A 57,671-nucleotide genomic window follows, 5' to 3' on the forward strand; every position below is an offset into this window, starting at 1 on the left:
ACACCGCCGCGATGATCAACTGACTGTGGGGCAACTGGGCCAGCGTGACTGGAAGGGAGACAAACAACAGCCCGAAGCCACGCTCACCATCAAGACTGGCACCATCCAGCGCCACCGAGAACATCATCAGCCCCGCCAGGATGGCCACCAGAGTGTCCATCAACACCACCGCCAGCAATGACCGCTTTAACCGGGTATGTGACGTGCTATAAGCGCCGAAGATCGCCCACACCCCCATCCCAAGGCCAAGGGTATAGAACGCGTGAAAAAAGGCCGCCTTGACGCTATTGAAGCCAACGTCGTCCGGCCGCAACGCCAGGATGTGTTCAATACCCGAATCCAGCCGCCCATGACTGGCCGACAAGCCAAATAACCCCAACATCAACAACAACGCCGCCGGCACCAGAAACCGCAGAGATCGCTCCAGCCCTTTTACCACGCCCTGAGCAGATACCCAGACCACGAGAACCATGAAGAACGCATGCCAGGCCATGAACTCCCGATGCCCACCCGGCCTGGACACCAGGTCCGTCAGGATACCGGTGGCCGCCTCGGGCGTCGCTGCCCTGAAACTGTCTGCTGCCCCAAAGAAGACATAGGCCAGCACGATGCCACCGAACACCGCGGTGAATGACAACACCAGGAATGCGGCAAGCACACTCAACGGGCCCGCCAGGCGCCACAGCGGCGAACAGCCTGCGTCTTTCACCATGCCGTCCATCGCCAGTACAATGCCATGGCGTGAGTGCCGCCCAAGCACCGCCTCAGTCACCATCAGCGGTAGGGTTACCAGCAGCAGGCAGGCGAGATACAGAAAGATGAACAACCCGCCACCGTGAATACTGGCAAGGTATGGAAACTGCCACAGATTGGCCAGGCCCACGGTTGCGCCCACCGAGGCCCAGAAAAACGTGGATTTTCGGGTAAATGACCCGATGGACGTGTGATACTTGCTCGCCATGGCGATCCCTGACAGTCAAATGCGCCCCATTGTAGCCGAAGGCGGCATCCCGGAACGACTGGATCTACAAGCCCGGCGGTGAAATCGTGACCCGTCTGGCAGTCCTGGGCTACAATGCCCGATTTACCGGCCAACAGTCACCCGGCCGGCACACACATTCTTCCGATCCCGGACAGGATTCATGAGCAAGAAGAAAGCAAACGGACCAACCAGCAATACCATTGCCCTGAACAAAAAGGCAAAGCACGAATATCACATTGAAGAGCGCTTTGAAGCCGGCCTTGCCCTGCTGGGCTGGGAAGTGAAATCACTGCGAGCCGGCAAGGCCCAACTGGTGGACGCCTACGTACTTCTGAAAAATGGCGAAGCCTGGTTGTTGGGCGCTCATATCACGCCGCTCAACACCGCATCCACCCATGTCATCGCCGACCCGACCCGTACCCGCAAATTGCTGCTGCACGCAAAGGAAATTGCCAAGATCATCGGCCAGGTCAACCAGGCCGGGCATACCTGTATTCCACTCGCCCTGTACTGGAAAGGCAATAAAGTGAAATGCGAGATTGCCCTGGTGAAAGGCAAGAAGCTGTTCGACAAGCGTGCCACCGAAAAAGAGCGTGACTGGAATCGCCAGAAACAGAGAATCATGCGCGAGGCCAATACCTGAGCCTCGCTGGCACTGTCGCTTTTACCGCCTCTTTCCCGGCCTCGGAATCCCTCCTATACTCAGGTGTTCACACCTGCTCCGATCCCACAGGCAGTACCTGGAGCCCCTGTTAGTTGGCAAACAGCAAAGGGAGGGCTTATGTCATCTGAACGGACTGCAATGACGTCAGTCGACCGATCCTGGCTGCGTATGGACACCCCGGAGAATCCCATGATGATCTCCGCGGTGCTGATGTTTGAGCAACCGATTCCGATCAAACGGCTAAAACGCACACTCGAAGAACGATTTCTGAGATTCAGGCGCTTTCGCCAACGGGTGATTGAGAAGGGCGACAAATGCTACTGGGAAGACGATCCCAACTTTGATCTCGACAACCACCTGCACCGCATTGCACTGCCAGGACAAGCCAGCAAGAAGGAGTTGCAGGAACTGGCCAGCGACTTCAACAGCACGGCACTCGACTTTCGCCGACCACTCTGGCAAATCCACTACATCGATAACTTCAACGGCGGCTGCGCCCTGCTGATCCGCATTCACCACTGCATTGCCGATGGCATTTCACTGGTTCGGGTTCTGCTATCGCTCACCGACCGGACACCAGAACCCAAACTGGAACGCATCGCCAAGAAGGTCGCCATTCCCAAACCCCAGGGCAACGCTGCCACCCGGTTTTTGCACCGTTTGGTGAACAGCAGCCAGGCCGGCTGGCAACAGGCGCAACTGTTCCTGGATTCCGTTCGGCAAGAGCCCAATTACCCCCTGAAACTGGCGCGGACCGCCGGCGGCATCGCCATGGACCTGGCGAAACTCGGGCTGGCCCCGTTTGAGCCGAAAACCAGCCTGAAGAGCCAGTTGGTAGGCCGCAAGAAAGTGGCCTGGGCGGAGCCCCTGGCCCTGGATGACGTAAAACACTGCGCCAGGACCCTGGGTGGAACGGTCAACGACGTATTGCTGTGCGCGGCTACAGGCGCACTGAGCCGGCACTTTACCGAACACAAGCAAACCATACCCGATTGCGGTATTCGCGTTGCAGTGCCGTTCAACCTTCGGCCCCTGGACCAACCCATTGAATCATTGGGCAACCAGTTTGGCCTGGTTCTGGTATGCCTGCCCGTGGAAGTCCATGACCCGTTGATGTGCTTCCGCCAGGTGCAGGAAAACATGAATAGGCTCAAACAGTCCTACCAGGCTCAGGTAACCTACAGCCTGTTGGACCTGTTTGGCCGGGGCCCGGATATTCTTGAGCGCCGGGCCCTGGACCTGCTCAGCAATAAGGCCTCTGCAGTACTGACCAACGTGCCCGGCCCGAGGCATCCGGTTTACCTGGCCGGCAGCAAACTGGTGCAACCCATGTTCTGGGTGCCCCAGAGCGGCAACATCGGCATTGGCATGAGCATTTTCAGTTACGCCGACACCGTGCAGTTCGGCATCACCGTCGACAAGGGCATACAAGCCGACCCGCAAGCAGTGATGAACTACTTCCGGGACAGCTTCCAGCACCTGTACGACGCGGCCATGTCTCACGCCCATGGCCTGCACATTGCACAGGCCTCGTGAACAGGATAAGTACAAATAGTGACAAACAAGCCTTGAAGTCCGGCAAACCGGACACATATACTGATCATAAGGGGACGACATGGCTTCGACGCTGGTGGCGAACCCTTGGGTGCATGTCGAGATGGCAGCCAATCTCGTTAATCCAAAGCTGCAACGCAATAGTCGCAAACGACGAAAACTACGCACTAGCAGCGTAAGCTGCTAGTCGTCCTGACCGGGTCGCCCGTAGCCCGGAAGCAACATCTCAGGACGTCATCGCTTACGGGATGCTCCTTTATCCAGAGCTCACTGGCTAAAGGCTAAGATTTAAAGAGCTCGCCTCTCGCACCCTGGCCTTCGGGTCGCAAGAGGTTAAATTAATAGAAGGACACTAAACATGTAGATCTCAAGGCCTAGTGCTGGCGGACGCGGGTTCAATTCCCGCCGTCTCCACCAACTTCCAAGAGAAAAGCCCCTAAAATCAGGGGCTTTTTTCGTTTCTGCAGCCAGACAATTACACCCAAGCGTCAACCAGGTGTCGACGACAAAGACAAAGCAGCTTGCCTCAGAGCTCCCAACCGCTACCTTCTAAGTAATGTAATTAACAATGAGAAGATCATGGCTCGACGTATCCCAAAATTCATAATGGGGATTTGGTTCATCTATGGCGCAGGAATAGCCAACGGCGGCGTTACCATTACGATAACCCAAACTCCGCCCGAGCCTATCAGCTTCGCTTCTGCCGTAGACTCCTGTAACGATAGCTGGAACAGAATAACTAAGGGAGACAAAGATCTTGAGGGCGTGTTCATATCTAGATTCGGTTCGAAGAATGCCTATCTTAGAAGATGCTCAGAGGATTTAGTCGAGGCTGATCAGCAGAAATTGCGATTTCCGGTAAAAGAAGTTTATTGCGAACTAGAGGCTTACCAGAAAACCATCGAAGCCTACTATGACCAACTTGAGGGACATTCTATCGATTGGAAGAAGTTCCGACTCCTAACAGTTACGTACTCCAGCTCCGGCGATTGCATGAATAAAAGAATTCCAAATTCATGATCATGTACAGAGCCGCTTGGAGTCGCGGAGCAAATTCAAGAGCTTTCTCTAAGTGACCCGAGGCCAAATGGACGTGTAACGCTTGCGCGCCCTTCCGTGAGACCTGTCCGTTGCGCAAAGCGCTCCTGCGTAATAACCGGCGTTGCTAACAAGATGATCTGTTTTTGCTCGTCCACTGTTTTGCACTCTGCTACACTGGATTGCACATATTCACTCAGTAACCCTGACTGAGTACATATTACTTGCTCTATCGGAGTGAGTATGTTTTACTATTTTAAGTTAACTATGATCAGAGAACGGATAATAGAAATCTTCGATGTGCTCGACTTGACCTCTAAGCGGATGGAAGAGCTGACAGGGATCGACCGGTACAAGTGGGGCAATATCAGAGGAAGAAAACAGAAGGTGAACGAGGACTACCTGGAAGCACTAAACCAGGCGTTTCCTCAGTTTTCATATTGGATAATGACAGGACAAACGATTCCGGAAGCTGGCCAAATCAGCCCGGAAATGGAGAAGGCCCGATCAGAAAACAGCCTGAAAATAGGATAGGTTTCTGCCTGGCAGCACGTATCGCCCAGGCTTGGTATGGAGACCGACGAGGGGAACCACAAGAATAAAAGGGCTGGCCGTCGTAGTGTGTGGTGGCGGTTTCAGACAGAGCAAAAACACGGACACCCGTTTAGATAGACCGGAAACTATTGTGATTGACATTGACAGCCTAAACACCAGACAAAAATGGGGAAACAGATTAGTAAAACTGTCGACTTGGGTTTTGCCATTTGTCGGTGCAATATTATCAGTTTCCACTGATATATCAGCCAAAGAATATCCAATAGCGAATGGATTCATTAAAAACATTCAGAATCATGCCATATGGGGTTTCGTGGCATTTTTTATTCTCATATCTATTGGGAAAGCTATGCAACGCCCAGGTAACGTAACTTCCTGGAAAGCTATGCAGATGCATCTAGACGCGATGCAGAAGCTTGCCTGCCGTGAACAAGATGGGGATATAAACGACAACCATCGTGTAACTTTATTCAAATACAAAAAGTGGTGTTGGCGCAAATTCAGAAACTCACCGACAGCTTGGATAAAGTTAATAAAATCCGGACAACACCCAGGGAGTGGCTGGCTAGTCCCAGTGCTAAGATCCGGACAAACAAGCAAGAAAACGAAAACAGTATTCTGGGCTCCAGATGACGGCCGAGACGCGGAAGGCATAGCAGGGTACTGTTGGGCTTCAGATGGAGTTGAACTCGCAGAAAACCTACCAACCTTGAGCCCATCCTCAAGCGATCGTAACAAGACAAAGTACGCCGATAGGACTAGGATGTCGGAAGAGCTAGTTGAAGAATACCTACGCCGCAGAAGACCGCTACCAAGAAGCTTACTTGGTTTACCATTAAAAACATCAGCTTACAAAACTTGGGGAGTTATAGTAATCGACAGCAGCGTAGAAGAAGGCATCAACTTCAACGCAGCAGACCAGGCATTTAGAGCGATAGCAGCACCTGTAGGGGTGCTTCTGGAGGATTTATGAATACTCAATGGCTGAAAATCAATCCTTCTGAATTTGCTGAACGAGCCGAAAAAGGTAACCAAGGTAGAAAACGTTTCATCTCGCCGTATGATTTGCCTGAGGCCGTTCGCGCCTACGAAAGCCGCGATGGTAACCATATAGTTTTTGAGTTTCGTTATATTCCTATCAAAGAAAGTATATTGAAAAAAGAATTAAACGAAGACGTCAACTTCGAAATAGGCAAGGCATCAAAAAGGATCTACAAGATAACCGCCAGAAAGGAGGCCCTTGAAAAAGGACAAAGCAAGAACGAAGGTTCAGTCGAGAAAATGGAAAACGCATTAGAAAGCCTCATAAAAAGACAAAAAACAAAGGAACTTAATGTGGACGCGTATTCCGCTAACAAAAAAATAATACACCAGTTTAAGGGCCCACTAACAGAGGAGCTATCTTGAACGCTCAGTCAGCTACACGAAATTTAGGGAACAATAAATTGAAGAATTCTACCTAAAAACGAATCAAATAAACTCTATCTCCTATGAGATAAGAGGGCTGCTAATCGAAAGAGCCGTCAAAATGACCACGGTCAATGAGCTCAAGTAGCTGACGAGTAACCTTCAGATGTTTTCGAAGAGTTAACCGGCGATTCTTGAAAACCTCATCACAATATTCAACATCTCTGCCAACAAGTTTTGGTGGAAAAGCGTGAGGATCCTCACGAACATGAGCTAACAAGTTACGCTCTTTAACCAACTCATTTTGGAAACTTAAAATTTCTTCTTTCATCTGGGCTACCGTTTCGCACCCTTTTCTCCTTTTTAAAACACTTAAAACAACACTTATTCTTCCATATGATGTCAGATTATGGTCTATTAGAGCCTCCTCTAAATTCTCAAGGCTCTTAAAATACTCGACAGCTTTTCTCTGCGATTCATATGAACTCTCAACTTTCTCTTTCACCTTTTTCAGAATTAAATCATGAATTCCATGACGATCAGAGGCCGCCAAAAGAAATTCATTTAAAGCACCATCATAATCAGCCAAAGCAGCCATCACAAGGCCACGCATATTGTTTAGGTCTTGAACTTTTTTAACTGTGGTCTGAATAACATTCATAACCTCCGTTTCAAAATCGTCCCTATCAATACAATACACCCCATCTACATGACTACCGTCCTCAATCATTTTTTTCCTGACGGCTTGCGGTCCTGATGAAGAATAAAAAACCACCTCTGTAAAAACGCCATGAGCTCTGAAATCAGCTATAATATCATGACCTTTACTTCCGTTATCTAACTTGAGATCGACAGCAATAAGATCAAACCGCCTATCTTGGATCAAATCCTTTACATTTGAGGAGTCTAGCTCTCGCTTCACAACCAGATCAAAACCAATGTCATCAAGTTCGCCATGAAGAATACGTTCATGGACATTGAACCAGCGATCATTATCCTCAAACCACAATATATTATACTTTAAGTTCATTTGGTAAACCTTAACACAAGCTTGAAACCATCATCTTCTAATCGCTCCACGCTTGCAGCTCCGCCAAGCTGCTCCATAGTCTGCCTGACATAATAGAGCCCCAGCCCAGAACCATCTGTAGTGGTGAACCCTTTGTTAAATATCGAATCAATATTGCCAGAGAAGCCTCTGAAGCCATGCCCTTTGTCCGTAAATTCTACGTTAAGAGTTCTTGGGGCATCACGACTGATTACCACGTTAACAACACGAGAGCCCGCTTTCCGAGCATTATTAACTATATTATCACAAACAATACCAACCTCTATCGGCTTAAAAGTTTTATTAAACTCCCCAGCCTGATTGTTAACACTGACTTGCACTCCGTCCGCGGAAAACGCAGGACATACCTCAGACAAGTATTGCTCCATATACCCTGCAAGATCTGCTTCTATGTGTTGAGCGTCAAGAGTAAAATTTGCCCTCGTAGCAAATTTCGTGATCGTATCAATCTGGTTACTAACCACGTCTATATTTTCCAGCCAATCTAGAAGCTCCTCCCGATCAATTTCTCGAGGCTTATTGATTATCTTTCTCAACTGCTTAACACACGATTTAATGGTACTGGAACCAATCCTAATCTCATGATGAAAAGATAAAAGTCGATCCTCATCCAGCGTTGAAAGAGAACGTAAGAAAAGAACTTCTTTCTCTTTTTGATCAAGCGCTTGCTTAATCTCAACTGACTGCTCTTCAGCGTACTTTCGTTTACGCTCTGACTCTTGAAACGCCTTCTCTGTTTTCTCTGCGTACTCAAGCGCATCAGCTTCAGCACGCCGCATCTCCTCAAACTGCTTTTCCGCTCGCTCGATTCTCTCAAGCAACTCTGTGTCACCGGATACTTGAGCAATATTCCGGAGTTTTCCAAGGGAAGGTCGGTACTGCTCTGACTTTTGGTCCAGAATATCGAAAAACCTTGGTGAATAAGACAGAACCTCTACATCTCTGGATCCAATTATCTTAGAAACGACATCAATTACTCTCGACCTGCCGGCATCCCTTAAAACCCGGCTTGGATCAGAGACATCTTTATCAAACTTGTCGGCCCATGTAACACCGACAACATATTTTTCTAGGCGCTTGATACAGTATTCCCAAACACACTCATGCATATCTTGAACAGCTGGAGTTTCAACTAATCCTCCATTACGACTGGATACTTCCCTAAAGTCCTTCTCATTTCCAACAACATCGACCCGACCAATGATGTCACGGGTACCAAGATAACGTGATTGGCCTTGTTGTTTTCTCCGGTCTAGGCCCCAAGTATCATCAACCTCCTCACCAATTGGATATACCCTAAAGCCATTCCTAAATAAAAATAAGGACCCAAAACGAACTGAAGGTATACCGACTCTAAGAGCAAATGTTTGCTTTGCGGCTCGGTTTAAGTAGTAAATGTTGCAACTAAAATCACTACCTAGAAGGGAAGGGAAAGGCATCTCCTCTCGGATATGAAAAACAACCTCACCACGATCAACAAGTTCAGTATCTAGCCATTTACCTTCAATCAAGTTCACGGCTATACGCGTTGTTTTTTCTGTCAGCGTTTTAAATACAAAATTGCTGATTGGGCCATTGATCACTCCTTTTTTCGGGTCAAACGAATCTTGCGCATCCGGACTTTCCGCTAGACGTTTCTCATCCTGCTCTAAATACTGTGGAGCATACAAATAAATTGTGAACTTAGACTGATCAGAAAATGGGTTGATTAGCTTTGCCAGTTCTCTCTTAAGCTTAATAAGCTTCGCATCGCTCCATTCCCCCCTTGGATGCTTTATTTGGAGAACAGTGCCGTGTTCACCGAGGGAAAGAGGAGTTGGAACAAGCTTAGGATGTATTTCTTCGTATCCGACAGGGATCTCGACAAAATGCTTCTTAGAGCTCTTCTCAAAATGCTCCCAATTTACATCTAGTCGACTAACAAGATCCTCCCCAGCCTTACGCGTAAAAATAGTCAGGTTTTGACCGAGACGATCTGCTGAGAACCGCCCAACCCCTTTACTCCCCGCGTATGGTTTTAAATCTCCTTGATCTTCCGTCCCGTCACTCTTGGCAGAATAAGCTACAAATAGCCACTTATCTTTGATGTCGGCATAGGACATCCCCTTACCATCATCCCTGATTATGATTCCTTCATCAGTGAACTCGACATCAACCCTAGTAGCGCCAGCATCGTAGGAATTCTTTACAAGTTCGAATACAGCAACGAAATCGTCAGTAATTAGATCCTGGCCAATTACCGATTTTAGGTAGGAGCTAACAGTGAAGTTAAGTTCTTTTGGCTTTTGAGACATAAATATCCATGCAGATCAAGCATTATGCTACGTCTTCCTCATTGAGGAGAATCCCTAGATCATCGAAGTAGCTTTTCAACATTTCCGCTAAAGCGTTAGCCAATAATGGTGGAACCGCGTTTCCAATTTGAGTGTAACGTGGACACGTCACTTTACGACGCTTACCGCCTGTTGTATACGGCCCACAAAATGCAAACCAATCTGGAAAGGACTGTATTCGAGCCATCTCCCTGGCTGTAAGGATTCGGGGCTCATTGTAGTGAAGGATATCATCCGGCAATGTGGTAACAGTCGCCGACGGTCGATTGGGATCAAGCGGCGTTATTGCATGTTTCTTGATGCCATAGCGTTCTCGATCCTCCAAACTTAGGCTTACCCCCCTCCGGCACTCCCTCAATATGGCAGAAAACCTATCGATAATTTCAGTGCGGTGCCTGGGAAGCCTGAGGCAGTTGGGCATATGGCCACCACCACTGCCTTTCCTCATTAACCTTGTGAATGATGAAGACTGCTTACTTCCTGAGTTGTAATCAATTTGTTTGAACCCCTTTATTGAGCTATCCGTAGCGTCAATCAACTCCTTACCGCTAGTCTCCAAGTCACAAATAGCTTGCCGAACAGTTACCGGCTTGGTTGTAGGAAGCCCCTTAGACTTTAAAAAACCAAATCGGCGGTTTTTGAGTCGTACAAATGGGTTTTCGTGAATATCCAGATCGGTGCGACATGCAATTAGAATAAACCTTGGGCGGAGTTGGGGGACGCCAAACTCCGCACTTTTAACCACCTCAAACTCAACGTCGTACCCTATTCCTTGAAGCCGCTCCTTCACAATTTTGGAATACGGTTCGGAAAGCCCCTTTCCATTCGCTTTTGAAAACGGAGAATTAAAGCCCCTTACATTTTCCATGAGAAGGAATTTAGGCCTTACAAGGTCTACAACCTCTATGTATTTCTCAGCAAGGCGGTTTCTGGGGTCGTTGGGATCGCGTTTTCCTGCAGGAGAAAAGCCCTGGCATGGAGGGCCACCAGCAATGAGATCAACCTTGCCCCCGAGTGCCGCTAGATCATCGCGGTGTTGTTGCAGGAATACTTCGATGTCGTGATCAGTCTTAGGCAACCAATCTGGCCAGTCATACTCGAATCGAGTGCCATCCACCAAATTGTGACAAAGTGTTGAGAAGGCATCAGGACTGCGCTCTATGGCGAAAAGTCCCTTCCAGCCCGCCTGGAGCAATCCTAAAGAAAGGCCGCCGCAACCGGCGAAAAGGTCTATGAATACAGGCTTATTAGACATGGGCCTTCCTTGGAAGCGGAATTTCAGTAATTTGCACGTATTCTACAGATTTCTAACGAATTGCTCAGGACCTTTTGCGCAAAATCATTTAGCATACCAGCAAACTAAAGGTGTGGCCCTGGATCACAGAGCCAAAAGCTCCCTGAGCGCATGGGTTAGAGCCTCAGGATCTAATGTTTGGCACTCCCAGATGGCTTCTACCCTCCATCCACCTTCTTCCAGAGCGATCTGATTTTTCTTATCCCTCAATCGGTTAGCGTCAAACTTTGCCTTCCAGAAATCCTCACGGGTCTTTGGTCTGGATGCGAGATAACACCCAGAGTGTTGGTGCCAAAAACAACCATGTACAAAGATCACCAGTTTGTACTTGGGAAGTACAACATCCGGTTTCCCCGGTAGATCCTTACGATGAATTCGGAACCGGTATCCCAGGGCGTGGAGGGCCTTCCTAACCCGAATTTCAGGGCGGGTATTGGCGGGTTTATTGGCTTGCATTATTTTTCTGCGATTTTCGGAGGTCATTTTTCCCAGCTTTTCGCATTAGAAAAAGTCTGTTATAGGAATACACCACAATGGGATGAAAAATGAACTGCCTTGAACTCACAATCGGTTTCCTGACTCTATCCTGCATGCTCCTGATAATCGGTCCGGTCAAAATAAGCATCTCGGTTAATATACGACTAGGCTAGGTTTGGAAGGGAGGCTTAGGCCTCCCTTCCAAAGCGGATTTCAGTTCTGAGACGGAATAAGGAGGATTTCGTCGATGCAACATCGCATGGCAATTCGGGCACATCGGAACCAAGTCCTCTATGGGATCGACGGTATATTCCTCGCCTAGCCTACTGACGGGGACAGTGTGATGAACGTGAATGAACCCCCTCCCGATTTCTCCATACCTTGCCTCGAACTCCAGGGCACAAACCGTGCAACGGGGACCATAGTGTTGGATACAGGCGTCCCTGGCATTGCGGTCACGTTCATACCGGTTCACTAGCACCTGGGTACGCTGGCCTTCCCTGTAGCTCGCACCGGGGAGTATTCATGAGTGAACACAGGAGCCTAGTCGGTGCTATCGGAACCAAATATCCAATCGCCCCTCGCTGGGCGCTGTATTTGAGTATGGGGTATTGGAGTACCTACACCCGCATAGGTAAAGGGAGCCCGGTCTTGCTCCCTGTAGAAGATAAAAACCCGGTACTCGCCTGAGACCAGGTTTTGGATAGCAGGCCGCGAGAAGTGAGATTGGTTCTTCCCATGCCAAATTAGCTTCTCACCTTCCCAGTAGTTGTCATAGTCGTGCCCAGTCCTTCCAGAAACACCGACATTGCAGAAGATGTAATAATCGGAACCGTGACGGTGGTAACCGTTAAGCCAGTCACCACCCCTTTGTTCAGGTGACAGGCCGAGGATGTCGTAGAGGTCGTTTCAGATGTATGTGGAGCCGACGGTATACATTTGAGCCTTCAATTTGGTGTGTAGGCCCAATAAACCTTAGCCTCCCTGTAGTGTCAACAAAGTGTCCACGGGATTGTGTTTTTGTGTGTTCGTCAGTGGTGATCCACTTTCGAAAGCCGCGGTTTTTATGGGAATTGTGGTTTTCTGTGTTGCTTAAAGAAGGTGCGGCATCGGGTTCAATTCCCGCCGTCTCCACCAACTTCCAAGAGAAAAGCCCCTGATTCCAGGGGCTTTTTTCGTTCTGCCCCCCCATTTCTCTGAAGGTGTCCACAAAGTGTCAACGCAGCTGGGATTTTGAGTGGTTATGTGTGGAATGCCGTTTTTGCAGGCGGCTGATTTGTCGGCCCTGTCACCAATTGATACAAACCAGTGAAACCCTGCATCACAGCAAAGCTGCTACTATTGCTACAGATGAATTCCAACTTCTACAGAATGGCTCCTTACCGAAGGGGCTTTTGTGTTTGCAAGGATCCTTTTGTATGTCCAGCAAAGCGAAGCAGTCCCAGAAACTCCTACTGTTCCGCCTTTTCGGATCACGCCTTTTTGGTCTGGGTACGCTCAAGATTCGGGAAATCCTGCCCTTTCAACGTCTGACCAAGCTGCCCCACAGTCACCACGCGGTTATTGGCACTGCGACGTTCCGGGGTTCAGCGGTTCCTGTTATTGATATGTCGGCTGCCGTTGGTTATCCGGCACTGACAAAGGAAGAGCAGGCCAAGGGCTCCATCATCGTGACCGACATTCAGCGCCAGGAGATCGGCTTTCTGGTGCGCAGCGTTCAGCAGATTATCGAGACCGACTGGAAGAGTGTGATGCCGCCACCCAAGGCGCTGGGCACCAATGCCTTCATCACGGGGCTACTGGATGTGGAGGGCGACATCATTCAGCTGTTGGATGTGGAGCTGTTGCTGGCGAAGGTGTACCCGGAGTCCCTGGACGCCGGCGAGGTGGTGCTGTCAGATGTTCAGAGCGAAACCCTGCGGTCCCTGAACATTCTGCTGGTGGATGATTCACAGGTGGCCCGCAAGCAGCTCAGCGATGTGCTGGACAACAAGGACATTACCTACCATGTAACCACCAACGGTGACGATGCCCTGCAGGTGCTGCTCAGTCAGCATGAGCGCGGCACGCCGATCGACATTCTGGTCAGCGATATCGAGATGCCTGGGCTGGATGGCTACGAACTGACGTTCAATGTTCGCGACAATAACGCCCTGAAGCAGCCATACATCATCCTGCACACCTCGCTGAACAGTGAGATGAGCCTGAGCTACGCCAACCAGGTGGGTGCCAACGAGGCGCTCACCAAGTTTGATGCCGAGGAACTGATGGAGGCGATGCTCAGGGGGGCCGAGCAAGCCAGTTAAGGCCGAATGTCTTCGATGAAGGCTTCGGCGTCGGCCCGCATTTCGGCAAGCTTTTCGTTCAGCTCTTCCTGATGCCGGTTTAGCGTTTCCCGGCTGAGCCGGCTGAAGCGCTCAGCGGTTTCCGCAACGGTGCGGCTGGCGCTCGCCAGGGCTTCCATGGTGGGCTGGCTCAGTTCATCTGCCTGGCGCTCAAGATCCCGGGCGGCCTGTTCCATGATGGCCTGATCTTCGGCGGATTCAGGTTGACCATCCTTGAGTGCTTCGTCAAGCGAGCGCTCAAGGGCGCGCATGGATTCCTGCAATCGCCGGGCAAAATCCTCCATCGCGCTCTCAGCCCTTCGGCTCATCTCGTCAGAGTAGGTTTCCAGGTCTCTGGCTAACTGCGCCATTTTGTCTTCAAGCTCGCTACTTGAAGAGGAAAAGGTGTCACCGAGTCTCTGCCCCAACCGACTCAGTTCACCCATGATGTTACTGAATGGCGATGGGTTCAGTATGGCCTCTCCAGTGCGTTGATAGTCCACCAGCCACTGGCCCTGCTCCCGCACCAGATAGGTGGTCAGTTCCAGGCGCTCGCCGCCGGAGCGTTCCTCCGCCGGCAGCCGGGTGACAATCGTTGCCTCGCGCTCATCAATAACAACCCGGCCAAAGGAGGGAACGGCGTTGGCCCAGCTTCGTTGGTAGCCGTCAACGTCACGGGTGTCGTCCAGGGTGGAGAATCTCACCACGTCACCTGCGTGGTTGTCGGCCATGGCCTGCCAAAAAGCTGCGGCCACTTCCTGGGGCGTTTCAGGCTTGCTGCAGCCGGTTATCGCCAGCACAACGAGCGCCATCACAAATCCACGAACACCAAGACGAATCATTCATCAGCACCTTGCATACAATACTTTCTCGCATCATACACGCGTCACAGCCGACAGGTCAGTTCCGCCAGTTCCTCATCAAACACCCGGCGGTTCTCACTGTAATCCACCGGCACTTCCACCAGGTGGACACCGCCTTCGGCCAGGGCACTTTCCAGGGTGGGGCGAAGATCTTCTGTCCGGGTAACGCGGTGGCCTCTGGCGCCATACGATTGTGCATAGGTTACAAAGTCCGGGTTGCGGTAATCCAGACCATAATCGGCATAGCCTTCCTGTGCCTGCTTCCACTTGATCATGCCGTAGGCGCTGTCATTAATGATCAGTACCACCAGGTTAAGTTTGAGGCGAGCCGCGGTCTCCAGTTCCTGGCTGTTCATCATGAAACCACCATCACCGCAGACGGCCATCACTTTCAGGTGCGGGTAGAGCATCGCCGCCATCATGCCGCTGGGCAGGCCGGCCCCCATGGATGCCAGGGCGTTGTCCAGCAGCACCGTGTTGTTGTCGTAGGCCGGGTAGTTGCGGGCAAACCACAGCTTGTACATGCCATTGTCCAGAGCAATGATGCCGTCGTCCGGCATCACCTGGCGCACATCGTGGACAATCCGCTGGGGGATCACCGGGAACCGGCCATCTTCCGCCCGTTCCTGAAGATGTGCATCCACGGCCTTTTTGACTTCCATCAGCCCGGAGAAGTCGTGGTTCGCACACTGGCCACAGTGCTCGGCCAGATACTCGACGCTGTTGGCGATATCGCCGACCACCTCATGCTGGGGAAAGTACACTGGGTCGACATCCGCAGCACTGAAATTCACGTGGATGACTTTTTTGCCGCCGGGGGTCATAAAAAATGGCGGCTTTTCTACCACATCGTGGCCCACGTTGATCACCAGGTCCGCCCGGTCTATGGCGCAGTGCACAAAGTCACCTGCAGACAGCGCAGCGTTGCCCAGGTATCCGGGGTGGCGTTCGTCGACCACGCCCTTGCCCATCTGGGTGGTGAAGAAGGGAATGCCGGTTACGTTCACCAGGTGCAGCAAAGCCTGGGATACCCGTTTGCGGTTGGCGCCGGCACCGATCATGATCAGTGGGTGTCTTGCCTCGCGCAGCATGTCGCAGGCCATTTCCAGGCTCTTCCGGCTGGCCGAGGGCCGGCGGGCGTCACTGGGCTGGAAGATGTGGGTGTCGCGGGCCGGTTGCTCCGCGGCGATGTCCTCGGGTAACTCGAGATGAACGGCCCCTGGGCGCTCTTCAGAAGCAAGACGGAAGGCCTCCCGGACTTTCGCGGGAATGGTATTGGCATTGCTGATCTGCCGGGTGTACTTGGTCAGGGGGCGCATCAAGTCCACCACGTCCAGAATCTGGAACAGGCCCTGTTTCGAGGATTTGATCGGCTTCTGCCCTGAGATCATCATCATTGGCATGCCACCCAACTGGGCATAAGCAGCGGCGGTCACCAGGTTAGTGGCGCCTGGGCCAAGTGTGGACAGGCAAACGCCCACTTGCCCGGTAAGCCGCCCGTAGGTGGCCGCCATAAAGCCTGCGGCCTGTTCATGGCGGTTGAGCACCAGTTCGATGCTGGAGTTCCTGAGGGCATCCAGAAAGGCCAGGTTTTCCTCACCTGGCACGGCGAAAATGTACTTAACGCCCTCGTTTTCCAGCGCGCGGATGAACAATTCAGCGCCATTACCGACGGGTTGTTGCTCTTTAGCCATGCTCGCCCTCGTGATCAATGAGTTTCTGGATCAATCGGTTCTCGGTGGTTCCGCTTGCAGGGTGTCTGCGGGCACCCGGTCTACTCCCCAACTACGGTACACTCCGTCTATTACGCGACCAAGCTCGTCGTCGTTCACTTCGGCAGGCTCACCGCGCTCCAGTGGGTCGTAATGGTAGATGTACAGGCGAGAAGTGAACTGCTCAAAAGGCAGAGAAGATTCCCCGAAGCGCTCACCAAAGCCAGAAGTGCTGACCTGCACACCGTCGCCCCAGTTCTGGCCGCTGTCGTTGTTCGGGTTAAAGAAATACACCCGCATCTCACTGTCCGGGTCCAGCGCAACCCGGAGAATGGTGATCGCATGCCAGCCAATAAAGCGGGCTGCGCTGTCGGTAACGGCGATACCGGCCGGCTGAGGGTGTATCAGCGGCTGGTTGCCGTTGTAATATGGGTGGTAGCTGGCGTAGAAATGGCGGATAAAGTCTTCCAGATCGATCAGGTTGCCAGTGGCCACATCCACATTAATGGCAAAACCCCGGCCGGCGGACCAGCCATGGAACTCCGGGTTGACCCATTTATGCGGGTCGCCCTCGCGATCGACACACAGCCGCCCCATCTCTGCATAGATCCGGTCCAGATGTGGCACCACGATCAGGGAGACAGGATCAAGGTCCAGAGTCACTTCCGCGGCCAAGCCACCAGCACTCTGCGCCGAAGACACGGGCCGCCCCTCAAAATGCATGACAATCTCATTGTCCCGGGCAGCCCAGGCCACCATTTGCAGCAGGTAATCCGGATCATTATAAGCCCACATGGACAAGGCCCGGGCAGACTGGCAGGTGGGGTTGTTACCCTGCCCTACCCCCAGTGGCTGGCCCAGCATGTTCAACACCCCCTGAATCAGCCAGGCGGAGGGATTAGGCTGATAGCCATAGGCAAACTGCAAACGTTCAAGGGCTTGCGGGCACAGTGTCAGCCGTACCTGGCGCCATAGCGCCGGTGCCACCGGGGGCTGATAAAGAATTCCCCTTTCCAGCAACAGGGCCAGGCCGTAAAGGCCCTGGGCGGTTTCTGGGAACAGGGATTCCTGGATCAGCGTGTGCACCAGATCCCGGTAACACAACAGACAGTCGCGCCCCGTACTGGACAGCCCCAACGCCTCGCTCAGCAGGGAATCCTTGCCCTCCAGAACATGGCGGATAAAAACGGCGTGGTAGGGAGAAACCAATCCCGTATCGTGCATTGAACGGGCAAACCCGGTCGCTTCGTTCTGCAAGGCAGCGCCATCCATGGAATCCAGACGCTGCTGGTAGATTGCAATGCCTGGGTCTTCGCCACACGCCCGCGTTGGCCCGTACAAGCTGGAAATCAGTCGGTCTGCCCCTCGGCCGGCCGTGCCGAGATCAACCGTCGGATCGGCCCGGCAAATGGCAATCTGGGTAATCATCCTTCGCACATCACTGACACGGATCGGCCGCTGCTCCAGTATGCGCCAGATTTCCTCAATCAGGCTGTCGATCACGTGCTCGTAACCGATGTGCCGGGCCACATACTGGACCAGTTCCTGTGCAATGATCGCCAGTTTGCCTTGCTCTCGCTCGGCTTCGCCGGTCATGCCGAACAGCAACCCCAGGTTAATGGCCAGCACCTGGGTCAGGTAATGATGCGCCTGCTCAGCTGACACGCTGGGGTGTTGGTATTCGCCGCGCGCCACAGCCAACAGGCGCAGCTCACTCAGCGCCTCGATCACCACCGTATCGGCATTCGGGCTTTGCAGGGAATAGGTGGTCAAAGAAGGCAGAAGAATGGAGGGGTCGGCCCAGTCGGTGCCCACAAAGACACCGGCCTCTTCCAATGGCCGGGAGCGGGCTTCAATCACCTCACAGCCTCCAGGCTGAAGTAGCACCCGTCGTGCAAGATCGAACAGTTTCGGGAGCTTGCCGGCCTTTGCAAAGGGCCGGCTCTCCTCAAGAGCCACAATGGACTCGTCCAGTTTTTGCACCAGCCTGTCGATGTTTACAGCTGACGCCTGGCTGGCCGGTTGGTGATCACTCAAACGAGGTTCCTCAGGGCCTGCATCAAACCCTTTCCGTTAATGCATACCTCGATTATACATAGAAATCGAGTTCTTCCTGATGTTTGAGCAGGTCCCGTAGAACATAAGGATCCTCACCGAAGAAATACACCAAGCCCCAATGGGTACCAAACGCAGTTCGCTTGGTCACCGTTTCCTCCACAGGCGGCGTCAGCTCATGGGATTCAAAGTAATCGTGGTTCTCGGTCTCTTCCGGGATCTCCAGGCGGCTGACCACACGGCGGCGCGGGTACACCCCGAAACAGCCGGCGTAGCCCTTGGCATCTACCACCTCTTTCGGGAAGAAAGACTTTATTTCCTCGTCGGTGGTTTTCGGGTCAAACGCCAGAATCAGTCCCTGATAGGCATTGAAGCCGTAAGCACGCTCAAGCAACTCGAACACTTTGAAGCCCGGCGGACGATACGCTACCTCACCGAAGTACATGGTGCCGTCGCTGGTTACAAAATACTCGGGATGGACAAAGCCGAAGTCGATATCAAAGGTTTTGATCAGTTTCTCAATTTCCGTGGTGATCTGTGCCCGGTATTTCTCCAGGTCCGGGGTGGCCGGAACGAACACGGAATAACCAAGAGTGACATATTCGGAAATATTGAGGAAACAGATCTTGCCATTATGGATCCAGGCCTCCACGGCAAACTCCCAGCCATCCAGGTGGGATTCCATCAACACCGGAAATTCTTCGTCAGGAATGGTGTCCACTTCATCCGGGGTACGAATAACCCGATGGCCCAGACACCCGGCCTTATCGAAGGCCTTGAGGTGGATTGGGTCGTTGGGATCGCCGTCCAGCTTCAGCAGGGTCTGGTTGACTCGCTTCAGGAAGCGAACCACATCTTCCCGGTCGTGGGCTTCCTCAAAGATACCAACACGAATGCCACCGAGCTGGGCGCGCCGCTTCATCAGGGCCTTGTCACGCAACAGCATGGCCTGCCCGAACAGTCTTGGATTAGCCATCAATACAGAATTAATGGCGCCGGCCCACTCTACGGTTTCTTCAAACAGGGGAATGGCAACATCTACCCCCATATCTTTTAGCGTCTGGGCGATCTCAAACGAACGATCGTTGAGGCGTTCAAAGTTCCAGGGAACGTAAGGAATGTTATGTTCCTGGCAGTAGGGTTCTGCCCAATCCGGAGCGACCACCACATAGCGGCGGTCAAATTTGTCCGCCGCTTCAACGGCATTCAGGCTCCAGCCCAGCAGGGCGACATACCCTTTGTCGGGATTATAGTTCTGTTCGGTCACAGCGCTCTCCTCGTCAGGGTTGTCTTCTTACACTGAACCGATTGACTGTAAACTGCAACTTTTCAGAACACCTCTGCCAGAACGAAAAACGGGCACCAGCTTGTCGCACAGTGCCCGCAGAACCACGAACCCGTTTAGCGGAAGTGTCCGCTCAGCCGAGTTTTAGGGTTGCCAGGGTTCGCTCCCGAACCCGATCGAGCAGTTGCTCGTCGTTCACCAGAGACTGTCCGTAGGAAGGGACCAGCTCTTTCATACGCCCCAGCCACTGTTCCGACTTCATTTTCTCAGGGAAACACCGCTCAAGTACGTTCAGCATGGCGTTGGCCGCTGTTGATGCTCCGGGGGAGGCGCCCAGCAATGCGGCCAGCGTGCCGTCTTTGGCGGCAACGATCTCGGTACCGAACTCCAGCTTGCCCCCGCCCTCAGGCGTTTGCTTAATGATCTGTACCCGCTGGCCCGCCATCTGCAGCTTCCAGTCATCTTCCCGGGCATCCGGGAAAAAATTGCGCAAAGATTCAACCCGGTCGCCATGGGACTGGAACACTTCACCAATGAGGTAACGCGTCAAATCCATATTGCTTTTGCTCACCGAGAGCATCGGACGAAGATTGGTCGCGCGAACGGAACCGAACAGATCAAACACCGAACCCTGCTTCAGGAAGCGGGTGGTAAAACCAGCGAACGGCCCGAACAGAAGTGCAGGTTCACCGTTGATGATCCGGGTATCCAGGTGCGGAACGGACATCGGCGGTGCGCCAATGGGCGCTTTGCCGTATACCTTGGAATCATGTTGCTCAACAATATCCGGCTTCTGGCACACCAGCCACTGGCCACTGACCGGGAAGCCGCCGTAACCGCGGGCTTCATCAATGCCGGATTTCTGCAACAGCGGCAGCGCACCGCCACCGGCACCCAGGAACACAAAGCCGGCTTCCAGCTTGGTCAGTTCGCCGGTTTTCTGGTTTTTCACCCGCAGTTTCCAGCGGCCATTGTCGCGCTGATCGATGTAGTGCACCGGGCTACTGAGCATCAACTCAAAGTTGGGCTGGGTTTCCAGCCATTTCACCATGCTTCGGGTCAGTGAACCGAAATCCACGTCAGAACCATGTTTGACCCGGGTCGCGGCCACACGCTGCATAGGGTCGCGATGCTTGACCACCAGCGGCATCCACTCGGACAGGTCGTCTGGGCTCTCGGTATATTCCATCTCGCGAAACAGATGGTGTTCTTTCAGGCGCTCGTAACGGCGCTTTAGGAAAGCGACGTCTTTCTCGCCCCAGACAAAGCTCTGGTGTGGCGTGCGGTTAATAAAAGTAGAAGGCTCTGGCAGAATGCCCTGCTCTACCAGGTACGACCAGAACTGCAGCGACACCTCAAACTGCGCATTGATTTGCAGCGCTCTGGCAATTTCAACGTCGCCATCTTCGGTTTCGGGGGTGTAGTTGAGTTCGCAGTAGCCGGCGTGCCCGGTACCTGCGTTATTCCATCCGTCTGTGCTTTCATGGGCAACGTGGTCTAAACGCTCCACCATGACGATATCCAGTGACGGGTCCAGCTGCCTGAGCATCATGCCGAGGGTTGCGCTCATGACGCCCCCACCGACCAGCACTACGTCTGCCTGTCTAACGGCCATTGGTTTTCACCCTAGCTAGTGTTGAGCCTGTTGCCACTCCACGATCAGCGAAAGCGGCCTGTCGGAAGCCAGCGGGGCGCGAGGTAGACGGCGCTGCTGTGTGCCTCCGGTCTGAAATTGGGCGCATTATCCCGATTTTTGCCGGAATAATAAATTGCGATTGTCAATCGATGTGTGTCGGGCTAACTATTATGGTTTGCCACGATTTTCGCGCGTTTTGTTAACAATATCAGCGCCACTTTAGTCTGATACCCCTTTCCTGATAGTGCGGATCAGTGCCGGAATCAAAAAGTTCGTCTCCGTCGGGGCTGACCTGAAACCTTGACTTGAGGTATCTTGTGCGCCACCTACTCCGCCGGCCGCCCAGTGCGGAGTTACACCACATTCTGATAGAGGTCTGATCTATGCTGATGGCAATCGCCGCCATTCTTGCCGGTCTTGTCTTGCTGGTCTGGAGCGCTGATAAATTCGTTGACGGCGCTGCCGCCACCGCCAAGCATCTGGGCATGCCGTCACTGCTGATTGGCATGGTGATTATTGGCTTTGGCACTTCAGCCCCGGAACTGGCGGTATCGGCCATGGCCGCTGTGGACGGCAATCCCGGCCTGGCCCTGGGGAACGGTTATGGTTCCAACATCACCAACATCGCCCTGATTGTGGGCCTGACTGCCCTTATTGCGCCTATTACCATGCATTCCCAGGTTATCCGCAAGGAACTGCCACTGCTGGTGGTATTGACCCTGATCGCCGGGGCCCAATTAATAGATGGTGAACTAACGCGACTGGATGGCTGGGTGTTACTGGGTGTTTTTGCGGCAGTAATGGGCTGGTCAATCTACCAGGGCATCAAGAACAAGGACGACCCGCTGGGCAACGCTGCCGACGCAGAGCTGATCGAACATCCCATGCCGCTAAAGCACGCCATCATCTGGCTGATCATCGGGCTGGTTCTGCTTATTGTCAGTTCCAGGTTGCTGGTTTGGGGAGCCGTCACCGTGGCCCAGACCCTTGGCGTCAGCGATCTGATTATCGGGCTGACCATTGTGGCCATTGGCACGTCGCTACCGGAACTGGCCTCGGCCATCGCAGCGGTACGCAAGAATGAACACGATCTGATACTGGGCAACATCCTTGGCTCGGGCATCTTCAACACCCTAGCGGTGGTTGGCCTGGCCGCTGCCATTCAGCCCTTGTCTGTGGATCCGGAAGTGCTTTACCGGGACTGGACCCTGATGCTGGCGCTCACCGTAGGCCTGCTGTTGATGGGCTTCGGCCTGACCGGCTGGCGCAAGCTGGTCTCGCGGGTGGATGGCGCATTACTGGTGACGGTTTACTTTGCGTACACCGGCTACCTTTTCTACACCGTGGTGGCCGCCAGCTCAGGTGGCTGACACAGGCAGGGCCCGGTTACTCAGGCTCTCCGTCACCCAACAATTGTTCCAGGCTCTGGCGTACATCTGACATGATCTGCGCCAGATCTTCCTTGCTTTTCCCCGCTGTATCAATGGGTGTCCCAACCCGCACGTCTACCGGCTGACCAAGATTGATCTGCAAGCTCCGGGCAGGTAGCACCTGGTGTATACCGCGAATGGCTATCGGCACAATCACCGCCTCAGTGTCCAGTGCCAGGTGAAAACAGCCCTTCTTGAATGGCAACAATGCACCATCCGGGGAGCGGGTGCCCTCCGGAGCCGCCCAGAGCACAATACCGTCTTCCATCATCTGTTTTGCCCGCTCCAGGTCCCGGACGGCGCGGGTGCGATTTGACCGGTCGATAGCGGGAAACTCCGCTGCCGCCATCGCCTGCCCCAGCAGGGGAATCCGGAAAAGTTCCTTCTTTGCCAGCATCCGGATGGAGCCTGGCAAAGACACAAAACTCACCGGAATATCGTAGTGGCTGGCATGGGTACTCATGATGATGTAGCGACGCCCGTCATTGAAGTCCGGAACCTCGCCCCGCACCGTCAGGCTTGCCCGAACCAGCTTCAACAACGCGGCAGACCACTCCCGGCAGTATTTGTCGACAATCGGCCGGTTCAGACGACCAAACAAAGCCCTCAGTAGCACCAGCAAAGAGTAGATGGCGGTAAGCCCCACCGAGCCCAGCACAACAGCAGCACGTCTGAGCAGGGTTGCAGACTCCGTCAGAGGGCTCAAGTTCAATCGTTTCATGCACACGTCCTTTCCGCTATGGGCCGGGCGCCGTGCCCCCGGAACAATAGGAAAGGATTATAGCGGTTCGATCGCCCCCTGAATAACCGCCAAAAGGAGAACAAGGAACATGACTGAGTGTTAGCCCTGCGCCTCAAACACCATGGCAATGGAATTCAGGCAATACCTCTGACCGGTGGGCGCCGGGCCGTCCGGGAACACATGCCCGAGATGACTGTCGCAGCGGGGGCAACGGATCTCGGTGCGGCTCATACCCAGGCTGTGATCTTCAAGGTAGCGAATATGCTCCGGGTCGAACGGCTGGAAAAAGCTTGGCCAGCCGGTACCGGAATCGAATTTGGCGTCCGAGCTGAACAACGGGAGATCACACAGCCGGCACAGGTAAACCCCGGCTTTTTTGTTATCCAGCAAGGTGCCACAGAACGGGTGCTCGGTGCCGTGATCCAGCAGTACCCGTTTTTCCTCAGCGGTCAATCCCGCTGCCCTTTCCTCAACCTCTGCTTTCGTCAGAGGGGTCAGGTCATAGCCTTTTGCCGATACTGTCATTGGGAAACTCCTCAGGCCAGGTCAGGATCATCGTCACTGAATTCAGGTTTCAGGTGGTCTGGCCAGGTGCTGACCAGCTTGGCCATCTTGGGTGCTGCCACCGCCAGAATGTAGGGCTGCCTGGGATTACGAGCCGCAAAATTCTGATGGTATGCCTCCGCAGGGTAGAACGCGGTGAGCGGCTCCAGTCGGGTGACAATCGGATCGGAATACACCCCGGCGGCATCAAGCTGGCGAATGTAGGCCTCAGCCACCTGCCTCTGATCATCCGTTTCGTAGAACACCGCTGAGCGATACTGGCTCCCAATATCGTTACCCTGGCGGTTCAGTTGGGTGGGGTCGTGAGCCACCGAAAAAAACACTCTTAGCAATTCGCCAAAGCTGACCTTCGCCGGGTCGTAGTGAACATCCACCACCTCCGCATGGCCGGTGGTCCCGCTGCAGACAGCCTCATAGTTGGCCGCTTCAGCCGCACCGCCGGCGTATCCGGATTCCGCACGGATGACACCGTCAATCGCCACCAACACCGCTTCAACACACCAGAAACAACCTCCAGCCAGAACAATTCGGGATTCACCCGCGGGCTCGTGCAGGTCTTTCTCAGGTGCCGGGAACCGGCCACGAGGCACGGTCAGTCCTGGAATGTTGCATGCGTCACTCATCAGATTGCTCCAGTGGGTTCTGTTTATTCGATTGTGGCGGTTCTGGTTCGGAATTCCAAACGGGGAGTTCACGCTGTTATACGTTCGGGTGTTACAAAAAGACCGCTCCAAGCAGCGCACTGGCAGGTGCCAGCAGCCATACCGGCACCCGAACGATGACCAGTGCCAGCCAGAACACCAATGCCAGAGCGAAATAGCCGGCACCGTGAATAGCCGACGTCCAGACCGGGTCGTACAGCGCTGCCAGGAGCAAGCCCACCACCCCGGCATTGACGCCCGCCAGTGCCGCTCGTGCTTTCTCATGCTCACGCAACCACTGCCATAACGGTAGACCGGCGAACACCAACAGGGTTCCAGGCAGAAATACCGCAACCACGGCAATCAGAACCCCCGCGATGCCACCCTCGGTACCCCCGAGAAACGCAGAGAAACTGAACAGCGGCCCCGGCACCGCCTGCGCGACACCGTAGCCAGCCAGGAAGGTATCGGCCGACATATTACCGGAGACCACAAACCCCTCCTGGAGCCATGGCAACACCACGTGACCGCCGCCAAATACCAGGGCGCCGGCGCGATAAAGCTCCGCACCGATCCAGGCCAGGGATCCCGTTACCTGGGGAACAAAGGACAGTGCCAGCAACACCAAAAACAGCAGGGCAAACATTCCCAGCTTTCGCGATTGCAACGGCACCTGCAAGGATTCTTGCTTATTTTGCGAGGGCAATCCCAATGCCGCTCCTGCAACGGCTGCCAACGCCAGAACCAGTACCTGCATCCACACGGCACCAGCCAACAGCAGAACAACCGCCACCAACATGGCAATGACGATGCGAGGCCGATCAGGGCACAGCGACTGCCCCATCTGCCAGACGGCCTGTGCCACCACCGCCACCACAAAAAGCTTGAGGCCGCTGACCCAGCCACCCTCACCCAGGTCCGGCCAGAGCGTAAGCCCGAAGGCAAACAGCGCCATGACCAGTACCGAGGGCAAGGTAAAACCCACCCAGGCCGCCAAGGCACCGCCATAATGCCCCCGAAGGAAACCGATGGTCAGCCCGACCTGGCTGGACGCGGGGCCCGGTAACAGCTGGCAAAGGGCCACTACCTCACCGTAGGCGCTGTCTGACAGCCACTTCCGGCGCTTGACAAACTCATCATGGAAATACGCCAGGTGAGCTGCCGGGCCACCAAAAGACGTCAGCCCCAGCCGCAGAAAGATCAGGAATACCTGCCAGCTGCCTAATCGCACCGGCTTGTCGGATTCAGTCATTACTCGTTGTCTCTCCTGGATTTGCGGTGCATCAGTAAAACATGAACATTGTGTCTATCCGGTTGCACTACCCCGCTGACCATCCATAATGAGTGAAGGAATCAAACATAAGATTCCGCTCGGCATCAGGACGATTCACATGACCGCAAGGGTTCGCGCACCAGAAGATCAGAACGAACTTCTCCAGTACCGACTCAGCCTTCGGCTTGGCCCGGTGCATGCCCGCCAGCGACTGGGCATCGAACAGGAAGCCGAGGCCCGGGTGTTCGGGCGCGATCGTCGCTCGTTCCACCTTGAGAATGTCGCCAACGCGCCAAGGCTGATTCGGTTTTGCCTGCAAGCCATTGGCTTGTTTGGCCGGGCCCGGGAGAACAGCCGCAAGCTGACCACTGCCCGGAACACTTTTACCCTGCCCGATTTGCCCGAGGCGTTCGAGGGTTTTCGCATCCTGCACCTGACCGACCTTCACGTTGATATGGATGAACAGAACCTGAATGCAGTGATCGATCAGATCACGCCTCTGGACTATGACCTGTGTGTATTGACCGGCGATTACCGGAAGCTCACCTGGGGGCCGATTGACGCAGCCCTTGAGGGCATGGCCCGCCTGCGCCAGGCCATCCGGGGCGATGCCTACGCGGTACTGGGCAACCACGACAGCGTGCGCATGGTACCTGCCCTCGAAGACATGGGCTACCGGCTGCTGATGAACGAAATGGCACCCATTGCCCGCGGAGCAAGCAAGCTCTACCTGTCCGGCGTGGACGATGCCCATTACTACAAGGTTCACAACCTGCACCGGGCCGGCGATGATATTCCTCCCGGCGGCATCAGCCTGCTGCTGAGCCACACGCCCGAGATCTGGCGGGAAGCTGCCCATGCCGGATACGACGTGTTTCTGTGCGGACACACCCACGGCGGACAACTTTGCTTGCCCGGGGGCGTTCCGGTCACCCTCGACTCCGACTGCCCTCGCCGGCTTGGCCGCGGTTTCTGGCAGGTTAACGGCATGCAAGGCTACACCTCGCCAGGCGCTGGCACATCTGTGCTGAATGTCCGCCTGAACTGCCCGCCGGAGGTTACCTTGCACACCTTGTCCCGGGGGCCGGGATAGCTTACTCAATGGGGCTGTTTGCGGATACCCAGACGATAAAGCACCGGAGAGAACAGCATATTGCTCAGCGCAAACAGCAGCGCCACGGCAACCGCTTCCCACAACGGCAAGGATAACCAGAGCCACGCCATGGCCATGGGTAGCAAGGCCTCGGGCAACTGGTCCAGCCATAATGCCCGGGCACTGGACGCTAGCCCCATCCGGCGTTTGATAAAACTGCTGACAAGGTCCCCCAGCAGGGCTAGCAAACCGAACAACGCGCCAAACAACCAGCCCAGCCCAACCCAGGCCGAAAACAGCAGACAAGACACCGTGCCCGCGACCAACCCTCGCCAGGTCTTGCTGGGGCCTAGCACCGGGCGACCATCCCGCCAAACCCGACCGCCATCCACAGGCCGGTTGCCGGTCTGATGCAACAGCCTGGCCACGACCACCGGGGAGCCATTGGCCAGAACCAGCATGACAAACAGCTCCAGGGACAGCAGCAAGAATGACTCCTCCGGTCTTGCCCGCTCAGGTCAACCCGCCACGGGTGAGCTTGAGCGGATCCATCAGTTTTTCCAGGTGTTGACGGCTGAGACCGCTGCGCTCCTCGGCCACATCAATCACCGGCCGACCAGTGCGGTAGGCTTCCTTGGCGATATCCGCCGCCAAGGTGTAGCCAATCTCTGGATTCAACGCCGTCACCAGTACCGGATTACGCCCGACACCGGCATTCAGATTATCGGCGTTCACCGTAAAGCCTTTCATCGCTTTGTCCGCGAGGATAGCGGAGGCCCCGGTTAACAGACCGATCATGTCCAGCAGGTTGCCCCCCACCAGAGGCAGCATCACATTGAGCTGAAAGTTTCCGGACTGGCCGGCAATGGCCACCGCATTGTCCAGCCCCATCACCTGGGCGCCCACCATGGAGACCGACTCCGGAATAACCGGGTTCACCTTGCCCGGCATGATGCTGCTGCCGGGCTGCAATGCCGGCAGGCTGATTTCTGCCAGCCCGTGAATCGGACCGCTGTTCATCCAGCGCAGATCGTTGGCAATTTTGGTGAGCACCACCGCCACACCCCGCAGTTGGCCTGACAGGGCGACAGGCGCATCCACAGCACTTTGACCAACAAACTTGTGCTCCATGGAACGGAACGGGTAGCCAGTGTTGCTGCGCAGGAACTTGATGAACTGACCAGAGAATTCAGACGCCGCATTCACACCGGTGCCCACTGCGGTGCCGCCCTGGGGCACATCCGCCAGTTCATCCATTGCCTGCTCAAGACGTTTCTCAGCCAGGGCCAGCTGTTCCCGCCAGGTCCGTAATTCCTGCCCCAGGGTCACCGGCATGGCGTCCATCAGGTGAGTACGACCGGTTTTGACCTGGGCATTCAGTTCCGCTTCCCGCTCGTAAATGACACCCCGAAGGTGCGACAGGGCCGGCAGCAATTGCTCTTTTACGGCCAAAAGCGAACTGACGTGTATAGCCGTTGGTATCACATCGTTGGAGCTCTGGCTCATATTAACGTGATCATTAGGGTGGACATCGACACCCTGTCTCCGGGCAATGGCCGCAATCACTTCGTTCACATTCATGTTGGTGCTGGTGCCGGAGCCGGTCTGATACCGATCCACCGGAAACTGGTCCGCGTGTTCGCCCTGGATCAGTTGATCACAGGCTTCGGCAATAGCGTCCCGCAAACGGGCATCCAGCAACCCCAAAGACGCGTTGGCCTGGGCTGCCGCCCACTTGATTTGCGCCACCGCCACAATGAACCGGGCCGGCATCGGCTGACCACTGACCGGAAAGTTATCGATGGCCCGTTGGGTTTGCGCGCCCCACAGGGCATTCGCGGGCACCTTCACGTCACCCAGGCTGTCTTTTTCCGTTCTGAACTCACTCATTGCGTCCTCCCTTTTTGCTTGCCAGGCGGGACACTAAGCCCCTCGGTCCTGCGATCTTAGCCTGACATGGTCGCAAATGCCGGTGACTTGCTCAAAATTGAGAATCAGTGTGTGGACGGTGTTGGTGTAGGTGTCATGCAGATGAAATTTGTAACGGCGCTGTTTCTCACCCTGCAGGAAGGCGTCGTATTCGCGGACAAGCTCCCGCACGTCCCCGCCTTCATCCTGGCTCCAAGTGGCATTGAAAGGGCCCAGCACGGCGCCGCCGGCCAGGCAAACGGTGACTTCATGGTTGGTAAGGGAATGCTCGGTGTGGCTCATGACGGTCTCCTGAATCAAGGACTGGTTCAGGAATAAGTGTAGTCGTAAAGCGCAAGCGCGTGGGGTCAGGTTGACTGCGCGGCAAGACTCGCCAGCAGCGCCCGTAAGCGGTTGGGCTTAACCGGTTTGTTAAGGATGGGCAGGTACTGGGCCCTAAGCAGCGTGCGCACTTCATCACTGCGATCAGCAGTGATGATGGCTGCCGGAACATCATGGTCAAGTGCACGGCGAACGGCGTAGACAGCCTCACAACCGGTTGCGTTATTGTCCAGGTGGAAATCCGCCAGAATCACGTCGGGGAGCAGGCCCTCGCTCAGCATGTCCAGGGCACTGGATTCGCCGTCGGCGGGAAACACCTCACAACCCCAACCTTCGAGCAACGCTGCCATGCTTTCAAGCACCGCCGGCTCGTTGTCTACGACTAACACCGCCAGTCCGTCAAAGTTTCCGTGGATGGCACCTCCGGCTGAAGATTGGCTTCGCCAGGCCTCATTTACCCTGTGTTCAAGCGGGATCGACACCTCAAATCTCGAACCGCGGCCGGGCCGTGAGGTCACCCGGATTCCGTAACCCAGAACCCGTACCATGCGCTCCACAATGGCCAGTCCCAATCCGACGCCCTGGCGACCGCCGGTGCCCTGGGGCAGTAGCTGGTGGAACTCAGTGAAAATATCCTGCAGCTTGTGGGCCTCGATCCCCACACCGGTGTCCCAGATTTCAATGGCCAGCCGATCCCGACGTTGCCTGACAGAGAGCATTACGCCGCCCTCACGGGTATAGCGGAAGGCATTACTCAACAGGTTACGGACAATCCGTGCCAGCATTCGGGGGTCGGTCCGAAGTGATACCGGTGGCACCCGGAGCCGGAACTGCAATCCGGCATTGGTAGCCACCGCCTCAAATTCTTCGCCCAATCCTTTCAGCATGGCAGCCAGATTGAGACAGGTCAGATCCGGCTTCATTGCCTGCTGGTCAAGTTTGGAAATATCCAACAGATCGGCCAACAAATCCTCGGCACCTTCCAGGGCGCGGTGCACCTGATGCACCATCCGGTTTTCCGCCTCGGGTAACTGACTGTCCTGCAGGGCCGAAATCATCAGCCTGGCAGCATTCAGGGGTTGCAGCAGGTCATGACTGGCCGCCGCAAGATACTTGTCTTTACTGCGATTGGCTTCTTTGGCGGCGTTCACCGCCACTTTCAACTCCTGCTCAACCTTTTCCCGCTCCTCAATCTGATAACGCAGGTCCACGTTGACGTTTTGCAACGCCTCGGTGCGTTCCTCCACGCGTTTTTCCAGTTCGGCGTTCAGCTGCTCAAGTTTCTGCCGGGCCTGCACCCGCTCGGTAATGTCGGCAACGAAGGTTTCCACCACTTCCGGCCCAAGATCCGGCCGGCGGAGCATGGTTAGTGCCACATACACGGGGGTCTGGTCTGCTCGCCGAAGACGGGTCTCGCGAGCGCTCAGGCTGCCATGGTCGAGCAGTTCCTGGCGAAGCTGATCAAACTCTGCGGCGCTGCAGAACAGCTGCTCCCTGAGTCGAATCACTTTTTTCTGCAATTGCTCCGGGTTGTCATAGCCGCAGATTCGGGCCATGGCAGGATTGCAGGCCAGAAAACCACCACGCAGGTTGGCCTGGAAGATGCCGTGCAGAGCGTTCTCAAACAGCCATTTGTAGCGGTTGCGCTCCTGCTCCAGTTCCTCCAGGCGCTCCTGCAACGCGGGGTAATAGCTTTTTCGGGCTGACTGGCTGCTGAGCCCCAACAGATCGCCGATGTCGTAACCGGTGCTGGTTGGGTCAGAGGGCTTCTTCATAGACCACCTGAACATCCCGAAGTGACGACTTCCTTGGGTTGGTCAGTATGCAGGGGTCCTTCAATGCATAGCCGGAAAGGTAGGGAATGTCAGAGGTGGTGACGCCGAGCTCCTTGAGCCGCGCCTCCAGGCCAACGGTCTTCTTGAGTTCAATAATGCGGGTCATCAACCGTGCCTTGACCTGTGCCCCGTTCATACTCCGGGTATCAATCGCCATGGCCTCAGCAACCCGGCGGAACCGGTCCTCGGCGGAAGGGAAATTGTAGGCCACCACATGCTCCAGCAGCAGCGCATTGCAGAGGCCATGGGGCAGATCCAGAAAACCGCCCAGGCTGTGGGACATCGCATGGACAGCCCCCAGAATGGCATTGGAGAAGGCCAGCCCCGCCTGCATGGACGCCAGCATTATCTGCTCTCGCAACACCGGGTTTGACGGGTTTGCCACCAGCGCTTCCAGGTTGCCGTTGATCAGTCGTATCGCTTCCAGTGCATGGGTATCGGTCAAAGGCCCGCTGCCGGTAGAAACAAAAGCCTCGATGGCGTGCACCAGTGCATCCACCCCGGTACAGGCGGTGAGGTAGGCGTCCATGGTTTCGGTGACTTCCGGGTCGATCAACGAGACATCCGGCACCACCGCTTTGCTGATGATGGAAAACTTGAAGCGCCGGTTGGGGTCCGAAATGATGGCAAACTGCGAGACGTCTGCTGACGTACCGGCGGTGGTTGGAATCAGGATCAGTGGTGGCGAAGGATTACGGATGGTATCCACACCCTCAAATTCCAGGATGCTGCGGCCATGGCTGGCCACAATGCCGATACCCTTGGCGCAATCCATGGGGCTGCCGCCGCCGATCGCCACGATGACATCGCATTCGCTGGCCCGGTAGAGCTCGGCACCGGCCATCACCTCATCTACTTTGGGATTGGGCGACACCGCTGTAAACGTGGTACAGCGCAACCCCGCCTCAACCAGTAGGGTTTCAACTTCTGCAACCCATCCGGCGGCGACAACACCAGGATCAGACACCAGGAACACATGGCGGGCACCAAAATTACTGGCAAAGTTAGCCACCGACCGGCGGGACCCGGCACCGAAGACAATCTCGGGAGAGACAAACTTGCGCAGCGCAGAAATATCGTAGCTCATGACGCTCAGGGACAACCGTTTTGTTGTTATAGGAATAGTTGAGAGTTTAACTCAGTTTGTGCGCTGGTTCATTGTCCTTTTGGCGTATCTCAGGGTCGTCTGAGGCCAGGCTTCCATAAAACCGGTACAGCGATTCGAGCATGTGCGCCTGATTATCTGCCCTCTGAAACCCGTGGCCTTCATCCTCATACCAGTGCAGTTCCACCGGTTGGCCCCGGGCCTGTAGCGCGGCCACCATCCGCCGGGTTTGCTCAGGCACCACGACGGCATCTTTCCCGCCCTGAAAAAAAATCGCTGGGCAGCGTATCCGGTCAGCGTGCAGCGCCGGCGCACGTGCCTGCCAGCGGGCATAATGTGATTGCGGATCTCCCAGTAGCCAGTCCAGGTAACCGGATTCAAACCGGTGGGTAGCAGTACGAAGGCGCCATGGATCAGTCACGCCAAACAGGCTGCCAACGGCTTTGAAGCGGTCAGTCTGCACCGCCGCCATCAGTGCCGTATAGCCTCCGGAGCTTCGGCCCTGAATGAATACATTGTTGGTGCAGACCAGCCCTTGTGCCGTCAGATAATCCGCGCAGCGCACCATGTCCTGTGCATCCGCTTCGCCCCACCGGCCGGCCAGACGAAGGCGGAAATCCCGACCCGCACCGGTGCTGCCGGTATAGTTCACCTCCGCTACGGCAAAGCCCCGCTGACACCAGAACTGGACCTGGGGGTTGTAGACCGCATAGGCGGCTGACGTGGGGCCGCCGTGGGCGATCAGGATGACCGGTGGTGCAGCGGTGGGTGCTGATATTGGAGGGTATAGAAACCCCTGAACAGAGGGCGTGTCGGGCGTTTCCGCATCCACTACAAAAGTGACGGGCGCCACCGGCGCCATGATTGAGCGATCCGGCACTTGTCCGCCAGCCAGGATGGTTGCCGAGCCGGAGTCCGCACACACCTTCAGAACCGCATCGTGCCGCTCGGCAGCCCGCCCTATGCACACAAGGCCATCGGCTGACGGACTCAGATCCCGGAAATCCGTCCAGCCCTCAGCCACTCTCTGACACTGGCCAGCCCTTTCGAGCCAAAGTTCACCGATGCCCTGACGGTATTGCACTCTGGCCCAACCACCCTCACGCAACGGGCAACTATGCCGCTCACCCAGTTGCCAGGGGGCGTTGGCATGATCGAGCATGGGCGCCGTGCTTTTCAGCCACTGGTCGCGGCCATCCCGGCGCGTTACCCGCCAGGGCTGCCACCAGCCCTCATGGTCGGATATGACCCACAGATGCTCACCGACAAACTGCGGTTGCTGAACCGAACCAGAAACCGGCGGGGACTGCCCTGACGCACCTGCAACATCACCGTCAGCCGTGACCGTTGCCTGCCAGAGCGTTGACTGCAACCAGGGCATATCCGGCCGTTGCCAGCTGCACCAGGCCACGCGGGTGCCGTCCTCGCTGACCGCCGGTGCACCGTAGAAGTCCAGCCCCTGGTGCAACACCCGGACGTGCCCCGTAGCTTCCAGGGCCATCAACGCCTGCTGTTCATGCCGTTCACGCACCGCCAACACCCGGTCATGTTGCGGGTCTGCCACCAGGCCTCCCCAGGTAGCGTCAACCTCCGGCACCAATAAGGTTCGTCTACCTGTCACTCGGTTGAGCTGCCAGACCCGCTGATCCTCCGTTACCCAGACCACTCGCCCCGGTAGTACCGCATAAGCACCACCACCGTAGCCGTTGAGGCGACTTCGGATACTGCCCGGGCCGGTGTTGACCCGACAGATGCCGGAGTTGTCCGCCTGCCAAAGGGCAACAGAACCGGTTTCCGGCTCAGACGCAAGCCAGAAAATGCTATCGCCGCAAACTCTCAGCTGCGCATACTGGGAAAAACCGGCGCAGGCAGCATGCGCCGAAATCGGCTCAGCCACGGTAGAGTAACTTGGAATTCCGGGCATTGCGGTAGACAAGGTCACCCAGCCCCGCTGTAGCGTGATCCGCAGCGGTGCGGGCGGCCAGAATCCGATCGTGATGGGGCGATTTGGAGCAGACCGGATCGGCGTTATCGGCATCACCGGTCAGCAGATAGGCCTGGCAACGGCAACCACCGAAATCCTTGCCTTTTTCATCGCAGGAGCGGCAGGGTTCGGGCATCCAGCTGTCACCACGGTAATGGTTAAAGCCGGGGCTGTGATACCAGATGTCGTTCAGGGACTGGGTTTGCACGTTGGGAAAATCGATGGGTAACAGGCGGGCGCTGTGGCAAGGCAAGGCGGTGCCATCGGGTGCCACGGTCAGGAACAGGTTGCCCCAGCCATTCATGCAGGCCTTCGGGCGCTCCTCGTAGTAGTCCGGGGTTACGAAGATCACCTTCATGGGGCGACCACGGTTACGGAGATCGTGCCGGTAGTCATTTACCTCCTGTTCTGCCTGGACCAGTTGGGCTTTGGAGGGCATCAGTCCTTCCCGATTTTTAAATGCCCAGCCATAGTACTGGCAGGTGGCCAACTCCACGTAATCGGCATCCAGGTTTTCACACAGGGCCAGAATGTCGTTCATCTGGTGAATGTTATGGCGGTGGATCACAAAGTTGAGCACCATCGGGTAGCCGGCCGCCTTGACCGCCCGGGCCATGGCCAGCTTCTGTTCGAAGGCTTTGCGGGAACCGGCCACGGCGTTGTTGAGTTCCGGGTCTGAGGCCTGAAAGCTGACCTGAATGTGGTCCAGCCCCGCCTCGGCAAACGCCTGCACTTTTGCTTCAGTCAGCCCGATGCCGGAGGTAATCAGATTGGTGTAATACCCCAGATCCCGGGCCCCGGCAATCAGCTCCGGCAGGTCCTGGCGCACCAGCGGCTCGCCGCCGGAGAAGCCCAGTTGGGCCGCCCCCATGGCTCGCCCCTGGCGCAACACATCCAGCCATTGCTCCGTGGACAGTTCCTGTTGCTGGCTGGCGTAGTCCAACGGGTTGGAGCAATAGGGGCATTGCAGCGGGCAGCGATAGGTGAGCTCCGCCAGCAACCACAGCGGCGGCCCTACCCGTGCTTCTGCGGCCGCCGTCATGACCACTCAATCCACTGTTGCTGAACCGCGTCTGCCAGAAACGCTTCCACATCTGCCGCCAGCGGACCTGCATCCGGGAACTGCTGTTCCAGGGACTGGATAATATCGTGTACCGGGCGAACGCCATCCACTTCCGCCAGGATGGCACCGGCGCTGCCGTTGAGCTTGACCATACCCTCCGGGTACAGCAACACATGGCTTTGTTGCACCGGCTCCCACTGGAACCGGAAACCACGGCGGAGCCTGGGTGTTTTCTCCAAAGTCATGGTATCGCTCCTTACAGGCCCCGATGCCAGACCGGCTGATCGGTGACCGTATGGTACGGCGGTGTCTGGTGAACGTACGCCATGGTCAGGGCATCCAGCAACGACCAGAGAATGTCCAGTTTGAACTGCAGGATTTCAAACGCCCGCTGTTGCTGGGCTTCAGTGGTGAAATGGTCGAGAGTAATGGCCAGGCCATGCTCCACATCCCGTCGGGCTTCCGATAAACGCTTCCGGAAGTAGCGATAGCCATTCTCCTCAATCCACGGGTAATGCTGTGGCCAGCTGTCGAGCCGCGACTGGTGGATTTCCGGCGCAAAAAGCTCGGTCAGTGACGAGCAGGCCGCCTCTTGCCAGGTTGCCCGGCGGGCAAAGTTGAAATAGGCATCTACTGCAAAACGCACACCTGGGAGAACGTGGCGCTCATCGATCACCTCTTCCCGGCTCAGGCCCACGGCTTCGGCGAGCGTCAGCCAGGCCTCGATGCCACCCACATCTCCCTCATGACCATCGTGGTCCAGAATGCGCTGCAGCCACAGGCGGCGCACCGAGGCATCCGGGCAGTTCGACATGATGGCGGCATCCTTCTGTGGAATCCGCACCTGGTAGTAGTATCGGTTGGCGACCCACCCACGGATCTGTTCCGGCGTACACCGGCCGCTGTACATGGCTCGATGATAAGGGTGGTGAATATGGTAGTAGGCGCCTTTATCTCTGAGGGCCCGTTCGAAATCCTGCCGGTTCATGGCGGTGTTGGCTTTGGCGTTCATGGTTGCCCCGTCAGTTCAAAATGCATTCCGTCCCGGGCGACTTCGATGCCATGGGCCGTGAGCTCTGCCCGTTCCGGCGAGTCTTCGTCGAGTATCGGATTGGTGTTGTTGATGTGGATCAGCACCTTGCGCTGGGCCGGCATGCTGTCCAGTAACTCGATCATGCCACCGGCGCCGTACTGGGCGAGATGCCCCATGGCCTGGCCGGTTTTGGTGCCCACTTCCTGACGGATCATCTCGTCGTCGTGCCAGACGGTGCCATCTACCAGAAGCAAATCCGCCCGCTGCATCCAGCCGCGAATGCGGGCATCGGGTTGCCCCAGGCCGGGCGCATAGAGCACGGTCTGCCCGGTGCGGGTATCTCGAATGAAAAGACCGATGTTGTCACCCGGATGGGGATTATCCCGGCGCGGGGAGTATGGCGGGGCGTTACTGAGCAAGGGAATGGCCGTCAATTCAAGGGAGGGCGCGCAGGGCAGACTGAATGGTTGCTGCTCATCGGCCGGAATCTCGCGCCAGTTAAGCCCGCCATTCCAGTGGCTAAGCATTGTGAACAACGGAAACCCGGAACTCAGGTCGTCGTGCACCTGGCGAGTACACCAGACATCCATCGGTAACCCCTCACGCAGAGACAGAAGCCCCGTGGTGTGGTCAACCTGGCTATCCATCAAGACAACCGCGGCGATGCCCGTATCCCGGAGCGCCCGCGCCGGCTGCATGGCAGGAAAAGCAGCGAGTTGAGCACGAATATCCGGAGAGGCATTGAACAGAATCCAGCGTTCGCCATCCTCAGAGATGGCAATCGACGACTGGGTGCGGGTATGAGCATTCAGCGTTCCGGCGCGGAAGCCGGCACAGTTTCGACAGTTGCAGTTCCATTGAGGGAACCCGCCGCCAGCGGCCGACCCCAGAATGTGCAGGTGCATCAGCAGATCTCCCGAGCGGGAACGACCAGCCAAAGGGCTGGCCGGCCAGGGCTCACCGGTTGGCGAAGTACATGGTTACTTCAAAACCGATCCGCAGGTCTTCATAAGCTGGCTTGGTCCACATGATGCTCACCTCTTGTCGTGATTACTAGTGCGTTGCATGTTGGTGCGAACGGGCGTTTGCCAGATGCACACAATCATCGTAATCACAGACGCTGGCACCCCATATGGTACTTTGGAACTGTTTTCCGCCGGCTGAAAGTAGCAATCGTTTGCCCCCGAGGTTGAATTGAGCCCAACCCCCAGCGGCCTAGCATGGGAGAAGGACAATAATAACTTCAGGAGACCACCATGGCCGGGCGCTTTCTGCTCTCGCTACTGCTTTTTAGTTGTTTGGCCGCAACGCCCTTGCGGGCAGAGCTTTCCGACGACACCCGGCAGATCATCCAGGAACTGTTTCCCTCCGCGACCGTTATCCAAGAGCAACTGGCGGATTTCCCGGTGTATCCGGTATACCAGCTCCAGGAACTGCTGGGTTACGCCTATGTTTCAACGGACTTCAGCAAGATGCCGGGCTTTGCCGGCAAGCCGATTACCATGATGATCGGCCTGGATACACGGGGCCGGTTCACCGGCGTGCGGGTACTGCATCACCACGAGCCGGTATTCCTTCATGGCCTGGGTGAAGAATCACTCTACGAATTTGTCGATCAGTACGAGGGGCGCGCACTGACGGAACAGATTGTGGTGAGTTCCTCGGGCCGTTCGGGCCGGACTTCCTCCGGCAATGTGGTGTACTTTGATGGCGTCAGCAAGGCCACGGTGTCGGTTCTGATCATCAACGATTCGGTGCTCTCCTCGGCCTTGCAGGTGGCCCGCAACAAGCTCGAGGGCTTCGCCCAGGCTGCACCCACCCGGGCCCGCCAAGACCTGTTCGAACCGCTCACCTGGGAGCAACTGCTGGAGCGGGGTTACGTCACCCGCATCGAGGTAACGGCCGCGGATGTGGAACAGCAATTTGGCCGACCGCTGTCGGACTATCCTGGCAACCTTGAGCCCGATCCTGGCGAGGCTTTCTCGGAACTCTACCTGGCTTATATGAACTCCCCCATGGTCGGTCGCAACCTGCTGGGCGACGATCGATACCAGGCCTTCAGGGAGCGCCTTGGCGACAACGGCAAGGTGATGTTGGTGATGTCTCGGGGCCGTTACCCCCACATTGGCGCGGACTTTGTGCCGGGCAGCACTCCGGACCGGTTTGGTCTGAGCCAGAATCAGCTGTCTGTCGAGATGCGAGACCTGAACTGGCTGGAAACCGGCCAGAGCTTCGCCGCTGCCGGTGTGCCGGAGATGACAGCGGTTAACCTGTTCCGGGTGGGCGGCAACGCCGGTTTTAACCCCGGGGTCGAATCCACACTGACCCTCAATACCGTGTTGGCCCGCAACCATCTGGTGGTGGACACCGCCCGCTTCGAGCTGCCCGTTGCCTTCCCGGAGGAACTGTTTGAGACGTTAGACATTGCCGCCGGGCCGGAGCAGTCACGGGCGCCCATGTGGGTCGGGCTCTGGAAGGAGCGCTGGTGGCAGATTACCTTGCTGGTGCTGAGCCTCACGGTGCTGACAATCTTCTTCGCCCGCCAGAAAACCCTGACCCGGCACCCGAAGCTGGTTCACCGGTTCCGCTGGGGTTTCCTGTTCTTCACCCTGTTCTTTATCGGCTTCTACGCCCAGGGCCAGTTGTCGGTGGTGAACATCTATACCTTGCTGCTGGCCATCAAGGATGGTTTCAGCCTGAACATGTTCCTGCTGGACCCGGTGATCTTTATCCTCTGGACCTACACGTTCGTCACCCTTTTCATCTGGGGTCGGGGGCTGTTCTGTGGCTGGCTGTGCCCGTTTGGCGTGCTGCAGGAGATGGCCGCCTGGCTGGGCCAGAAACTCCGGTTCCGGCAGATCAGGGTACCGGAGCGCTGGCACCGGAAGCTGATTCTGATCAAGTACCCGGTGCTGCTGGCCATCGTTATTGCATCGTTTTATTCGCTGACGCTGGCGGAACAGCTATCTGAAGTGGAACCCTTCAAAACCAGCATCACGCTGTTCTTCGTGCGCTACTGGCCGTTTGTGGTCTATGCGGTGGCACTGCTGGCGGTGGGGATGTTTATCCACAAGTTCTACTGCCGTTACCTGTGCCCCCTGGGGGCAGGCCTGGCGGTATTGGGCAAGTTCCGGGTCTTCAGCTGGCTGGAGCGGGTTGACCGTTGCGGACAGCCCTGCCAGCACTGCAAGAATGCCTGTGGCATCAACGCCATTCGCAAGGATGGCCGGATTGATTACGACGAGTGTATCCAGTGCCTGGAGTGCGTGGTGATTCTCCGCGACCAGAATCAGTGCGTGGATGCTATTGTCCGCAACAAGCAGCAACAAAAACAGGCACGGATTCTGGCCACGGACGCGGCCGGGGCCTGAATCAGCCCGCTACGGGGATAACGATACGGCCGCGGATCTTGCCGTCCATGAGACGGCTGGCCGCATCGATGGCATCATCGAAGGCCACTTCGGTGATCATACTGTCGAGCAGCTCCGGGGACAGGTCCTCGGCCAGTCGTTTCCACGCGTAAAGGCGGTCTTCTTTCGGGGCCATCACACTGTCGATGCCACACAGGGTCACGCCGCGCAGGATGAACGGTGCCACGGTGGACGGGAAGTCCATGCCGGCGGCCAAACCGCAGGCCGCGACCACACCCTGGTATTTCATACCGGCGCAGACATTCGCCAGCACCTGACCACCAGCCACATCTATGGCCCCGGCCCAGGTCTCGCGTGCGAGGGGTTTACCCGGTTCACTCAGCTCAGCGCGATCCATGATCTGTTTTGCGCCCAGCGACTTCAGATAGGCTTCTTCTTCCTTTCGGCCAGTCACCGCGGTCACGGAGTAACCCAGCTTGGCCAGAATGGCGACGGCCACACTGCCAACACCACCGGTGGCACCAGTCACCAGAATATCGCCAGACCCAGGCTTCACGCCGTGCTTCTCCAGGGCGATGACACACAGCATGGCGGTGTAACCGGCGGTACCAATGGCCATGGCCTGACGAGCCGTGAACGGAGCTTGTAAGGGGATCAGCCAGTCGCCGGACAACCGGGCTTTCTGGGCCAAGCCGCCCCAGTGTTTCTCACCCACACCCCAGCCGTTCAGCACCACTTCGTCTCCGGCCTTGAAGTCGGGATTGGACGATTCAGTGACGACACCGGCCAGATCAATGCCCGGGACCATCGGATAGGTTTTGGCGATGGGCGCGCGGCCGGTAATGGCCAGGGCGTCCTTATAGTTCAGAGTGCTGTAGGCGACATCAATGGTGACATCGCCCTCAGGCAGTTGGGCTTCGTCAACAGACTTCAACGACACCTGTTGGTCGCTACGGCTGCCTTCAATCAGGATTGCTTTGAACATGTTGCCTCCAGAAATTCTGGTAACGTGAATTGATCTGCGTGAATCAGCAACCGCGAACCAGCGCCATAAAACCTTCGGCAAACTGATCCAGCGGTTGCGGGGACTGCTCGAGCTTGGCGCGCAGAATCGCGCCTTCCCAACCAATCCAGAAAAACTGCGCCATCTGCTCCGGCACAAGTTGGCTTGGTACATCTCCGGCCTGCCGTGCCTCTTCCAGAACTCGGCCTATCCGCTTCTCCCAGTCCCGGAACACCTCCTTCAGCAGGCTGCGAAACCCTTCCGGCAGCGCGGCCATCTCCTGGCCCAGGTTGCCGATCAAACACCCCCGGCGGTAATCAAACCTGCGCATTCCGTCCTTGGCGTCGTCCACAAAGGCCTGAATGCGCGCCAGCGGGCCAAGGGAGCTGTCGGACAACGACCGCTCCAGCTTGTTGGCGAAAAACAGCCCATAGGCCTCAATCAAAGCCCTACCAAAGGCCTCTTTGTTGTCGAAATAATGATAAAACGAGCCCTTCGGCACACCTGCCTGGCGAAGAATTTCATCAAGCCCGGTATAGGAGTAGCCCTTTTCCGTTAATGCCGCCAGCCCAACTGCGATCAACGCCTGCCGGGTGTCCTGATAACCGGCGTTCTGGCCCTTCGGAGGGCGACCCCGTTTACGTTTGGCTGATGCTGATTTCACAAACCTTCCCCTTTTAGACCGGTCGTCTAACTAATAATGAGATAATACGACCGATCGTCTATTAAAATCAAACAGAAATAAAAAAGGCCCTGGGAAGGGCCTAAGGAGAGTGTAGAAGATCCCGCGCTCCGCGAAGGAGCTACCTGACAAATGCCAGGCCAACAATGTGCACCGTCCCTGTGCGGTCACACGAAACGGGGCCCGTGTGGATGGGCCCCAACTGCCACTTGCAGATCAGAAGAACCCGAGCGGGTTGGTGTCGTAGCTGGTCAACATACACTTGGTCTGCTGGTAGTGCTCCAGCGCCATCTTGTGGGTTTCGCGGCCAACACCGGATTTCTTGTAACCACCGAACGCGGCGTGAGCCGGGTACGCGTGGTAACAGTTCATCCATACCCGACCGGCCTGAATGTTACGGCCCATCCGGTAAGCCAGGTTGGTGTCGCGGGTCCAGACGCCGGCACCCAGGCCAAACTCGGTGTCGTTGGCGATCGCCAGGGCTTCTTCCTCGGTCTTGAAGGTGGTCACACCGACCACTGGCCCGAAGATTTCTTCCTGGAATACGCGCATCTTGTTGTCGCCCTTGAACAGGGTCGGCTGGATGTAGAAGCCGTTGTTGAACTCGCCTTCCAGATGCTCACGGTCACCACCGGTCAGCACAACCGCGCCTTCCTGACGGCCGATTTCCATGTACGACATGATCTTGTCGAACTGTTCCTTGGACGCCTGGGCACCCACCTGAACGTCGGTATCCAGCGGGTTGCCGCGCTTGATGGCCTTGGTGCGTTCAACCACTTTCTGCATGAACTCTTCAAACATGTCTTCCTGAACCAGTGCCCGTGACGGACAGGTGCACACTTCACCCTGGTTGAAGAACGCCAGCACCAGACCTTCCACGCACTTGTCGATGAACTCCGGCTCAGCCTTCATCACGTCAGAGAAGTAGATGTTCGGGGACTTGCCGCCCAATTCAACAGTGGACGGGATAATGTTTTCCGCCGCGCACTTGAGGATATGCGAGCCCACCGGGGTGGAGCCGGTAAAGGCGATCTTGGCAATGCGCTTGCTGGTGGCCAGGGCCTGGCCGGCTTCAATGCCGTAGCCGTTAACAATGTTGAGCACGCCCGGCGGCAGCAGGTCGCCGATGATTTCCATCAGCACCAGGATGCTGGCAGGGGTCTGCTCGGCAGGCTTGAGCACGGTGCAGTTACCGGCGGCCAAACAAGGACCCAGCTTCCAGGCCGCCATTAGCAGCGGGAAGTTCCAGGGGATAATCTGGCCAACCACACCCAGCGGCTCGTGGAAATGATACGCCACCGTGTTGTGGTCGATTTCACCCATATGGCCTTCCTGGGCCCGCAGGCAGCCCGCGAAGTAACGGAAGTGATCCGCCGCCAGGGGAATGTCAGCGTTCAGGGTTTCCCGAACGGCCTTGCCGTTGTCCCAGGTTTCCGCCACCGCGAGTTTCTCGAGGTTGGCCTCAATGCGATCAGCGATTTTCAGCAGGATGTTGGAACGCTCGGTGGGAGAAGTCTTGCCCCAGGCCGGCGCTGCTTTGTGGGCGGCGTCCAGCGCCAGCTCGATGTCTTCAGCGGTGGAGCGAGGAATCTCACAGAAAGCCTCGCCGGTCACCGGCGTAATGTTCTCAAAATACTGGCCCTTAACCGGCGCTACCCATTCACCGCCAATGTAGTTCTCATAGCGGGATTTAAAAGAAACAACGGAGCCGTCCTTTCCTGGTTGTGCGTAGATCATGATATCGACCTCTTTGTTGTGTTTGTCGCATGGCAACGCGGCCTTTCGCGTTTACTCATTCAATGTAGACCCCATGCCGATTTCCGTGAATGCGTCGTTGGGGGCGAAAAACTCGTTCCTTGGTAGTAGGTGGCCCCGCACCAAAACAGGGCAGGTGCACGATGGCGAATCACGCCATTTCCTGACGCAAGAAAAATAACCCGTAAAAACGGGCAGTTAGGTTTTGGCACAAACTCTGCAAAGTACGATGTACGCAACGAGAAGTCGGTGATTGAAGCCACCATCGAAGCGCAACAATCTGACCAATGGTCAACTAGGGTTCCGGTCTGTACGCCATCAAAACAGATGCCTGGTCCGAGAGTTGACGACCTTTTCCAAGGTTACACGGCGGGACAAAAGCCCGGGAGAATCGTTCAGTGACTGACGTCTCTCGTTTTTTGACACCTGACCCAGAAGGAAAAGGTTATGCTCGAAACAGCAGCCCCCCTCTACGACGATCTGATTCCCGGCGGATCCCACTGGTCGTTCATCATGCGTCGCGGCCACGTGCTGCGGCTGATTGACGAAACCGGCGGTGCCAACGTCGGCATGTTGATGTACAACCCCGAGAATCCCCTCGAGCGCTACAACATGCCGGACACCCTGAAAAACCAGCACACGTTCCTGCTCACCAAAGGCCATGTGTTGCTGTCCGATATGGGACGGGTATTTGCTTCCATCATTCGCGATGATCTGGGTTGGCACGACACCGTCAGTGGCACCTGCAACGCCGATCTGGTGGAACAGCGCTGGGGCAAAAAGACCTACCAGGAAGCCCATAACCATTATCACCGCAATGGCTTTACCAGCTTTCTGAACGAACTGGCCAAGTATGGCCTGGGCAAGAAAGATCTGACCGCCAACCTGAACTGGTTCAGCAAGGTAAAAACCGATGACGAGGGCAACATGGCGTTTGTCAGCGACCACTCACACGCAGGTGCCACCCTCGATCTGCGCTTTGAAATGGATACCCTGGTGGTGCTGCACACCTGCCCGCACCCAATGAACCCTGCCACCGAGTATCCACGCAACCCGGTGCGCTACCAGCTGTTCAAGGCCGCATCGGTGACCGATGCCGACCCGTGCAAGACCTCGTCGCCGGAGGCCACCCGCGCCTTCGCCAATAACGCCCTGTATCACCTGTTTAAGTAACGGAGGCCGGACATGATCAAGCAAAGCGCATTGAAGCCCGAACACGCCGCCTTCCGCGAAACCGTACCGGCAGGCGAATACTTTCTGAAAGTGGTCAAGGCCGGTGAAACCGTCCGGATTCTGGATCTGGAAGGCAACCAGGCCGCAGATACCCTGTTCTACAACGCCCACAACCCCACCGAGCGTTACAGCGCCGTGGACACCATCCGCGAGCAGGGCAACGTGTACCTGACCGCCGGTTCGAAGCTGATGTCTTCGGAAAACAACGTGATGCTGGAAATCACCGCCGACACCTGCGGCCGCCACGACACCCTGGGCGGCGCCTGCGCGGCGGAAAGCAACACCACCCGTTATGCCCTCGAGAAAAAGTGCATGCACGCCTGCCGGGACAGCTGGCTGGTGGCCGTCACCGAGCATGAAGAGCTGGGCATGACCAAGCGCGACATCACCCACAACATCAACTTCTTCATGAACGTGCCGGTGACCGCCGACGGTGGCCTGACCTTCGCTGACGGCATTTCCGATGCTGGCAAGTACGTCGAGCTGGAAGCAAAGATGGACGTGCTAGTGATGATCTCCAATTGCCCGCAGCTGAACAATCCCTGCAACGGCTGGAACCCGACACCGATCGAGGTGCTGGTATGGAGCTGAACGGTACATTCGACAAGGTTCTCATTGCCAACCGTGGCGCCATCGCCTGCCGGGTCATCCGCACCCTGCGGGACATGGGCATTACCTCGGTGGCAGTCTACGCCGAGGCGGATGCGGATTCGCTACACGTGCGCCAGGCGGATGAGGCGTATTCCCTCGGTGAAGGCCCGGCGGCCACCACCTATCTCGACCAGGACAAGCTGTTTGCCGTCATCCGCGAGAGCGGAGCCGGCGCCATCCACCCCGGTTACGGCTTCCTCAGCGAGAACGCCGACTTTGCCCGCCGCTGCGATGCCGAGGGCGTGGTGTTTCTTGGCCCTACTCCGGAGCAGATGGAGCAGTTCGGCCTCAAACACACCGCCCGGGCCCTGGCCGAGAGCGCCGGCGTACCCCTGCTGCCCGGCACCGGGCTGCTGACCGATCTGGACGATGCCCTGCAAGCCGCCGAAGCCATCGGCTACCCGGTGATGCTGAAAAGCACCGCCGGCGGGGGTGGAATCGGCATGTCCCGCTGCTATGGCCCGGACGACCTGAGCAAAAGCTTCGAGTCAGTACAGCGCCTGAGCCAGAATAACTTCAGCAACAACGGCGTATTCCTGGAAAAGTTTGTCGAACACGCACGCCATGTGGAAGTGCAGCTGTTCGGAGACGGCCGGGGCCAGGTACTGGCCCTTGGCGAGCGGGACTGTTCAGCCCAGCGCCGTAACCAGAAAGTAATTGAGGAGGCCCCCGCACCGGGGCTGTCCGATGACGTTCGAAGCGGTATGCACACCACCGCCCGCCAGCTGGGTGAGCGCATTGGATACCGCAGTGCCGGCACGGTCGAGTTTATCTACGACCCGGATACCACCGAGTTCTACTTTCTGGAAGTAAACACCCGCTTACAGGTTGAGCATGGTGTTACCGAGCAAGTGTTTGGCATCGACCTGGTACGCTGGATGGTGGAACTGGGCGCAGGCACCCTTCCAAGCCTGGCCGAACTGGGCGGCAACCTGAGCCCTTCCGGCCATGCCATTCAGGCCCGGATCTATGCGGAAGATCCCAACAAGGACTTCCAGCCCGGCGCCGGACTGCTCACCAGCGTGGCCTGGCCCCAGGACGGCGGCCTTCGCATCGACACCTGGATTCAGCCGGGCACGGAAGTGTCGCCACTGTACGACCCCATGCTGGCCAAGGTCATCGTGCACGAACAGGATCGGGAGTCCGCCCGCCAGCGGCTGATGCAGGCACTGGATAACAGCCAGCTTTACGGCATTGAGACCAACCTCAAGTATGTGCGCCAGGTTCTGGACGACCCACGCTTTGCCGAAGGTCGTCTGTTTACCCGCACCCTCAATGAATTTGATTACCGGCCCGCCACCGTGGATGTGCTCAGTGGTGGCACGCTGACCACGATTCAGGACTATCCGGGCCGAATCGGCTACTGGGAAATCGGTGTTCCGCCCTCCGGGCCGTTCGACAGCTATTCTTTCCGGCTAGGCAACCGCTTGCTCGGCAATCCAGAGGGAACACCGGGGCTGGAGATTACCCTCAAGGGCCCGGTGCTTACTTTCAATCGTGCCACCCAGATTGCTCTTACCGGTGCGCCGATGGACGCCACACTCAACGATGAGCCGGTTGAGTTCTGGCAGGTGATTGATGTGCCCGCTGGTGCCACCCTGAAAATGGGCGCCACCACCGCGGACGGCGCACGGGCCTACGTTCTATTCCGCGGTGGGCTGGATTGCCCGCAATACCTGACCTCGTGCAGTACCTTTACCCTCGGGCAGTTTGGTGGCCACTGCGGCCGGGCCCTGCGGGCCGGCGATGTGCTGGCACTGGCAGACGCTGACCCCACCAGCCCGTCTACACTGCCCACAGACCTGAAACCGACCATCGGCAAAACCTGGAAGCTGCACGTCACCTATGGTCCCCACGGTGCGCCGGACTATTTCACCGGTCAGGACATCGACACCTTCTTCGCCAGCGAGTGGGAAATTCACTACAACTCCAGCCGCACCGGCGTGCGCCTGATTGGCCCGAAACCGGAATGGGCTCGCAGCGACGGCGGTGAGGCGGGCATGCACCCGTCCAATATCCATGACAATGCGTACGCCGTGGGCACCGTGGATTTCACCGGTGATATGCCGGTGATCCTGGGGCCGGATGGCCCAAGCCTGGGCGGTTTTGTCTGCCCGGTCACAGTGATCAGCGCCGACCTCTGGAAACTGGGCCAACTCAAGGCCGGCGACAAGGTGCAGTTTGTCCCGGTCAGTCAGGACCAGGCCGTGGCCCTGCGGGAAGCCCTGGACGAATCGGTCGCCACACTGACCGCGGCCACCGTGCATATCACGCCCATCAACCCGGAAACTCCGATTCTGGAGAGCCTGGGCACGGACGTGCATGAAACCGGCGTGGTGTACCGGGCTGCCGGCGACAACTATGTGCTGGTGGAATACGGCCCGATGGAGCTGGATATCCGCCTGCGTTTTCGCGCCCATGCCCTGATGCTGTGGCTGCGTGACCAGAACCATAAGGCCATTCAGGAACTGACGCCGGGCATCCGCTCCCTGCAGGTGCACTACGACAGCCAGAAGCTGAACCAGCGTGCCCTGCTGGACCTGCTGATCCGCGCCGAAAAAGAACTGGAAAAGCAGCCGGAATGGGACGTTCCCGCCCGCATCGTGCACCTGCCCCTGTCCTGGGACGACGAGGCCTGCCAGACCGCCATCGCCAAGTACATGCAGTCGGTACGCAAGGATGCCCCCTGGTGCCCGAGCAATCTGGAATTCATTCGCCGCATCAATGGCCTGGACAGCATCGACGAGGTCAAGAAGACCGTGTTCGACGCCAGTTACCTGGTGATGGGCCTGGGCGATGTCTACCTCGGCGCCCCGGTAGCCACACCCCTGGACCCGCGCCATCGACTGGTGACCACCAAGTACAACCCGGCCCGTACCTGGACGGCAGAGAACTCCGTGGGCATCGGCGGCGCCTATCTGTGCATCTACGGCATGGAAGGCCCCGGCGGCTACCAGTTTGTTGGCCGCACCCTGCAGATGTGGAACCGCTACCGCACCACGGACTTCTTCGAGGAAGGCAAACCCTGGCTGCTGAGGTTCTTCGACCAGGTACGCTTCTACGAAGTCAGCGCCGAAGAACTGCAACAGATTCGCCGGGACTTCCCCAACGGTGACTACCCGATCCGCATCGAGGAAACCCGGTTCAACCTGAAGGACTACGAACAGTTCCTGGCGGACAACAACGACGATATCGAAGCCTTCACAGGCAAACGCAAGCAGGCCTTCGACGAGGAACTGCAGCGCTGGATCGAGTCTGGCCAGATCAACTTCAGCTCTGAAGCACCGATCGAGGAAACCGGGGAGGACGACATCGCCAACCTGCCTGCAGGCCAGCATGCGGTGGAAAGCCACATTGCCGGCAACGTTTGGGAGTGCCTGGTCAAACCCGGCGATGTGATCAGCGCCCAACGCCCGGTGGCGGTGGTGGAGTCGATGAAAATGGAGATTGAACTGCTGAGCCCGATTGCCGGCAAGGTCATTGAAGTGCGGCGAGAGCCGGGCCAGGCGGTCGCCCCGGGCACCCCCGTGGTGATCGTGGAAGAAATCACCGAGTAATCAGGAAACGTGACAAATCGAAATAATATCAAACCCGAAAACACGGGCATGGCCCGAGGAGAGACACCATGAAAACACGCACTTTCAAAAAACGTCTTGCGGCCGGTCTGATGACCGCCTCCCTGTCCATGGGCGCCCTGGCCCAGGAAAAGGATTCCTTCAGTATTGCCTGGACCATCTACGCCGGCTGGGTGCCCTGGCAGTATGCCGAGGACTTCGGAATCATGAAGAAGTGGGCAGACAAGTACGATATCGAGGTGGATATCGTGCAGGTGAACGACTACATCGAATCCATCAACCAATTCACCGCCGGTCAGTTTGATGCTGTGGTAGCCACCAGCATGGATGGCCTGTCGATTCCTGCTGCATCGGGCATTGATACCACGGCGCTGATCGTAGGCGACTATTCCAATGCCAACGATGGCCTGGTGTCCAAGGACGCCAAATCCATTGAGGACCTGAAAGGCGAAACAGTGCACCTGGTGGAGCTGTCGGTGTCCCATTACCTGCTGGTACGGGCGCTGGATACCGTGGGGCTGGAAGAGCGTGACATCCGGGTGGTGAACATTTCCGATGCCGACCTGGTGTCTGCCTTCCAGACCAACGACGTGCGCCATGTGGCTACCTGGAACCCGCTGCTGACCGAGGTAGCCAATTACCCCGGTGCCACGCCCTTGTTCGATTCCAGCCAGATTCCGGGCCACATCAAGGATCTGACGTTGGTGAATACCAAGACGTTGGAGGACAACCCGAAGCTGGGTAAGGCGATGGTCGGTGCCTGGTATGAAACCATGAGCATTCTGGCGTCTGATTCTGAGCAGGGCCAGGAGGCACGGGCGTTTCTGGGTGAGATTTCCGGGACGGATCAGGCCGGTTATGAGGCGCAGTTGGCGGGTATGAAGATGTTCTGGAAGCCGGAGAATTCGGTGGAGTTTATTCGCAGCGAAGAGGCTCGGGAGGCGATGGATAGCGTTCGTCAGTTCTCGTTTGATAAGGGCTTGCTGGGCCAGGGAGCGATGAGTCCGGACTTTGTCGGCATCGAGTTTCCGGATGGCTCGATCATGGGTGATTCCAGCAATGTGAAGCTGCGGTTTAACGACAGCTACATGCAGATGGCAGCGGATGGCGAAATCTAACGCCACTCAAACTTAACCAATACAACCACCGGGCACGAACATTCGTGCCCGTTTTTGTTTAAACTTCGCAGGTGGGTTGGTGTGGGAATGCCTTTCCAAAACACGCTCCTTCGGCACATCCATGTGACGCTTGGGCTCCGCCATCCCTGGCTCCGCACAGTTTTGGAAAGGCATTCCCACACCAACCTTCCAACTGCACTGTAAGCCGTCGAGAAAAAGCCCTTTATGCGTCGCACCAAAGAAGATGCCGAAAAAACCCGCCAGACCGTCCTGGAAGCCGCACTCACCCTGTTCAGCCGGGACGGTTACTCCCTGACAACCCTGAGCCGGATTGCCAAGGAAGCCGGTTGCAGTCGCGGGCCGATTTACTGGCATTTTCAGACCAAGGACGACCTGTACGAGGCGGTGCTGGGTTACTCCCAGGAACCGTTGGAGGTGCTGGTTGCCGAGTGTGCGGCGATGCGGGATACGCCGATTGAGGCAATGGACCGGTTTATCGAGCAGTGGCTGAGTCTGTTGGCCAACAACCGGCAGTATCGGCAATCGTTCGAGATTCTGCTGAACAAAACCGAACTGACGGACGCCATGAGCCGGACGTTGAAGCGTGAACGGGCTTTGACGAAGTCGATCATCGGGTTGTTTCAGGACCTGGTCGGGCGGGCTGTTGAGGAAGGGATGATCTCGACGCAGGAGGATCCGAAGGATCTGGGGTTGCTGTGTTACACCTATCTGATGGGTATTACCCAAACCTGGCTGTTTGCGCCGAAGTTGTTCTCGCTGAAGAAGGAAATGCCGTTTTTTCAACGGCAGTTCTGGACGCTACTCGGTAAGCCTTAATCCCGAACGGGCGTGAGCCGCGGAACGGCAATGCATGAAGTAGCGCTGGTGAGCGGGAAGGGGTTCAGGGACCGTCAAAAACATGGATGTTTTTGTCGAGCGTACAGGGACGTATTCACAGCGTGTCCCTGAACCCCTTCCCGCTTGCCAGCGCGGTCGTCAAACTCACATGCTCAGAACATTTTCAGGTAGCGCTTCACCTCCCACTCTGACACGTGGTTCTGGTAGCTCTCCCACTCCCCTTTCTTGTAGTCAACGAAGCTCTTGAACATGGCTTCGCCGAAGACTTCCTTGGCCAGCGGGTCGGCCTCGAAGGCTTCGACCGCTTCCCCCAAGTTGCGGGGGAGGTACTCAATGCCCTGCTCGGCGATCTCGGCATCGCTGTAGTTGTACATGTTCTCGTGGTGCGGGGCGCCGGCGTCCAGGCCCTCGCGAATGCCCTCCAGGCCAGCGGCCAGGATCAGGGCACTGCCAAGATAGGGGTTGCAGGCAATGTCCGCTGCGCGGCATTCGATACGGCCACCCACACCGGGAATTCGAACCATGTTGGTGCGGTTGTTGGAGCCGTAGCACATGAACACCGGGGCCCAGGTGGAGCCAGACATACTGCCCTGGCGTACCAGGCGTTTGTAGCTGTTGACCGTGGGGGCAATGACGGCGCTGATGGCCGCACCGTGTTTCAGCACGCCGGCGATGAAGTGATAGGCGATCTTGCTGATGCCGCAACTGTGCAGATCATCACCGTTGGGCTCGAACAGGTTCTCGCCGGTTTTGATGTCCGCCAGCGACATGTTGTAGTGGGCCCCGCTGCCGGTGCGGTCGGCAAAGGGTTTGGGCATAAAGCTGGCGAAGGCACCGTGTTTGCGGGCGATTTCGTTGGCCATCATGCGGAAGAACACCAGGCGGTCGGCCATGGTCAGGCCATCGGCGTATTTGAAGTCGGTCTCGAACTGGCCGTTGGCGTCTTCATGGTCGAAGGAATACACATCCCAGCCCAGCTCGTTCATGGCATCCACCAGCTCGTCCATGATGGTGAAATTGTCCATCAGGGTACGCGGGTCGTAACAGGGTTTGCCAAGGGTGTCGCGGTCGCTCAGCGGGGCAAAGCCACCGTCTTCGGTGTCCTTGAACAGGAAGAACTCGGTTTCAATACCCAGATTAAATCGGTAGCCCATCCCGGCTGCGGCGTCGAGCTGCCGGCGGAAGATGTTGCGGGAGCAGGCCTCAAACGGCTTGCCATTCAGATACAGGTTGCCGGGAAACCACGCCAGCTGTCGGTTCCAGGGGCAGATGGCGACGCCGTTGGCGTCTGGCATGGCGGCCACTTCGTCGTCGGAGATGTCTTGGGGCACGCCGTCCAGTGCGGCGCCGGTATATAGCTCCGAGCCCTCCATCATTTGGCCGAGGTGGGCCACCGGCACGAATTTGCCCTTGGTGATACCGTGGATATCCACATAGCTGGCAATGGCGTATTTCACGCCGGCATCAGTCAGTTGCTGCTTCAGGGCCTGGGTGTTGGTCAGGTCAGTCATCTTGATTCCTCTGGTACCCGTTAACACGGGCTGTCGTTGTGTGTTCTGGCACGTTTCTTTCTACGTCTTCCCCATTCAACTTACATGCCAGCATGTATATATAAACTGAAGAGGCGGCATTCCGGAACCTGAAAACGTCTGGAAGCAGGAGAACTAAAATGACCAAAAACCAATGGTTTAAAGATGACTTCGAAGCAGGAGACCTGCCGTTATCCAGTGGAGAGACCCTTCGCTCGGCTCGCCTGCACTATCATCAGATCGGGCACCTCAATGCACCAAAAGACAACCTGATCCTGCTGCCCACGTACTATGGTGGTGCAGCGGCGGGCAACCATCCGTGGGTGGGGCCAAACAGCCCGCTCAATCCCGATAAGTACTGCATTGTCATCCCCTCCATGCTTGGGGCTGGCGAATCTTCTTCACCCGCCAACACGCCGGGGTCGCAATCGGGCAGCCGCTTCCCGGCCATCAGCCTTTACGACAACGTGATGCTGCAAAAACGACTGGTCGACAAGGTATTCGGTGGTGCCAGCCTGGCGCTGGTAATGGGCTGGTCCATGGGGGGCATGCAGGCATTGCAGTGGGGCTGCCTGTTCCCGGAGCAGGTCCGTTCCGTGCTCGCCACCTGCTGCACCGCCCGATGCTACCCGCACAACCAGGTATTCCTGGAGGGCGTTAAATCCGCCCTGTCTTGCGACCAGGCTTTTCAGGACGGCCGGTATCAACAGCCGCCGGAACGTGGGCTGCGTGCGTTTGGCCGGGTCTATGCGGGCTGGGCGTACTCCCAGGCATTTTTCCGGCATGAGCGCTGGCGCGAACTGGGGTTCCAGTCGATTGAAGGCTTACTGCAATTCTGGGAACAGGACCACCTGGCGCAGGATGCCAACAACCTGCTGGCAACACTCAACACCTGGCAGCAGGGAGATATCAGCAACAACCCGGTGTTTGAGGGCAACTATCAGGCGGCACTTGCCGCGTTAACCATGCCAACGCGCGTTATACCGAGCTCTACCGACCTCTACTTTACCGCCAACGATGCGGAACAGGATGCCCTGCTTATGCCGGGAGCCAGGCTCGAGGTGCTGGCGTCGGACTGGGGCCACATTGCCGGGGGCCCCGGGCGAGAATCACAAAGCCAGCAAAAGATTCTGGCTGCCGCCGAAGAACTGCTGTCGGAGCAGGCGTCATAACGGTGCACCCTGTGCGGCCATGCACCGGGATAGCGCAGCTCAGCAGCAATCACAAAGCCGGACAACACCTCGAGCACGGCATTACGGGAACTGGCACGCCATCTGCAAAGGCTTGTTACCAAACCGACAAGCAAACGCTGTTTTCTGAAAGCAGTCCGTTCGCAGCAACACCGCAACACGTGCGGCAATACAACGAAGACAAATGGGTGACTAGGGTTCCGGTCCTGGCTGTGATCAGCAACAGCAGGATGACTGGTCCGAGAGTTACCGACCTCTGGGAGGTTACACGGCGGGACAAAAGCCCGGGAGACCGAATCGCAAGGGATGCCAACCCGCGATCACCTTGCCGTGTTGTGTGACCAGAGGAGACCGACTATGCGATTGATCAACCGCCACCCCGGGCGGGTTTCAGCCACCTTGCTGGGGTTATTGCCCTTTCTGCTGATCATGCTGATATACAGCCTGGCCTCCCAGGAGCGCCTGGCCGACAACCCCAATGACAAACTCCTACCTGGTCTCGAGCAGATGACCGCAGCGGTTGACCGTATGGCCTTTCAGGAAGACAGGCGCAGCGGTAACTACCTGATGTGGGAGGACACTGCCGCCAGCTTGAAGCGCCTCGGTATGGGGGTGGGTATTGCTGCGTCGCTGGCGCTGGTGGTGGGCTTGCTGAACGGAATTCTGCCCCTGATCCGGGCCAACCTCGCCCCCCTGGTTTCCGCCCTGTCGATGGTGCCACCGCTGGCGATACTGCCCATTCTGTTCATAGTGTTTGGCCTTGGCGAACTGTCCAAAGTGATGCTGATTGTCATTGGCACGGCGCCGGTCATGATGCGGGATGTGGCACAGCGGGTCCGGGAACTGCCCGGCGAACAGCTGATCAAGATTCAGACCCTGGGTGCCAATTCGTGGCAGGTGATCACTCGCATGGCCCTGCCCCAAACCCTACCACGCCTGATTGATTCGGTTCGGCTCAGCCTGGGGCCTGCCTGGCTGTTCCTGATTGCCGCTGAAGCCATCGCTTCAACCGAAGGCCTTGGTTATCGGATCTTCCTGGTGCGGCGCTACCTGGCCATGGATGTGATCCTGCCCTACGTTATCTGGATCACCATCCTTGCTATCGTCATCGACCAACTGCTGCGCCTTGCCAATCGCAAATTGTTCCCGTGGTACAACGCCGGAGGCCACTGATGAGCTTTATTACTGTTAACAATCTCTGGAAAGAGTACGGTGACCAGGTAGTTCTGGAAAACCTCAACCTGTCCGTCAAACAGGGTGAGTTCTGCACGCTGGTGGGGGCTTCCGGGTGCGGAAAATCCACATTCCTGAAAATGCTGCTGGGGCAGGAAACCCAGACCCGTGGCGAACTGCTGCTTGATGGTGCCGCCTTTCCCGCCGAACCCGATCGTAACCGTGGCATTGTATTTCAGCGCTACTCGGTTTTCCCCCACCTCACCGTACGACAGAACGTACTGATGGGGCTGGAACTGGAACAGAAGCCGTTGCTCGGGAAGTTGTTCGGCCGTGCCCGCAAAGATGCACTGGCGCGGGTCGACGCCATGCTGGAGTCCGTCGGCCTGAGCCCATCCGCCAACAAGTGGCCCCATGAGCTTTCCGGCGGCATGCAACAGCGCCTGGCCATTGCCCAGTCCCTGATCATGAGGCCCCGTGTGCTTCTGCTGGACGAACCCTTCGGCGCCCTGGACCCCGGCATTCGCAGCGACATGCATAACCTGCTGTTGAAGCTATGGCGGGAAACAGGCACCACCATTTTCATGGTGACCCACGACCTCAAGGAAGGTTTCTATCTGGGCACCCGGTTGCTGGTCTTCGACAAAACCCGACACGACCCACACAGTCCCAACGCCTATGGCGCCACCATCACCTATGACTTACCAATCGGCAAAACCGACCGGGCGGTGCTTGAGGACATTGACCACTCTGTGGCAAAAACCGCGCGTTACCAGGCAGCCTGAAGCAAAAAGGGCTGCCCGAAGGCAGCCCAAAGGTCGATCGACAACTTACTTGCCAGCCACCCGGTCTTTCGGCAGTTTGAAGGTCCAGACCATACCGCCCTGGTTGAAGTCTTTAACCACCCTGGCCACTTCACCGCCCCACAGAGGCACCGCACCACCCCAACCGGAGGCAACGGAGACGAATTGCTCGCCGTCCATTTCCCAGGTCACCGGGGTACCAACCACGCCGGAGCCAGTGTTGAACTTCCAGAGTTCTTTGCCGGTTTTGGCGTCAAAGGCCTTGAGGAAACCTTCCGGTGTGCCGGTGAACACCAGGCCGCCAGCGGTCGTCATTACACCACCCCAGAGCGGAGCCGGGTTATTCTGGCGCCACACTTCTTTACCGGTTTTCGGGTCCATGGCCCGCAGAACGCCGATAAAGTCGTCGTTAGCCGGCTTGATGGTGAAACCTGCACCCAGATAGGCAGCGCCTTTCTTGTAGGAAACCGGCTCGTTCCAAATGTCCATGGACCACTCGTTGGAGGGCACATAGAACAGTTCGGTATCCGGGCTGTAAGCCATCGGCATCCAGTTCTTGCCGCCCAGGAAGGCCGGGAAGGCGACAACGGTTTCACCCTTCTCTCCATCCAGGTCCGCCGGGTTACCCGGGCGACCGCCTTCTTTCAGGATCGGGCGACCGGTTTTCGGGTCAAGGCCGGTTGCCCAACTGATGGTGTCAACAAATGGGAAACCGCGAATGAACGAGCCATCCTCACGGTTAAGCACATAAAAGAACCCGTTACGGTCCGCCGTGGCAGCCGCTTTGATGGTTTTTCCTTTTTCTTTCAGATCAAAGGAAATCAGCTCATTGACACCATCGTAATCCCAGCCATCATTCGGGGTAGTCTGGAAATGCCACTTGATGCTGCCGTCGTTCGGATCGATCGCAACCCGGGACGCGGAGTACAGGTTATCCCCTGGACGCAGGTGCGAATTCCAGGGCGCCGGGTTACCGGTGCCGAAGAACAGGGTATCGGTTTCCGGATCGTAGGTGCCGCCCAGCCAGGTTGCCGCGCCGCCGGTCTTCCACATATCACCAGGCCAGGTCTTGCCGGCCTCACCACCGGAAATACCGTTCTCGATCTTCTTGCCGTTCTTGTAGACATAGCCCATGTGGCCTTCTACTGTCGGGCGGGTCCACAGCAGATCACCGGTGTTGGCGTCGTAGGCTTCAACCTTACCCACGATACCGAATTCACCACCAGACACGCCGGTAATCAACTTGCCGTTGACCACGATGGGCGCGGCTGTGATGGCGTAGCCCTCCTGATAATCGGCAACCTTCTTGATCCAGACCACCTTACCGGTGTCTTTATTGAGCGCGACCAGCTTGGCATCCAGAGTACCGAAGTAAACCTTGTCACCATAAATGGCAGCGCCCCGGTTGATCACGTCACAGCAGGGCATAATGCCGTCTGGCAGGCGGGCATCGTACTGCCACAGTTCCTCACCGGTGCGGGCGTCTACTGCCCACATGCGGGAGTAGGAACCGGTCACGTACATCACACCGTCTTTGATCAGCGGCTGCGATTCCTGGCCACGCTGTTTCTCTCCACCGAAGGAGAACGCCCACGCTGGCTGGAGATATTTAACGTTTTTGGTGTTCAGGGTTTTCATAGGGCTGTAGCGCTGGCCCTGATAGCCCATGCCGTAGGTCACGACACTGTCGATGCTTTTATGGTCGTTCAGCAGGTCTTGGTCGGTGACCGCGTGGGCCCCGAAGGAAACGGCTAGTGCCAGGGCACTGGCCGCAAAGGTCTTGCCGATCGCGATTGATCTCATGGTTGCGTTCTCCAATTCTCTTGTTTTCAGATTCGATGGCGAACCGGGAACTTTTCCCGCCTCTGTACCCATTCTTGTTGGCACCCGCATTTGCAACAATTAACCCCACGCACAGGTTTTCTCATCACTTGGTAGTAAGACTCCGCCAGAAACGAAAAAGCCCGCACTGGGGCGGGCTGGATTCGGTCCACAAAGGCTACTCGGCTTCTTCCGGCCCGAGAATCGCGTCATAGTATCCAGGGCGGCCAAAGGAGAGCCCATGCCGCTGATACAGTTGGGCCACTTCGCCATTGCGGATCATCCGGTCGACAGCGGCTTCAACGGCGTAGCCAAGGGCACGGTGGGTATGCCGTATGGCGATGCCGACATCCCAAACCGGTTTACTGATACCAGGAAAGCCATTGCTGGCCTTTACGAAGGGACGGTCCGGATAAGACTTCAGACTGTGTTCCAGCTCCGCGCGCATGCCCATGACGGCGCTCACTTCACCACTTGCCATGGCCTCGAACGCCTTGGCGACACTCATGTAGTGATGCACCTGATCACGCATGCGACCGCCAAACGAGGAGGTCATGTAGGTGGCCGGCAGGGTATCAATCTCCACACCAATCGGGTGGTACTGGAATTTGGCGACGGTATTGATGTCATCCAACTTGCTGGCATCGA

The 57,671-nt window shown here is 56.7% G+C and carries 50 protein-coding genes, 1 other RNA gene and 2 riboswitches (2 of these 53 running past the window's edge); of the genes, 19 read left to right on the forward strand and 32 right to left on the reverse strand.

Annotated elements, in window-relative coordinates; all coding sequences use genetic code 11:
• Window positions 1–961, reverse strand: the 5' portion of a protein-coding gene (locus tag FIV08_RS16265) for a sodium-dependent transporter (protein ID WP_152439087.1). 635 nt of this gene lie to the left of the window's left edge; the window shows 961 of its 1,596 coding nt (coding positions 1–961); its start codon is at window positions 959–961; its stop codon lies beyond the left edge, outside the window.
• Window positions 962–1,142: 181 nt separating this feature from the next.
• Here FIV08_RS16265 and smpB point away from each other — a divergent pair, with 181 nt between their 5' ends.
• The 7 genes from smpB (at window position 1,143) to FIV08_RS16300 (ending at window position 6,200) form a co-directional block, all read left to right on the forward strand.
• On the forward strand, window positions 1,143–1,625 hold the full coding sequence (smpB, locus tag FIV08_RS16270; protein WP_058092531.1) for an SsrA-binding protein SmpB: 483 nt from the start codon (window positions 1,143–1,145) through the stop codon (window positions 1,623–1,625).
• A 138-nt stretch (window positions 1,626–1,763) separates the two neighbouring features.
• Entirely contained in the window at window positions 1,764–3,182 is a 1,419-nt protein-coding gene (locus tag FIV08_RS16275) for a wax ester/triacylglycerol synthase family O-acyltransferase (protein WP_152439088.1), read from the forward strand.
• A gap of 70 nt (window positions 3,183–3,252) precedes the next feature.
• Window positions 3,253–3,617: a transfer-messenger RNA gene (ssrA, locus tag FIV08_RS16280) on the forward strand.
• A gap of 162 nt (window positions 3,618–3,779) precedes the next feature.
• A complete protein-coding gene (locus FIV08_RS16285; RefSeq protein WP_152439089.1) occupies window positions 3,780–4,220 on the forward strand; it encodes a hypothetical protein in 441 nt (146 codons plus the stop codon).
• A 261-nt stretch (window positions 4,221–4,481) separates the two neighbouring features.
• Window positions 4,482–4,772: a DNA-binding protein gene (locus tag FIV08_RS16290; protein WP_228715443.1), complete on the forward strand. Its 291-nt coding sequence runs from the start codon at window positions 4,482–4,484 to the stop codon at window positions 4,770–4,772.
• Window positions 4,773–4,923: 151 nt separating this feature from the next.
• The gene (locus FIV08_RS16295) at window positions 4,924–5,766 is read left to right on the forward strand and encodes a hypothetical protein (RefSeq protein WP_152439090.1); all 843 of its coding nucleotides are present in this window, start codon (window positions 4,924–4,926) and stop codon (window positions 5,764–5,766) included.
• Window positions 5,763–6,200 (forward strand): hypothetical protein, encoded by a 438-nt coding sequence (locus FIV08_RS16300; RefSeq protein ID WP_152439091.1) that lies wholly within the window; start codon window positions 5,763–5,765, stop codon window positions 6,198–6,200. The genes FIV08_RS16295 and FIV08_RS16300 overlap by 4 nt, the downstream gene beginning before the upstream one ends.
• A 100-nt stretch (window positions 6,201–6,300) precedes the next feature.
• Here FIV08_RS16300 and FIV08_RS16305 read toward each other — a convergent pair whose 3' ends face one another.
• The 5 genes from FIV08_RS16305 to FIV08_RS19995 form a co-directional block, all read right to left on the reverse strand.
• On the reverse strand, window positions 6,301–7,230 hold the full coding sequence (locus FIV08_RS16305) for a hypothetical protein (RefSeq protein ID WP_152439092.1): 930 nt from the start codon (window positions 7,228–7,230) through the stop codon (window positions 6,301–6,303).
• Window positions 7,227–9,563, reverse strand: a complete 2,337-nt coding sequence (locus tag FIV08_RS16310; protein WP_152439093.1) for a sensor histidine kinase — start codon at window positions 9,561–9,563, stop codon at window positions 7,227–7,229. The genes FIV08_RS16305 and FIV08_RS16310 overlap by 4 nt, the downstream gene beginning before the upstream one ends.
• 22 nt (window positions 9,564–9,585) lie before the next feature.
• Entirely contained in the window at window positions 9,586–10,857 is a 1,272-nt protein-coding gene (locus FIV08_RS16315) for a DNA cytosine methyltransferase (RefSeq protein ID WP_152439094.1), read from the reverse strand.
• Between the two features lie 123 nt (window positions 10,858–10,980).
• Window positions 10,981–11,379, reverse strand: a complete 399-nt coding sequence (locus FIV08_RS16320; protein WP_152439095.1) for a very short patch repair endonuclease — start codon at window positions 11,377–11,379, stop codon at window positions 10,981–10,983.
• 163 nt (window positions 11,380–11,542) lie between these two features.
• On the reverse strand, window positions 11,543–11,854 hold the full coding sequence (locus tag FIV08_RS19995; RefSeq protein ID WP_416376897.1) for an HNH endonuclease: 312 nt from the start codon (window positions 11,852–11,854) through the stop codon (window positions 11,543–11,545).
• A gap of 937 nt (window positions 11,855–12,791) precedes the next feature.
• Between FIV08_RS19995 and FIV08_RS16330 the strand changes: the two genes are divergently transcribed.
• A complete protein-coding gene (locus FIV08_RS16330; protein WP_152439096.1) occupies window positions 12,792–13,679 on the forward strand; it encodes a chemotaxis protein in 888 nt (295 codons plus the stop codon).
• On the opposite strand, the gene FIV08_RS16335 is transcribed toward FIV08_RS16330, so the two are convergent.
• From FIV08_RS16335 to mqo, 5 genes are all read right to left on the reverse strand, one after another.
• Window positions 13,676–14,539 (reverse strand): hypothetical protein, encoded by an 864-nt coding sequence (locus tag FIV08_RS16335; RefSeq protein WP_152439097.1) that lies wholly within the window; start codon window positions 14,537–14,539, stop codon window positions 13,676–13,678. The two genes, FIV08_RS16330 and FIV08_RS16335, sit on opposite strands and share 4 nt — an antisense overlap.
• A gap of 44 nt (window positions 14,540–14,583) precedes the next feature.
• On the reverse strand, window positions 14,584–16,254 hold the full coding sequence (locus FIV08_RS16340; protein ID WP_152439098.1) for an acetolactate synthase large subunit: 1,671 nt from the start codon (window positions 16,252–16,254) through the stop codon (window positions 14,584–14,586).
• Window positions 16,255–16,284: 30 nt separating this feature from the next.
• Complete coding sequence (locus FIV08_RS16345) at window positions 16,285–18,309, reverse strand: hypothetical protein (protein WP_152439099.1); 2,025 nt, start codon at window positions 18,307–18,309, stop codon at window positions 16,285–16,287.
• A gap of 52 nt (window positions 18,310–18,361) precedes the next feature.
• Window positions 18,362–19,594, reverse strand: a complete 1,233-nt coding sequence (locus FIV08_RS16350) for an ATP-grasp domain-containing protein (RefSeq protein WP_152439100.1) — start codon at window positions 19,592–19,594, stop codon at window positions 18,362–18,364.
• A gap of 151 nt (window positions 19,595–19,745) precedes the next feature.
• Entirely contained in the window at window positions 19,746–21,227 is a 1,482-nt protein-coding gene (gene mqo / locus FIV08_RS16355) for a malate dehydrogenase (quinone) (protein WP_152439101.1), read from the reverse strand.
• Between the two features lie 404 nt (window positions 21,228–21,631).
• Between mqo and FIV08_RS16360 the strand changes: the two genes are divergently transcribed.
• The gene (locus tag FIV08_RS16360; protein ID WP_172972291.1) at window positions 21,632–22,618 is read left to right on the forward strand and encodes a calcium/sodium antiporter; all 987 of its coding nucleotides are present in this window, start codon (window positions 21,632–21,634) and stop codon (window positions 22,616–22,618) included.
• Window positions 22,619–22,634: 16 nt separating this feature from the next.
• Here FIV08_RS16360 and FIV08_RS16365 read toward each other — a convergent pair whose 3' ends face one another.
• The 4 genes from FIV08_RS16365 to chrA form a co-directional block, all read right to left on the reverse strand.
• Window positions 22,635–23,399, reverse strand: a complete 765-nt coding sequence (locus tag FIV08_RS16365; protein WP_152439102.1) for a lysophospholipid acyltransferase family protein — start codon at window positions 23,397–23,399, stop codon at window positions 22,635–22,637.
• Window positions 23,400–23,519: 120 nt separating this feature from the next.
• Window positions 23,520–23,945: a peptide-methionine (R)-S-oxide reductase MsrB gene (gene msrB, locus FIV08_RS16370; protein WP_152439103.1), complete on the reverse strand. Its 426-nt coding sequence runs from the start codon at window positions 23,943–23,945 to the stop codon at window positions 23,520–23,522.
• 11 nt (window positions 23,946–23,956) lie between these two features.
• Window positions 23,957–24,607: a peptide-methionine (S)-S-oxide reductase MsrA gene (gene msrA, locus FIV08_RS16375; RefSeq protein WP_152439104.1), complete on the reverse strand. Its 651-nt coding sequence runs from the start codon at window positions 24,605–24,607 to the stop codon at window positions 23,957–23,959.
• A gap of 91 nt (window positions 24,608–24,698) precedes the next feature.
• On the reverse strand, window positions 24,699–25,877 hold the full coding sequence (chrA, locus tag FIV08_RS16380) for a chromate efflux transporter (protein ID WP_152439105.1): 1,179 nt from the start codon (window positions 25,875–25,877) through the stop codon (window positions 24,699–24,701).
• A 139-nt stretch (window positions 25,878–26,016) separates the two neighbouring features.
• Here chrA and FIV08_RS16385 point away from each other — a divergent pair, with 139 nt between their 5' ends.
• Window positions 26,017–26,991, forward strand: coding sequence for a metallophosphoesterase (locus FIV08_RS16385; RefSeq protein WP_152439106.1), 975 nt, complete (start codon window positions 26,017–26,019; stop codon window positions 26,989–26,991).
• A gap of 5 nt (window positions 26,992–26,996) precedes the next feature.
• Here FIV08_RS16385 and FIV08_RS16390 read toward each other — a convergent pair whose 3' ends face one another.
• The 11 genes from FIV08_RS16390 to pqqA form a co-directional block, all read right to left on the reverse strand.
• On the reverse strand, window positions 26,997–27,479 hold the full coding sequence (locus FIV08_RS16390; protein WP_061330664.1) for a CDP-archaeol synthase: 483 nt from the start codon (window positions 27,477–27,479) through the stop codon (window positions 26,997–26,999).
• Between the two features lie 25 nt (window positions 27,480–27,504).
• Entirely contained in the window at window positions 27,505–28,881 is a 1,377-nt protein-coding gene (locus FIV08_RS16395) for a class II fumarate hydratase (protein ID WP_152439107.1), read from the reverse strand.
• A gap of 33 nt (window positions 28,882–28,914) precedes the next feature.
• Window positions 28,915–29,202 (reverse strand): hypothetical protein, encoded by a 288-nt coding sequence (locus FIV08_RS16400; RefSeq protein WP_061330666.1) that lies wholly within the window; start codon window positions 29,200–29,202, stop codon window positions 28,915–28,917.
• Window positions 29,203–29,267: 65 nt separating this feature from the next.
• Window positions 29,268–31,016 (reverse strand): NahK/ErcS family hybrid sensor histidine kinase/response regulator, encoded by a 1,749-nt coding sequence (locus FIV08_RS16405; protein ID WP_152439108.1) that lies wholly within the window; start codon window positions 31,014–31,016, stop codon window positions 29,268–29,270.
• Entirely contained in the window at window positions 31,000–32,163 is a 1,164-nt protein-coding gene (ercA, locus tag FIV08_RS16410; RefSeq protein ID WP_152439109.1) for an alcohol dehydrogenase-like regulatory protein ErcA, read from the reverse strand. The genes FIV08_RS16405 and ercA overlap by 17 nt, the downstream gene beginning before the upstream one ends.
• Before the next feature lie 46 nt (window positions 32,164–32,209).
• Window positions 32,210–34,078 carry an alpha/beta hydrolase family protein gene (locus tag FIV08_RS16415; protein ID WP_228715444.1) on the reverse strand — a complete coding sequence of 623 codons (1,869 nt, stop codon included), beginning with the start codon at window positions 34,076–34,078 and terminating at the stop codon, window positions 32,210–32,212.
• Window positions 34,071–35,207: a pyrroloquinoline quinone biosynthesis protein PqqE gene (gene pqqE, locus FIV08_RS16420; protein WP_152439110.1), complete on the reverse strand. Its 1,137-nt coding sequence runs from the start codon at window positions 35,205–35,207 to the stop codon at window positions 34,071–34,073. The genes FIV08_RS16415 and pqqE overlap by 8 nt, the downstream gene beginning before the upstream one ends.
• On the reverse strand, window positions 35,204–35,473 hold the full coding sequence (gene pqqD, locus FIV08_RS16425) for a pyrroloquinoline quinone biosynthesis peptide chaperone PqqD (protein WP_152439111.1): 270 nt from the start codon (window positions 35,471–35,473) through the stop codon (window positions 35,204–35,206). Before pqqD ends, pqqE begins: the two co-directional genes overlap by 4 nt.
• 11 nt (window positions 35,474–35,484) lie before the next feature.
• Window positions 35,485–36,240 carry a pyrroloquinoline-quinone synthase PqqC gene (pqqC, locus tag FIV08_RS16430; RefSeq protein WP_152439112.1) on the reverse strand — a complete coding sequence of 252 codons (756 nt, stop codon included), beginning with the start codon at window positions 36,238–36,240 and terminating at the stop codon, window positions 35,485–35,487.
• The gene (gene pqqB, locus FIV08_RS16435; RefSeq protein ID WP_152439113.1) at window positions 36,237–37,166 is read right to left on the reverse strand and encodes a pyrroloquinoline quinone biosynthesis protein PqqB; all 930 of its coding nucleotides are present in this window, start codon (window positions 37,164–37,166) and stop codon (window positions 36,237–36,239) included. Before pqqB ends, pqqC begins: the two co-directional genes overlap by 4 nt.
• Before the next feature lie 52 nt (window positions 37,167–37,218).
• Complete coding sequence (gene pqqA / locus FIV08_RS16440) at window positions 37,219–37,290, reverse strand: pyrroloquinoline quinone precursor peptide PqqA (RefSeq protein WP_007153157.1); 72 nt, start codon at window positions 37,288–37,290, stop codon at window positions 37,219–37,221.
• 227 nt (window positions 37,291–37,517) lie between these two features.
• On the opposite strand from pqqA, the gene FIV08_RS16445 reads away from it, so the two are divergent.
• The gene (locus FIV08_RS16445; RefSeq protein ID WP_152439114.1) at window positions 37,518–39,632 is read left to right on the forward strand and encodes a NosR/NirI family protein; all 2,115 of its coding nucleotides are present in this window, start codon (window positions 37,518–37,520) and stop codon (window positions 39,630–39,632) included.
• Window position 39,633: 1 nt separating this feature from the next.
• Here FIV08_RS16445 and FIV08_RS16450 read toward each other — a convergent pair whose 3' ends face one another.
• From FIV08_RS16450 to FIV08_RS16460, 3 genes are all read right to left on the reverse strand, one after another.
• Complete coding sequence (locus tag FIV08_RS16450; RefSeq protein ID WP_152439115.1) at window positions 39,634–40,617, reverse strand: MDR family oxidoreductase; 984 nt, start codon at window positions 40,615–40,617, stop codon at window positions 39,634–39,636.
• 43 nt (window positions 40,618–40,660) lie between these two features.
• Window positions 40,661–41,299: a TetR/AcrR family transcriptional regulator gene (locus tag FIV08_RS16455; protein WP_152439116.1), complete on the reverse strand. Its 639-nt coding sequence runs from the start codon at window positions 41,297–41,299 to the stop codon at window positions 40,661–40,663.
• 234 nt (window positions 41,300–41,533) lie between these two features.
• On the reverse strand, window positions 41,534–43,054 hold the full coding sequence (locus FIV08_RS16460; RefSeq protein WP_044389289.1) for an aldehyde dehydrogenase family protein: 1,521 nt from the start codon (window positions 43,052–43,054) through the stop codon (window positions 41,534–41,536).
• A gap of 302 nt (window positions 43,055–43,356) precedes the next feature.
• A riboswitch (guanidine-I (ykkC/yxkD leader) is annotated at window positions 43,357–43,463 on the forward strand.
• A gap of 56 nt (window positions 43,464–43,519) precedes the next feature.
• Between FIV08_RS16460 and FIV08_RS16465 the strand changes: the two genes are divergently transcribed.
• From FIV08_RS16465 to FIV08_RS16485, 5 genes are all read left to right on the forward strand, one after another.
• On the forward strand, window positions 43,520–44,245 hold the full coding sequence (locus tag FIV08_RS16465) for an urea amidolyase associated protein UAAP1 (RefSeq protein WP_152439117.1): 726 nt from the start codon (window positions 43,520–43,522) through the stop codon (window positions 44,243–44,245).
• Between the two features lie 12 nt (window positions 44,246–44,257).
• The gene (locus FIV08_RS16470) at window positions 44,258–44,896 is read left to right on the forward strand and encodes an urea amidolyase associated protein UAAP2 (RefSeq protein ID WP_152439118.1); all 639 of its coding nucleotides are present in this window, start codon (window positions 44,258–44,260) and stop codon (window positions 44,894–44,896) included.
• Window positions 44,887–48,513, forward strand: a complete 3,627-nt coding sequence (gene uca / locus FIV08_RS16475; RefSeq protein WP_152439119.1) for an urea carboxylase — start codon at window positions 44,887–44,889, stop codon at window positions 48,511–48,513. The genes FIV08_RS16470 and uca overlap by 10 nt, the downstream gene beginning before the upstream one ends.
• A 68-nt stretch (window positions 48,514–48,581) precedes the next feature.
• On the forward strand, window positions 48,582–49,649 hold the full coding sequence (locus FIV08_RS16480; RefSeq protein WP_152439120.1) for a putative urea ABC transporter substrate-binding protein: 1,068 nt from the start codon (window positions 48,582–48,584) through the stop codon (window positions 49,647–49,649).
• A 225-nt stretch (window positions 49,650–49,874) separates the two neighbouring features.
• Window positions 49,875–50,486, forward strand: coding sequence for a TetR family transcriptional regulator (locus FIV08_RS16485; RefSeq protein ID WP_152439121.1), 612 nt, complete (start codon window positions 49,875–49,877; stop codon window positions 50,484–50,486).
• 173 nt (window positions 50,487–50,659) lie between these two features.
• Here the strand turns inward: FIV08_RS16485 and glnT are convergent, their stop codons facing one another.
• Window positions 50,660–52,018: a type III glutamate--ammonia ligase gene (glnT, locus tag FIV08_RS16490; RefSeq protein ID WP_152439122.1), complete on the reverse strand. Its 1,359-nt coding sequence runs from the start codon at window positions 52,016–52,018 to the stop codon at window positions 50,660–50,662.
• A gap of 158 nt (window positions 52,019–52,176) precedes the next feature.
• Between glnT and FIV08_RS16495 the strand changes: the two genes are divergently transcribed.
• From FIV08_RS16495 to FIV08_RS16505, 3 genes are all read left to right on the forward strand, one after another.
• Window positions 52,177–53,208, forward strand: a complete 1,032-nt coding sequence (locus FIV08_RS16495; RefSeq protein WP_152439123.1) for an alpha/beta fold hydrolase — start codon at window positions 52,177–52,179, stop codon at window positions 53,206–53,208.
• Between the two features lie 199 nt (window positions 53,209–53,407).
• A riboswitch (guanidine-I (ykkC/yxkD leader) is annotated at window positions 53,408–53,519 on the forward strand.
• Window positions 53,520–53,583: 64 nt separating this feature from the next.
• Window positions 53,584–54,399 carry an ABC transporter permease gene (locus tag FIV08_RS16500; protein ID WP_152439124.1) on the forward strand — a complete coding sequence of 272 codons (816 nt, stop codon included), beginning with the start codon at window positions 53,584–53,586 and terminating at the stop codon, window positions 54,397–54,399.
• Window positions 54,399–55,184: an ABC transporter ATP-binding protein gene (locus tag FIV08_RS16505; RefSeq protein ID WP_152439125.1), complete on the forward strand. Its 786-nt coding sequence runs from the start codon at window positions 54,399–54,401 to the stop codon at window positions 55,182–55,184. The genes FIV08_RS16500 and FIV08_RS16505 overlap by 1 nt, the downstream gene beginning before the upstream one ends.
• 45 nt (window positions 55,185–55,229) lie before the next feature.
• Here the strand turns inward: FIV08_RS16505 and FIV08_RS16510 are convergent, their stop codons facing one another.
• Together FIV08_RS16510 and FIV08_RS16515 are read right to left on the reverse strand one after the other, a co-directional pair.
• Window positions 55,230–57,005: a PQQ-dependent methanol/ethanol family dehydrogenase gene (locus FIV08_RS16510; RefSeq protein ID WP_152439126.1), complete on the reverse strand. Its 1,776-nt coding sequence runs from the start codon at window positions 57,003–57,005 to the stop codon at window positions 55,230–55,232.
• Window positions 57,006–57,201: 196 nt separating this feature from the next.
• Window positions 57,202–57,671: the 3' portion of a substrate-binding periplasmic protein gene (locus FIV08_RS16515; RefSeq protein ID WP_152439127.1), read on the reverse strand. The gene runs 457 nt beyond the window's last position; 470 of the gene's 927 nt are visible here — the last part of the coding sequence; its start codon lies off the right edge, out of view; its stop codon occupies window positions 57,202–57,204.

This window comes from Marinobacter sp. THAF197a (genome assembly GCF_009363275.1).
GTDB lineage: Bacteria > Pseudomonadota > Gammaproteobacteria > Pseudomonadales > Oleiphilaceae > Marinobacter.

Coding starts and splice junctions, on each gene's coding strand:
- FIV08_RS16365 (WP_152439102.1), bottom strand. CDS start 23,399: ATGAAACGATTGAACTTGAGCCCTCTGACGGAGTCTGCAACCCTGCTC.
- FIV08_RS16385 (WP_152439106.1), top strand. CDS start 26,017: ATGACCGCAAGGGTTCGCGCACCAGAAGATCAGAACGAACTTCTCCAG.
- FIV08_RS16320 (WP_152439095.1), bottom strand. CDS start 11,379: ATGACCTCCGAAAATCGCAGAAAAATAATGCAAGCCAATAAACCCGCC.
- pqqD (WP_152439111.1), bottom strand. CDS start 35,473: ATGACTTTGGAGAAAACACCCAGGCTCCGCCGTGGTTTCCGGTTCCAG.
- FIV08_RS16315 (WP_152439094.1), bottom strand. CDS start 10,857: ATGTCTAATAAGCCTGTATTCATAGACCTTTTCGCCGGTTGCGGCGGC.
- FIV08_RS16500 (WP_152439124.1), top strand. CDS start 53,584: ATGCGATTGATCAACCGCCACCCCGGGCGGGTTTCAGCCACCTTGCTG.
- FIV08_RS16450 (WP_152439115.1), bottom strand. CDS start 40,617: ATGTTCAAAGCAATCCTGATTGAAGGCAGCCGTAGCGACCAACAGGTG.
- FIV08_RS16300 (WP_152439091.1), top strand. CDS start 5,763: ATGAATACTCAATGGCTGAAAATCAATCCTTCTGAATTTGCTGAACGA.
- msrB (WP_152439103.1), bottom strand. CDS start 23,945: ATGACAGTATCGGCAAAAGGCTATGACCTGACCCCTCTGACGAAAGCA.
- FIV08_RS16495 (WP_152439123.1), top strand. CDS start 52,177: ATGACCAAAAACCAATGGTTTAAAGATGACTTCGAAGCAGGAGACCTG.
- FIV08_RS16310 (WP_152439093.1), bottom strand. CDS start 9,563: ATGTCTCAAAAGCCAAAAGAACTTAACTTCACTGTTAGCTCCTACCTA.
- FIV08_RS16470 (WP_152439118.1), top strand. CDS start 44,258: ATGATCAAGCAAAGCGCATTGAAGCCCGAACACGCCGCCTTCCGCGAA.
- FIV08_RS16340 (WP_152439098.1), bottom strand. CDS start 16,254: ATGGCTAAAGAGCAACAACCCGTCGGTAATGGCGCTGAATTGTTCATC.
- chrA (WP_152439105.1), bottom strand. CDS start 25,877: ATGACTGAATCCGACAAGCCGGTGCGATTAGGCAGCTGGCAGGTATTC.
- glnT (WP_152439122.1), bottom strand. CDS start 52,018: ATGACTGACCTGACCAACACCCAGGCCCTGAAGCAGCAACTGACTGAT.
- FIV08_RS16505 (WP_152439125.1), top strand. CDS start 54,399: ATGAGCTTTATTACTGTTAACAATCTCTGGAAAGAGTACGGTGACCAG.
- msrA (WP_152439104.1), bottom strand. CDS start 24,607: ATGAGTGACGCATGCAACATTCCAGGACTGACCGTGCCTCGTGGCCGG.
- FIV08_RS16305 (WP_152439092.1), bottom strand. CDS start 7,230: ATGAACTTAAAGTATAATATATTGTGGTTTGAGGATAATGATCGCTGG.
- FIV08_RS16405 (WP_152439108.1), bottom strand. CDS start 31,016: ATGAAGAAGCCCTCTGACCCAACCAGCACCGGTTACGACATCGGCGAT.
- FIV08_RS16485 (WP_152439121.1), top strand. CDS start 49,875: ATGCGTCGCACCAAAGAAGATGCCGAAAAAACCCGCCAGACCGTCCTG.
- mqo (WP_152439101.1), bottom strand. CDS start 21,227: ATGGCCGTTAGACAGGCAGACGTAGTGCTGGTCGGTGGGGGCGTCATG.
- FIV08_RS16335 (WP_152439097.1), bottom strand. CDS start 14,539: ATGATTCGTCTTGGTGTTCGTGGATTTGTGATGGCGCTCGTTGTGCTG.
- FIV08_RS16400 (WP_061330666.1), bottom strand. CDS start 29,202: ATGAGCCACACCGAGCATTCCCTTACCAACCATGAAGTCACCGTTTGC.
- FIV08_RS16510 (WP_152439126.1), bottom strand. CDS start 57,005: ATGAGATCAATCGCGATCGGCAAGACCTTTGCGGCCAGTGCCCTGGCA.
- pqqB (WP_152439113.1), bottom strand. CDS start 37,166: ATGCACCTGCACATTCTGGGGTCGGCCGCTGGCGGCGGGTTCCCTCAA.
- FIV08_RS16285 (WP_152439089.1), top strand. CDS start 3,780: ATGGCTCGACGTATCCCAAAATTCATAATGGGGATTTGGTTCATCTAT.
- FIV08_RS16445 (WP_152439114.1), top strand. CDS start 37,518: ATGGCCGGGCGCTTTCTGCTCTCGCTACTGCTTTTTAGTTGTTTGGCC.
- FIV08_RS16275 (WP_152439088.1), top strand. CDS start 1,764: ATGTCATCTGAACGGACTGCAATGACGTCAGTCGACCGATCCTGGCTG.
- FIV08_RS16480 (WP_152439120.1), top strand. CDS start 48,582: ATGAAAACACGCACTTTCAAAAAACGTCTTGCGGCCGGTCTGATGACC.
- pqqC (WP_152439112.1), bottom strand. CDS start 36,240: ATGAACGCCAAAGCCAACACCGCCATGAACCGGCAGGATTTCGAACGG.
- FIV08_RS16290 (WP_228715443.1), top strand. CDS start 4,482: ATGTTTTACTATTTTAAGTTAACTATGATCAGAGAACGGATAATAGAA.
- FIV08_RS16330 (WP_152439096.1), top strand. CDS start 12,792: ATGTCCAGCAAAGCGAAGCAGTCCCAGAAACTCCTACTGTTCCGCCTT.
- smpB (WP_058092531.1), top strand. CDS start 1,143: ATGAGCAAGAAGAAAGCAAACGGACCAACCAGCAATACCATTGCCCTG.
- FIV08_RS16395 (WP_152439107.1), bottom strand. CDS start 28,881: ATGAGTGAGTTCAGAACGGAAAAAGACAGCCTGGGTGACGTGAAGGTG.
- ercA (WP_152439109.1), bottom strand. CDS start 32,163: ATGAGCTACGATATTTCTGCGCTGCGCAAGTTTGTCTCTCCCGAGATT.
- FIV08_RS16360 (WP_172972291.1), top strand. CDS start 21,632: ATGCTGATGGCAATCGCCGCCATTCTTGCCGGTCTTGTCTTGCTGGTC.
- FIV08_RS16465 (WP_152439117.1), top strand. CDS start 43,520: ATGCTCGAAACAGCAGCCCCCCTCTACGACGATCTGATTCCCGGCGGA.
- uca (WP_152439119.1), top strand. CDS start 44,887: ATGGAGCTGAACGGTACATTCGACAAGGTTCTCATTGCCAACCGTGGC.
- FIV08_RS16460 (WP_044389289.1), bottom strand. CDS start 43,054: ATGATCTACGCACAACCAGGAAAGGACGGCTCCGTTGTTTCTTTTAAA.
- pqqE (WP_152439110.1), bottom strand. CDS start 35,207: ATGACGGCGGCCGCAGAAGCACGGGTAGGGCCGCCGCTGTGGTTGCTG.